Below are 57671 nucleotides of genomic sequence, written 5' to 3'. Positions count from 1 at the left end.
CTTTTAGATACTTCAGAATACGCTGCGTTTGGTGGATGTTTTCCTATCAGAATAAAAAACGTAGGGGTTATTGGAATGATAACAGTTTCAGGATTACCACCAGAAGAAGATCACGAATTGGTAATAAGGGCAGTTAAAAATCATTTGAAGCAATAGTAAAAATAAATGTGATGGTTAAGTAAAAGCCAAGAATGAACATATTATTGTTCGTTTTTGGCTTTTTATTATTTTTTCTTATAGTCGGCTAAGAGGGTTCTTTTACAGGTAGTACTTAATTTTGCAATGTTCTTTAAATTGCATCGTTTTGTTCGAGTGAGCGAAATTGCTGTAATTGAAGATGCTCTAAATTAATGTGAAATTTGGTGATTAAAGTAGCTACATTTCATATTTGTGTAAATATGAAACAAGCAGGATACATGAATAGAGAATGGGTAAAATAGTACCGAAGGATGATTAGATTTTATGAATGATGTTATAAGGCTTTTTTTAGGAAAACTGAAGGAAGCAGTGTGTTTAGATTTAGAATGACTGGCAATGGGTGCTAGGAAGTTCAATGATTCAAAAATGAACTCATTTAAACGCATACTATCTTCGAGATGTATCATTTTGAAGAATATTAAAACTTAGGAGGAACGGAATTATGACAAAAGATTTCTATACTGCACTGAAAGAAAGACGTACTTACTATGGGATTAATAAAGAGGTACAAGTATCGGATGAAAAAATTAAAGAAATCGTGGAGTTTGCTGTGAAATATACTCCATCCGCTTTCAATTCTCAAACTGCACGATTAGTTGTATTATTTGGTGAAGCTCATGATAAATTATGGGATATTACCACTGAAACATTAAGAAAAGTAGTTGGAGATGGAGACTTTTCAGGAACGCAACAAAAAATGGATTCTTTTAAAGCTGGTTATGGAACAGTATTATTCTTTGAAGATGAGGCTATCGTTAAATCGCTTCAAGAAAAGTTTGCTGCATATGCTGAAAACTTCCCAATTTGGTCACACCAAGCATCAGGTATGCACCAATTAGTCGTGTGGACAGGTTTAGAAGCAGAGGGATTAGGGGCATCATTACAACATTATAATCCATTAATTGACGATGAGGTAAAACAAGAATGGAATGTCCCTGCTAATTGGAAACTAATTGCACAAATGCCATTTGGTAATCCAACAGCTGCACCAGGTGAAAAAGAATTCCAACCACTTGAAGAGCGTGTGAAATTTCATAAGTAATATTCGAATGTAATAAAATAGAAATTTAATCAGTGGTGGTCTTACTGTCCGCAAATAGCAGGGGAAGCTAACTGTATTGTAAAAATAAAACTGTTTATTAATAAAAAAGCTTATTCGTTTTTTTTATTAATCGAGTATGTATGAATAAAAGATTTTAAAACACTATTTTAATCTGTAAGGGAACAAGGTGATCGTTTTGATCACCTTGCTTTATTTCTTACATTTTATTTATTAAAAAACGCTAGCTTTTCATAAATGCTTGAAAAATTAGCGTTTTAATAATAGGTATCTGTAATTTGATTACTTAAAACTATATACGAAAAAGCTTTTATGTTATTCCTCAAGTTCTATCCATTCCTGTGACCATTCTTCTATTCCGCGAATAATAGCTTCTAAAGCAAATCCTTTTTGAGTTAAAGAATATTCTATACGAACTGGTGTCTCAGGAAAGACTTTACGTTCGACAATTCCTTCTAGTTCTAATTCTTTCAATCTTTCTGAAAGTAATCTTCCGCTAACAGGAAGAGAAGATTCAAGTGTACAAAAGCGCTGAGATCCAGAAAAAAGTTGGTAAATAATTAGTGCTGTCCATCGTTGACTAAAAAATTTCATTCCTTTTTCAAAGCGAGGGCATAATGTAGAATCATTCATTTTCCTTCACCTCCTAAAATAAATTATATAACATCTTACTATTAGTAACAAATGTTTTTATAATTAATTACTTGACGTAAATTGATTACGAATGTATACTCACTTACATAAAGTAACTAAGTTGTTTTATGTAACTAAAACTCTTTTCTTTAAATGGCCAAAGTTGTAATGATACATATTGCATATAAGCTGAGAGAAAAAAGAATAGCATCTGTAAAAACACTTACGTTGTGTAAGTTAAACAATAAAAAATATAACAATGGAAGAGAATTTTAGAGATTCTCTATACTAGGAGGTACCTAATGGTTACAACAGATACAATTCATATGTTAGAAGATAAAATTCAATTTATACATCAAGATGGAAAGGATATTTATTTAGTAGGCCCTATCAAATTGCCAATTAATTTATATGGGGAGACTAAAGTTTTTCAATGGTATTCTTGGTTACAATGTAGTGAGGTTACAAATAGTGTAGAAGGAATTATCGAAAAACTCTCATCTATTAATTTAGCTGATATGCAGCAATCTAGTGTACTTGTATATGGTGATTTTGAGAATTCTGAAGATACCCTAATTCGTATGCATAGTATTTGTCACACCGGTGATATCTTTGGTAGTAAACGTTGTGACTGTGGATTCCAATTAAAGCAGTCTTTACAAATGATTACAGAACATGGTTCAGGTGCTTTATTTTACTTAGCGAATCATGAAGGAAGAGGAATTGGCTTGTTTAGTAAAGCTATGACGTACCTCTTGCAAGAAAATGGGTTAGATACAGTAGAAGCTAATCTGAACCTAGGTTTTGAAGATGATGTTCGAAACTATGATGATACAATTGAAGTATTAAAAGCGCTACGCTCAAAACCTGTAAAACTTATTACAAATAATCCGAAAAAATTAGAAGCGTTACAAAAAGCGGGATTAAATGTTACGAGTCGTGAACCGTTATGGGGTGATGTCTCAGAGTTTAATGAGAAATATTTGCAAACGAAGATTCAGCGTTCTGGACATTTTGAAGGGGGAAACTTACATGCTTGAGCATGAATTGTATATGAAGCTAGCACTAGAAAATGCCAAGGCTATGAAGGGACAAACGACTCCAAATCCATTGGTTGGATCTGTAATTGTAAATGATAATCGAATTGTAGGGGTCGGAGCACATATGAAGGCCGGAGAACCACATGCCGAAATACATGCGATACGTATGGCTGGAGAACAGGCACGTGGTGGTACAATTTATGTAACTCTTGAACCTTGTTCTCATCATGGTAGAACAGGGCCTTGTGCTGAAGCAATTGTACAAGCAGGAATTAAGAAGGTAGTAGTTGCTACACTTGATCCAAACCCGCTTGTTTCTGGACGTGGAATTAAAATTCTACAAGATGCAGGTATTGAAGTACTTGTAGGAGTGTGTGAAGAAGAATCTAAAAAAATGAATGAAGTCTTTAATAAATATATTTTGACAAAGCGCCCATTTGTAACGATTAAATCAGGAGTTACATTAGATGGGAAAATCGCTACGTCTTTATCGGATAGTAAGTGGATTACATCTACAGAAGCAAGACAAGAAGTACACCAAATACGAAACGAAAATGCGGCTATTTTAGTAGGAGCGAATACTGTTCAAAAGGATAATCCATCATTGACAACGCGTATTCCAAATGGCCGAAATCCAATTCGAGTAATATTGGACTCGACATTACGCATACCGATGGAAGCTAACGTTGTTACAGATAGAGAAGCTCCTACCTGGATATTTACAACAAGTAATCATGCAGAGGAAAAAAAGAAAGCATTAGAAAATGCAGGAGTTAAAGTATTTGTTACTAGCGGAGAAAAGCATATAAACTTACATGAAATGCTTGATGTTTTAGGACAAAAAGGAGTTTCCTCCCTGCTTATTGAAGGTGGTGGAGAAGTAAATGCTTCGTTTATTGAAAATAAACTAATGGATAAAATTATTTTATATTTCGCACCTAAAATTATTGGAGGTAGATTGGCGCCTAGTTTTGTAGAGGGGACTGGTATTACTAAAATGAAAGATGCAATTGAATTTAAGGATATATCATTTACCCAGATTGGAAAAGATTATAGATTTATTGGCTATCCAGCATATCGGAAAGATGAGCAATAAGGGGAATAAAAACTACTTATATGTTCCGATAAATGGATTGCAGAAAGGAGCGATGAAGAGTGAAATTTGGATTTGATATCGATGATACACTAATTGATTTAAGGCAGCATGCTTTTCATTTATATAATAAGAAATTAAACAAAAAAGTAGGGTTGGATGTATTCCATTCTTTAAAAACAATTGAAATTCATGAAGCATTTGGCATGACTTCCGAGGAAGGCGGTCATATGTGGAATAGTTTGCTGGATGAGATTTATTATACTTCTTGTTCACCGTTTCCGTATGCTGTAGAGACATTGCAAGAATTAGAAAGACAGGGACATGAAATTTACTATATAACGGCGCGACCTAAAGAGCATGGAGAGCAAACAAAAAAATGGTTAATAGAAAAAGGATTTCCGGTACATGAAGATCGCTTTTTCTATGGAATGAAGGATGAAGAAAAAATACACTTCATACAAGAAATAAAATTAAACTATTTCTTTGATGATAAGCCGGCTGTTTTAGAAACGTTAATAGGAAAACCGATAAATGTATATGCAAAAACTACTTCTTACAATCAATATCTCAATATCCCGCGTATTACAAATTGGATGGAGTTAGGAGATATTATAAAGAAAGATATGTGAGGATTTAAATGGAAAATCAAATAGAGCCAAGAGCATATTGAGTATTACAATTTTAGAGGAAAGACATACGTATTATGTCTTTCCTTATTTTTTAATACTATCGTTTTTATTAGTGTGATGTGCTAGGAGTACTTCTAATAGAGGGGAAATAGAAAAATGAGCAATAAGAAAAATATTTTTAAGCTAGTCTTGTATGGAAGCGTAATTTATATATCATACCAGTGATGGTTTTCCCTGGTGCCACAGTATATGCGGATATTTTGGGTAAGAAGTTCAAGAATTAATGAGATGTGTTCATGATCATGAATTTTTGGAAAACGAAAATTACAATGTTAGGTTATTTTGAATCAGTAGTGGACGATATGCAAAATTACATATTACAAAATAAACATCGTAATTTTTGGATTCTTGGTATAAAATACATTACTTAAACTATATATTAGAATGGAGAAAGTGAATTGGAATTATTAAGAAACAGTAAGATTGGTACAAAACTAAACATATTAATAACTATATCAAGTATTGCATGTATAGTATTATCCCTAATAGGGTTTTGGGGGTTAGAAAGAGGGAAAAGTACTTCCTCTAATATGTATGAGGATAATTTACTGCCAATTGAGTGGATTGGAATTGTAGAATCTAATTTTTATCACGTTAATATGAACTTTATGGAAATAATGTTATCAAAAGATGAAAAAAGAATGAACGAATTAATAAGAGAAATGGATGGGATTCGTAAGGAAAATGATCATCTTTTAAAGCAGTTTGAGGCTAAACTTATTTCTACTAAAGAAAAAGAATTATATAACACGTTTCATGAAACATTTAATGAATTAAGGACTCAAATGAAGAAAGCACAAGAATTAGGGAAGTCTAATAATGAGGAAGCATATGCATATTATCTAAAAGAGATTGAACCTAATATGCAAAAATCAATAAAATCAATTCGTGAATTGATTTTATATAATAGTAATAATGCAGAGCTTTTACAGAAGGAAAATAATAATAGTGCTCAAAATACAATGATAATGTTTGTTAGTATTTCGATTTTAGCAATTTTAATAATTATATTAATTGGATATGTTATTAAATTAACTATCCGAAAACCACTTGCATTACTACAAAATGATATGGAAAAAGTAGCAGCTGGAGATTTAACAACACGTACTCCTTATAAAGCAAATAATGAATTAGGGCATATTGTTCAGTCTTTTAATAGTATGTTAGATAACCTTCAACAATTAATTGCGAATGTTAAGATGACAACACAAGAGGTTATTTTTACTACGGAGGGCGTATTACAAGATACAAATCGAGCGTCTAGTATTTCAAATGAGGTTGTACAGACTGTTTTAGAAGTAAAAACAAAAATAGAAGGACAGGTAACTAGTATTCAGGAGAGCTCATCCTCAATGGAAGAAATTACAACCGGGGTGCAAACTGTAGCTGAATCTTCAGCAGTAGTCGCTGAGGTAGCAGTAACGACTACAGAACGAATAAATATCGGTAGTGAAGTGATAAATCACTCTATTCTTCAAATGAATAGTGTGCATGATGTTGTCGAGGAAACATCAAAAGTAATAAATAAACTTGTTACACGTACACAACAGATTGATACAGCTCTCGCTGCAATTACTAATATTGCCGAACAAACGAATCTTCTTGCCTTAAATGCCGCTATTGAAGCGGCACGTGCTGGAGAGAATGGGAAAGGATTTGCAGTGGTTGCCGCAGAAGTTCGAGACTTGGCTGAGCAATCTAAAGAATCTGCAAAAGAAGTTAATCATTTAATAAAATCCATTCAAAAAGATACCCAAGATACAGTTAATGTCATGCAAAAAGGACAACAAAAGGCAGTAGAAGGAAAAGAAGCTGCTTACAAAGCGAATCAAACCTTCTTGTCTATTATGAGAGATATTGATAAGATTACAGGTCAAATTCAAGAAGTATCCGCAGCGACAGAAGAGATGTCTGCTGGTACAGAAGAAGTAAATGCTTCTCTTTCGCTAGTTTCTGAAACTGCAACGGATGTGAAAAAGGAGACTCTTCAAACTGTAAATTCAATTCAATCACAGGCCGTATCAATTGAACAAATATCAATCCAATCCAACAAAATGAAAGAAAAGGTGGAAGAATTAACGGAATTGGTTTCAAAATTTAATATTACAGAACAAAAAGAATAAGTAAATTGTAAAAGATTAGGTACGGCTATCAGCCTAAAAATAATTGATTTTTTACGATTAAAAAGATTTTAGTAATTAATTCAATCACAAGTGTAATAACATGTATAAAAAACATGAAGACTTAAGAGTCTTCGTGTTTTTTTTATTGAATAATGTCTGAAAAAATATTGATAATTATACGATATTTTGGAATTTATCACAAAATATTCATATATGCAAAATTACATACATTTAATGATTGATAATCACGAGTTAATGTAACTATAATAATTACACTGATAAGTAACTTATTGACGACAATTATAAGTGAAGAAGGAGGGCTTTATTGTATTTTGTATATAAAAAAATAGAGAAGGAGATATGCAAATGAAAAGGTTACTTGTTATAGGCCTAATGTATACAATGTTTTTCCTCATAGGAAATATACACTTACATGCTGATGAACGAATAAATGCAAAAAAAATTACTAGTTTAGAAGAGCCTACTTGGATATTTCAGGCGGGCATAAGTAAGGGGAAATATCATGATCGACAAGATTTAGGATTTATTTTGAAGAGAAATACACCATTAAAGGTAAGACAAACAAATCCTAATTTTAAAGACAAATTAACATTACGTTTATTGTCTAATGACTCAAAAAATGAAAAATCCATACAAGTAGGAAATGAATGGGTTACTATCCAAGGTGATACGTCTTTAGTTCCTTTCATAGATACTCCGTATGGTGAAGAGCACGCTGTACTTGAGTACCAAGTAGGGAATGAAAGTGCTACTAAACCCCTTCCCATTTATAAACAACAAGGAAGTGTATCTCAATTTTTTAGTACATGGGATCAATTTGATGGAGAGTATGCGTTACTTCAAGGGGAGAGTTTTCAATTATTTGTACCTAAAAAAGATAAAGAGTTAGTAAGATCTTTAAAAGATTTTCAATCATTGGATGAGTTAATTGCGTATTATGAAGATATTTTTGTGATGTATGATTCAATTATTGGTTTAGATGGCTCAACGTTTGAAAATAAAAAAAGTCAAAATCGTTATTTCTTAAAAGCAGATATATCTGGTGCTGGCGGTGCCTATTATGGCACAAATTGGACAGCGAATAGTACAGATAGTACAAAGATGTGGTTAGATAAACTAAGTTGGGGAACTTTACATGAAATCGCTCATGGATACCAAGCTGGTTTTGATAATCAAGGAATATTTACAGGAGAAGTTTCTAATAATCTATTTGGTGTTCAATATCAATATAGTAAATACGGCAAAAAAGCAGATCAACTTGGTTGGTTGTTTAATTTCGGGAAAAAGGAACAGGTAGAACGGAATTTATATAATGCTTTAATGAAAGAAAATAAAAATTATGATGATTTAGATTTACGACAAAAACTTATTCTTTTAACGATGGCGAAACAAAAAGCTGGCGATGAAGCATTTGCAAAAATGTATCAAGGTTATCGAAAACTAGCTAGCAATGCTGCTTTCAAAAAAGGTGACCATTCTTTACCAGATTTAATGAATCAGTATTATAGTGAGAATGGACAAGTTGATTTTACACCTGTTTTTGAAAGGTGGGGCTTTAAGCTTAATCATAAACAAATAGAGATGAATAGGGCGAAAGGTTTTCCGGCTGTTACTTCTTTAGCTTATATAGTGCCTGAATCACAATTAGCGAAAGCAAGAGCTATAGTTGATCCTGATATTCCGATAAACTCCAACTTCGAAATAGTTACGAATCAGCAAATTGCTCCACTTGGGCTAAAAGGGAATTTGCATATCCATTTAAATACAAATGAAATAGATACATTAAAAGGAGGAAAAATTAAATTAAAAGAAGGGAATACAGTTATTCAAGAGAAAACAATTGAAACAACAGATATCAATTTACAAGACGTACCAAATGGAGTGTATACGGTTGAAATTTCAGGTGGGAAAACGAATAGTATGTACCATTTCAGTTCGTATTATGCCTATGTAAAAGAAAAAGATAATAGTCTAAAGATTGATATTAACGAAATGAAAGTGAGTAAGTTGGTAAATGAAACGATTCAATTCCTAGGATTAGGAGATGACCAGTTTGCCGTATTAAATACAGACTTAGAGCAAAATCGAGCTATTTTTACGATTACTACTAAAACGCCTCATAGCTATTATGCAGGTGAAAAATATGCATCGATAGAGGTCTTTAATGAAAAAGGTGAAAAAATTTATACGAAGGAAATGGAAGGAACAAATGTAACAATTGTAAAAGATATCATTCCACTAAAAGAGGGATATAGAATTAAAATCTATCATGATGAAATAAAAAAACGATTAACTAGTAAAGCTACTATTATTAATCCTATGAATAAAACGAATGAATTTATAATAACAAAATGGGGATTGAAAAATACTTCTTTGCAAAATAATCCAGAAGAAAATCTTATACAAAGAATTGATGAAGAAATGGAAGCGATTATAGGTAATCAGTTTTTAAAAGAGATACCAATGCAAAAATTAGAAATGAAAAAGAATGTGTGGATGGCAATAAATATGTTATCAGAACCACAAAAAATAACGTATATGAATAAATATAAAGATAGCTTATATAATGAATAATTTTTGAGAAATGAATTGAATCTAAAAAAGTAGCAAACCAATCTATTAACCTATGTATGTAGAGGTATGTAAAAACGATTGGCTATAGTTAAAATTTTTTATCTATGCTTAAAATTCTAAAATACATTTATTTAATTTAATAATACGATTATAAAGGGGTAAAAATATGAATAATTTCGTAAAGGTAGGTTTAACTACAGGAGTGGTGTTATCGGCGATTATGCCTTATGGAGGAGTACATGCGGAAACAGAAGATTTAAAAGTGGAAACAAAGGAAGATACGTTCCGAACAGGTAATTTAACAGCACCTTCTCAAAATTCGGCAGAAAATGTAGCAAAGGATGCACTAAAAGGAAAAACAGAACAAGCATTATCATCAAAGCAAGTTAATACGGAATCCAAAGTTAATTATAATGTTACGCAAAGTCGTAAATCTTATGATGGTACTACATTGGTACGTCTTCAACAAACGTATGAAGGACGTGATGTATACGGATATCAACTAACAGCACATATTAATGATGATGGTGTACTTACGAGCGTTTCGGGAGATAGTGCCCAAAATTTACAACAACAGGAAGATTTGAAACAACCTATTACTCTATCAGAAGAGGATGCAAAGAAACAGCTTTTCAACATCTATGGAAATGATCTAACATTTATCGAAGAACCAGAAATTAAACAAGTGGTATATGTAGATGAAAATACAAATAAAGCTACAAACGCATATCAAATTACTTTTAGTGCATCTACACCTGAATATGTATCCGGTACAGTATTAATTGATGCTTTTGGTGGTAATCTATTAAAAGAACTCGTTCAAAAATTGGGTATACAAGTAGAGAGTAGTATTGTCCAATCTGCGACATCAAATAAATCAACAGATCCTTCAAAATTAACAGGTACAGGAAAAGATGACTTAGGTATTAATCGTACGTTTGGAATTACACAAAGAAGTGATGGAACGTACATGCTTGCAGATTATTCTCGTGGTAAGGGAATTGAAACATATACTGCTAATTATAAAGATTATAATAATTATAGAAGAAATGTATGGGGTTATCTCGATGATTTAGTAACAAGTAATTCTACAAATTTTACAGATCCTAAAGCAGTTAGTGCCCATTATTTAGCAACGAAAGTATATGATTTTTATCAAGAAAAATATGGCCGTAACAGCTTTGATAATAACGGACAAAAAGTAATTTCTGTCGTTCATGGTTGGAACACAAATGGTACGAATAAAGGAAATCCTAAGCAGTGGTTTAATGCATTTAGTAATGGCGCTATGCTAGTATACGGAGATCCAATTGTTAGAGCATTTGATGTGGCAGGACATGAATTTACACACGCGGTTACAAGAAATGAGTCTGGACTTGAGTACGCAGGAGAAGCTGGTGCAATTAATGAAGCGTTATCTGATATTTTAGGAGTAGCCGTTGAAAAGTATGCCAATAACGGAAAGTTCAATTGGACAATGGGAGAACAATCAGGTCGTATTTTTAGAGATATGAAAAACCCATCATCTATCTCTTCTAGATATCCAGAGGATTATAGGCATTATAATAACTTACCTATTGATGCTGACCACGATCATGGTGGTGTACACACGAACTCTAGCATTATTAATAAAGTAGCTTACTTGATTGCTAGTGGTGGAAGCCATAATGGAGTAAACGTACATGGCATTGGAGAAGATAAAATGTTTGATATTTTCTATTATGCAAATACGGATGAATTAAATATGACTTCTGATTTTAAAGAATTAAAAGAAGCTTGTATTCGTGTAGCAACGAACTTATATGGTAAAGACTCATTAGAAGTACAAGCTGTCCAACAAGCCTTTAAAGCAGCGTATATTTAATATTATTGTGATGAATTACAAACTCTTTCATTTTAATATAGTGATTAATTTGTATTTATAGACAAAAACCTTGTAGAATTTTTCTGCAAGGTTTTTTTGAATGTTATCCCGCTATTTGCTGGGCAGTAAGACCCCCACCTCAAAATTTAGCTGTTATTTTTTTACTTGTTGTAAAGGATGGAAAGCTTTTAAGGTTGTGGCACGCCTCTTAAGAAAAAGATAAGGCGAAGCGATCTCGCTGTTATTTCCCAACAACAAACATTTTATTTAGTGAAAGTTACCAAACGTTTTTCAAAACTATTTTACCTATTGCTTTATTTGACTCCAAATATTCATGTGCTTGTGCAACTTCATCAAACGTAAAAGATTTAGAATCTAGCAATGGACGAAGTTTTCCTTCTTCTACAATTTGCGTTATTTTCGTTAAGATTTCTCCGCAATCATTACGCTTATCTGTATGTAATATTTTTAATGCCATAAAAGTAACGTGCAGAGAGAGTCCTTTTGCGTGTAAAGGAGAGAGGTCATGGGTTGAACGAGCTGCAATAGTTACGACAGTTCCATTGACCGCAGCAGCTTCAAAAGAATGATCAAGATTCTTGCCGCCTACTGTATCAAATATAACTTCAAATCCGTTTCCGTTCGTATGTTTTTGTACATATTCTTGAACAGATTCTTCTTTATAATTAATAGCTATATCGGCTCCTAAACGATGGGCTATTTCCATTTTGTTTTGCTGAGAAGCTGTTGTAAAAACTTTAGCGCCTGCCCATTTAGCTAGTTGAATGGCTACGTGTCCTACGCCACCAGTAGCTCCATGAATGAGAACATTTTGACCAGGTTTAATATTTGCACGATCAAATAAAGATTCCCAAGCTGTAATTGCAACTAATGGTAGAGCAGCAGCTTCTTCCATTGTTAAATTATTAGGTTTGTGAGCAATTAATCGTGCATCAGCAAGCATAAATTCTGCAAGTGCACCTCCAGTTTCTTTAAAACCTCCGGCACATCCGTATACTTTATCCCCTGATTTGAATTTCGAAACACCTTCTCCTACTTCAATAACAATACCAGCTACATCGCCGTGTAATATAGCTGGAAACTCAGGAGCGACGGCTGAAACGGCCCCACTACGCATTTTTGTATCGATTGGATTTACACTTGTTGCTTTTACATCGATTAGAACATGACCTGGTAAAAGTTTCGGTTTTGAAACTTCTTCTAATTGAAATACAGATGAATCCCCAAAAGAATGGATAATTTGTGCTTTCATAGTTTATACCTCCTGTTTGTGGTTATAGCATAGCAAAGTACGAAAAATAAGTATAATATTTTGAATTTTGTTAGTGAGAATTTTATATAGAGAAGGGGAAAGTGCATGAAATGAAATAATGTAACGTACTTCTAAAAACTACTGTAAAGCTTTTTGAAGAAAGGGTAGATGTTATTTTTGCAGCATGATTTATTCATTATGTTTATTATTACTCACTTAGTATAGGTATTTTAAAGTGCTACATCACTTTAAAGTACGTACTGCTATTCATGTTATGGCCGATTTATAATAACACTCGTAGCACAAAGAAAGTTATAACGATTACAATAGGCAACAATGTGGTGTTACAGTATTGCCTATCAATTTTGAGTAGAAATATGAAAAGTATAGATTTATATGAATGAAGGAAAGAAAGTGGATTGTGAGCTACAAAAGGATTAAATCGTCTTATTATAGAGAAGCCTTTTGGTTATAATGTAACGTCTGCTCGTGAGTTTAGTGTTAAATTAATTGAATATTTTGATGAAAATGATATTTATTATAACGATCATTATCTTTGAAAATGAATGGTAACTAGGAATACACTTAGAAAAGTATTACGAAATAAATCGTATGTAATTCAAGACATTTTTATTGACGATAATAATTTATGTGGTTAATATATTAGACATAAGATTATTTAATTACTAAAAGTAATCTGATATAAAATGTTTCGTTGAATTCTATAAATAAGTAAGTTGTGGTAGAAATGCTTTGAATTGCCACTATTAATATTGGGGACAATTAAAAAGCGAAAGGTATAAAAAGAATTGGGATTTGATAACTCTTTGTTTTTATAAAACATGAGCTTCTGTACAATTCATTTTTAAAATATTGACAAGGATTATACAACAAGAGGGGGACTGAAATTGGAATCAATGACCTTTGTTTTATTTGGAGCGACAGGGGACTTAGCAAAACGCAAAATTTACCCAGCACTATATAATTTATATAGAGATCAAAAGCTTCCAAAGCAAATATCCGTTATCGGGCTTGGGAGACGTCAAGTATCTCATGTAGATTTTCAAGAAAGAATAAAAGAATCAATAGAGACGTTTTCCCGTCATAGAGAAGAAGGTACTCCGGAACTCGAAGGTTTTTTAGATAATTTTCGCTATTGTCCATTAGATGTGAGTAAGCCGGAAGACTATGAGAGGTTATTACAAGTCGTTCGTGAAAGGGAAGAAGAATTACATATAAAAGGGAATAGAATGTTCTATCTTTCCGTTGCTCCTGAATTTTTCGAGACCATTGCTTTAAATATTAAGGAAAGCGGACTTGATAAAACGGATGGATGGAAACGTCTGATGATTGAGAAACCATTCGGGCACGACCTTACATCTGCTCGTGAGCTTAACGATAAGCTTAGTCGCACGTTTGAAGAAGACGAGATATACCGTATCGATCATTATTTAGGTAAACCGATGATTCAAAATCTTGAAGCATTAGAATTTGCAAATCCTGTTCTCCAATCAATTTGGAATAAAGAACATATAGCGAATGTACAAATCACAGCGAGTGAAACAGTTGGGGTTGAAGAAAGGGCAGGATATTATGACCAGGCAGGGGCCATTCGAGATATGGTTCAAAATCATATGTTACAAATATTAATGATGACTGCTATGAATCTGCCGGAAAAGGTTAATGCATGTGAAATTCGAGAGGAAAAGCGAAAGGTAATGGAAACGCTTCGTAAAGTGAAAAAAGAAGACGTTCAAAGCCATATCATTCGCGGACAATACGCTGCAGGTGAGATAAAAGGCGGGCAAGTTGTAGCATACAAAGAGGAGCCAGGAGTAAATCCTTCTTCTAACATAGACACATTTGTTGCTGCTCGCCTGTGGATCGATAATCCATTTTGGACTGGCGTTCCCTTCTATATACGAACAGGCAAACGAATGAAAGAAAAGTCTACTCGTATTGTAATCGAATTTAAAAATACGTTAAAACAGCAATATCAAGATAATAATCCAAATGCAGCACCTAACTTATTAATAATTGAAATTAGCCCAGGTGAGAACGTTTCATTACAGTTAAACAGTAAAAATCCATTGAAAAATGGAGAAATTGAACCGATGCGTATTAACTTTACTTGTGAGCAAGCGGATGTGGGAGTACCTGAAGCGTATGAAAGACTCATTCATGATGCTGTGAGTGGAGACGCTACATTCTTTGCACATTGGAGAGAAGTTGAATTGTCATGGGAATGGGTACAACCAATTCTTGAAGCGTTCGAGGAAAACTTATTACCGCTTCATGAATATGAGTCTGGTTCATATGGTCCAGAAGCGTCTAATGAACTGTTACAAGAAAGTGGATTTAAATGGTGGTTAGATCAAGAGACGGAAAAATAAGTACTTTCTTTAATGAAAGCATTTAGGGGGACGATTACTATGACACAAAACATAAATCAATTAGCAGTGAATACACTTCGTACGTTATCGATTGATGCTATTAATGCGGCAAACTCAGGTCATCCAGGTCTTCCGATGGGAGCAGCACCAATGGCTTATGCATTATGGGCGAATCATTTAAATTACAATCCTAATCACCCAGAATGGTTTAACCGTGATCGTTTCGTTTTATCGGCGGGACATGGATCTAGTCTGTTATATAGCCTACTTCATTTAGCTGGATATGACGTTTCAATTGATGACTTGAAAAATTTCAGAAAGTTAAATAGTAAAACACCTGGACATCCTGAGTTTGGGCATACTCCTGGAGTTGAAGCGACTACAGGCCCGTTAGGACAAGGGATTGCTAATGCTGTAGGAATGGCAATGGCAGAAGCTCATTTAGCAGCGAAGTTTAATAAGGATGGTCACTCTATTATAGATCACAATACGTATGCTTTAGTCGGAGATGGTGACTTAATGGAGGGTGTCGCTTATGAAGCGATGTCAATGGCAGGACATATGAAACTTGGCAAGTTAATTGTACTGTATGATTCAAATGAAATTTCACTTGATGGTGAATTAGGCATTGCTTTCTCTGAAGATATTCAGAAAAGGGCAGAATCTGTACATTGGCAATATGTAAGAGTTGAAGATGGAAACGATGTTGATGCGATTACAAAAGCTATTCAATCAGCGAAAGAAAATACGGATCAACCCACTCTTATAGAAATTAGAACCATTATAGGTTATGGAAGTCCAAAAGTTGCTGGAACGAACAAAGCACATGGTAATCCGCTTGGAGTAGAAGAAGCGACAGCGACAAAACAAGTGTATGGTTGGGATTATGAGGAAGATTTCTTTGTACCTGAAGAAGTAAAAGCTCATTTTAATGAACTAAAACAAAAAGGTATTGAAAAAGACAATGACTGGAATGCGCAGTTCAACTTATACAGAGAAGCGAATCCTACACTGGCAGATGAATTAGAAAAAGCGATTACAGGTGAGGTTTTAATTGAAGCGAAAGACATTCTATCCTTTGATACTGAAAAAACAATTTCTACTCGTGTTGCAAGTGGGGAAGCTATTAATCATTATGTGAAATCGATTCCTTCTATTTTCGGTGGAAGTGCGGATCTTTCTCATTCTACGATGACAGATATAAAAGGTGAAGCAGTATATGCAGTAGAATCGTATGCTGGACGAAATATATATTTCGGTGTACGTGAACATGCAATGGGCGCTGCAGCGAATGGATTGGCGCTTCATGGAGGAGTAAAACCTTTCGTAAGTACATTCTTTGTATTTAATGATTATCTTCGTCCGTCCATTCGACTGGCTGCACTGCAAAAGTTACCTGTTACTTACGTATTTACACATGATTCGATTGCTGTAGGAGAAGATGGTCCAACGCATGAACCAATTGAACAATTGGCAGCTCTTCGAGCAATTCCTGGTCTAACAGTTATCCGTCCGTCAGATGCAAATGAAACAGCAAGTGCTTGGGCGTATGCTTTACAGCAAACGGATGGTCCAGTCGTTTTAGTACTGAGCCGTCAAAATTTACCGGTGTTTAATGAAACGAAAGCGAACATAGAGAATCTCTCTAAAGGAGCTTACGTATTAACACAAACGAATGAAAATTCGGATGTGATTTTAATTGCGACAGGTTCTGAAGTATCCTTAGCTGCTAGTGCGAAAGCAAAATTAGAAGAAGATCAAGTTTCTGTTCGCATCGTTGCAATGCCGAGCTGGGAGTTATTCGATCGCCAATCGAACGAATATAAAGAATCCGTTCTTCCGTCTTCTATAACGAAACGAGTATCTCTTGAAATGGGTGTATCTCTTGGTTGGGAACGTTATGTAGGACAAGAAGGAAAAGTAATATCAATTGAAACATTTGGAGCTTCAGGTACTGGAGCTGAAGTCATGAATCTATTTGGATTTACGACAGAAAATGTTGTTCAAATTACAAAAAATGTGTTGAATTCTTAAGCTATGACTGTGAATACCTTTCTGTACATATTAAAATTTCAGTGCTGAAAGGTATTCCAGATTGTAGTGATATGGATTTTTAATAAAAGATGATTTGAGGAGGAATTATATTATGCAAGTAGGATTAATTGGGTTAGGTAAAATGGGATTAAATTTAGGGAAAAATTTAATGGATCATAAACATGAAGTAGTAGCATTTGATTTAAATACGAGCGCAGTAGAAGAAATGAAAGAGTACGGGGCAACAGGTACATCTAGTTTAAGTGAACTTGTTCAGTCATTACAATCACCAAGAATTCTTTGGGTAATGGTACCACACGCTGTTGTTGATTCTGTTATTGATGAGGTTACACCACTTTTATCAAAAGGAGATATTTTAATTGAAGCTGGTAATTCACATTATAAAGAGTCTATCCGCCGATATGAGCAATTAAAGAAAGATGGCATTCACTTTATGGATGCAGGAACTTCTGGCGGAATGGAAGGCGCTCGTAATGGTGCTTGTTACATGATCGGAGGAGATCAAGAAGCTTGGGACATCGTTGAACCTATCTTCCGCGATACTGCTGTAGAAAATGGATTCTTATATGCTGGAAAAGCTGGTAGTGGTCACTTCTTAAAAATGGTTCATAACGGAATTGAATACGGTATGATGGCTGCTATTGGTGAAGGATTTGAGATTCTAGAGAAAAGTGAATTTGACTACGATTATGAAAAAGTATCAAGAGTATGGAACAACGGTTCAGTGATTCGTTCTTGGTTAATGGAATTAACAGAAAATGCATTTTCTAAAGATGCAAAACTGGATGAGATTAAGGGTGTTATGCATTCTTCTGGTGAAGGAAAATGGACAGTAGAAACAGCATTAGACCTTCAAACAGCAACTCCTGTTATCGCAATGTCTCTATTAATGCGCTACCGCTCATTAGACAATGATACATTTACAGGAAAAGTTGTAGCAGCTCTGCGCAATGAATTTGGCGGACATGCAGTAGAAAAGAAATAAAGTGAAACTTTAATAAGTAGGGGCTTCATTCCACACAAATCGGGCTTTTACGGGATAAGCATATTAAACATGTAACTCATCAACGTTTAAAAACTGGAGGGAATTAATCATGAAATTTTTTATTGATACTGCAAATCTTGAGGATATAAAAAAAGCATATAAACTTGGAGTTTTAGCTGGTGTTACAACGAATCCTTCTTTAGTAGCGAAAGAGGGCATTAAATTTGAAGACCGTATTGCAGAAATTTGTCAGGCGGTTCCTAAAGTTGAATCTGTTTCGGCAGAAGTAACGCCAGATGCTGTTACAGCTGAAGAGATGATCGCCCAAGCAGAAGAACTGATTAAAATTAACGGTGGCGATGAAAAAGTTACAATTAAACTTCCGATGACGTTAGCAGGATTAGAAGCTTGTCGCTACCTTACTGAAAAAGGTGTGAAAACGAATGTTACACTTATTTTCACGGTGAACCAAGCACTTTTAGCTGCTCGAGCAGGTGCAACGTACGTTTCTCCATTTTTAGGACGTTTAGATGATATTTCTGAAGATGGTGTACTATTAGTTGCTAAAATTGCTGAATTATTCGATGTTCATCAACTAGATACACAAATTATTGCGGCTTCTGTTAGACATCCAGATCATGTAACTCGTGTAGCGATGGCAGGTGCTCACATTGCAACAATCCCTTATAAAGTAATTGAACAACTTGCTATGCACCCATTAACAGACCAAGGTATTGAGAAATTTGCTGCTGATTGGGCGAAAGCGCCTAAATTATAATGTTATGAAAGTGAAGGTGCTTTCCGAAAGTTGTTTTTCATGAGAAGACAAATCCTAAGTAACTTCATCGTTTAAAGTGGATACTGAGTTTGTAGTCTTACTACGTGAAAACAGCAAGAGAAGAAAGTGTCATTCACTTTTAAAAAAGGGAAAATTGATCGCGCGAAGCGTTTATCACAATAACATTATAATTATGGAAGAGAAATCCCCTTATCAGAGAGGTGAGTTAACATGTATCTCTGATAAGGGAGATTCTTTTTGTATAAATTATTATTTTGTGAAGATGATTTGTATATCGATATATAAATTCTTACTCATGAAAGAACTATATAGGTTCTCTTAATTGTATAGCAATTTTGAAAGGGTTTACATAAAGGGGTGGAACTGCGTATGAATATGTACCTTTTAATGATTACATTATTATCAATTGTAATTGTTATTTTAGGGGTATCTTGGTGGAGATGGCATGCGTTTATTAGTTTAACGATTGCAAGTTTGTTTTTAGCAATTATGTCTGGGATGCCAATGGATAAAATAGTGAGTGCTTATGAAACGGGAGTCGGCAGTGTTCTCGGGCATTTAGTAGGTATTTTAGTATTAGGTACAATTTTAGGGAAAATGATGGCAGAGTCAGGTGCTGGAATGCAAGTGGCAGAGTTCTTTATTAAATCCTTTGGGATAAAAAACTTACCATGGGCGATGTTAATTGCAGGTTTTATTATTGGAATCCCGGTGTTTTTTGAAGTAGGCATTTTAATATTACTGCCGTTAGTAATTTCAATTCATAAAACAACGAAACAAAATATTTTATTGATAGCATTACCAGCAATTGCTGGGCTATCTGTCGTACACGGCCTTGTTCCTCCGCATCCAGGGGCCATAGTTGCAATTGGTATTTATAAAGCGAATCTTGGGAAGGTACTAATGTATTCACTCATTATTACATTTTTTGCAGCGATTATTGCAGGTCCTATATTTGCGAAATGGATTCACAAACGTGTAATTCCTGAAAATGAGCCGGAATTGATTCGTGTAAATACAAAATCAACGAAATTACCAGGAATAGGAGTTTCATTTTTAGTTATATTGTTACCTGTTATGTTAATGGTTTTAGCTGCAGCAGCTCCTTATGTGCCTCTTTCTAATACTTTGATGAAGATTGTCACATTAATCGGTAGTCCTATAATTGCACTATTGATTGCATGTTTTGCGGCGTTCTATTTTCTTGGATTTCGTCAAGGTATCGATAAAAAAGCTATTAAGAAGATAACAGAAGATAGCTTATTACCAATTGGTTCAATTGTTGCGATTATTGGTGCTGGTGGGGGATTTAAGCAAATTCTCATCGATAGTGGGGTAGGGAATGCTATTGCTCAAATGTCTGAGCATTTAGCTCTATCTCCAATTGTATTAGCATTTATAGTAGCTGGGTTAATTCGAATTGCGACAGGGTCAGCGACAGTCGCTTTAACAACAGCAGCCGGTATCGTTTCGCCAATCGTTGAAAATACGACAGGTGTGAACTTAGAGTTACTCGTTATTGCAACAGGTGCAGGAGCGTTAATGTTTTCTCACGTAAACGATGCTGGGTTCTGGATGGTAAAAGAATACCTAGGCTTAACAGTGAAAGAAACATTTAAAACATGGACAGTATTAGAAACGTTACTTTCATTTATCGCTTTTGGAGGCGTTTTACTACTCGATATGTTTGTTTAAGATAAAGATGTTTCTATTTAGATAATTGTGGCTTACAACGTTATCAATAGATAAAAGGAATGTATTTTTATGGTGGGATACTGTAGCAATTTTTTGTTAGGAGGAAGAAATGGTGAGCTCAAAATATATGATTGGTGTAGATATTGGGACAACTAGTACAAAATCAGTTCTATTTTCTACTGATGGATCTGTTATTGCTAGTCATGGAATTGAATATCCTTTATATTCTCCTACACCTGAAACAGCAGAACAAGACCCAGAAGAAATCTTTCATGCAGTAATAAATACGATTAAAGAAACTGTACGAATAAGTAGTGTACAGCCGAATGATATTCTTTGTGTCTCTTTTAGTTCGGCAATGCATAGTATCATTGCTGTAGATGAAAAAGGAGAGCTATTAACGAGATGTATCACTTGGGCAGATAATAGAAGTGCAAGCTGGGCGGAGAAAATAAAGAATGATATGAATGGTCATGAAATTTACCTTCGTACTGGGACACCAATTCATCCGATGTCACCACTTTCGAAATTAGTTTGGCTACAGAATGAGCAGGCAGAGTTATTCGCAAAAAGTTATAAATTCATTTCTATTAAAGAATATGTTTTTTACAAGTTATATAAAGAATATGTAATTGATTATTCTATAGCATCAGCGACAGGAATGTTCAATTTAAAATCTTTAAAATGGGATGAAGAGGCTTTACATGTAGCGGGAATTACAGATAAAAAGCTTTCAAAGCTTGTTCCAACAACGCACAGTTTAACAAGATTAGATGAAGAGCTTGCCAAAGAGATGAATGTACTTGTTTCTACGCCTTTTGTAGTAGGAGCGAGTGATGGAGTCCTATCCAATTTAGGTGTAAATGCAATAGATCCTGGCGTTGTGGCTGTTACAATTGGTACAAGCGGTGCGATACGTGCTGTAACAAATCGTCCTGTAACAGATCCAAAAGGTAGAATTTTTTGTTATGCGTTAACTGAAGACCATTGGGTAATCGGTGGTCCAGTTAATAACGGTGGTATGATTTTCAGATGGGCTCGTGACCAATTGGGCACTTCAGAGATTGAACTTGCAAAGCGCTTAGGAAAAGATCCATATGAGGTGCTTACTGAAATAGCAGCAAAAGTGAATCCTGGATCTGACGGTTTATTATTTCACCCGTATTTAGCAGGGGAAAGAGCTCCTTTATGGAATGCAAATGCACGAGGATCTTTCTTTGGACTCGGATTGCATCATAAGAAAGAACATCTTATCCGTGCTGTTTTAGAGGGGGTAATTTATAATTTATATACAGTTCTTCTCGCTTTAAAAGAACTAATTGGCGAACCGAAAAAAATTCAAGCGACAGGCGGTTTTGCAAGGTCGGAACTTTGGAGACAGATGATGGCGGATATTTTCCATCAAGACGTATATGTTCCTGAAAGTTTCGAAAGCTCTTGCTTAGGAGCTGCAATCCTCGGTTTATATAGTTTAGGTGAAATAGATACATTATCCGTAGTTTCTGAAATGGTAGGTGCAGATTTTCATCATGAGCCAAACATGGAAAGTGTGGAGAAATATAAAGATTTAACGCCAATCTATATTCGTCTGTCCCGTCAATTGGAAGAAGAATATGAAAGTATAGCAGCGTATCAAAAAAAGTGGGTTTAAAAGTTATTTACCAATAAAATATGGTAACGTATAAAGAGGTACTCCGATTTTTTTGGATACTCTTTCAACATAAAATATTTTAAGAAGTATGATGAACGAAAAATATAGGGAGAGAGGGTTATGAAAATGAAGGATAACAAAGAGTTTATCGGATATGTTGGGACTTACACGAAAGAAAATAGCAAAGGAATATATAAGTTTATTTTAGACACGGAAGCAAAAAAAATTGGTAATGTAACACTTGCTGCTAAGCTGGATAACCCTACATATGTAACGATTAACCGAAATAATGAATATCTCTATTCTGTTGTTAAGGAAGGCGAATCTGGCGGTGTAGCTGCTTATTCCATTGATAGTCATACTGGAGAACTAAAAGCGAAAAATAGACAAGTAGTAGAAGGGGCTTCTCCTTGTCATATTAGTGTTGATAGTGGAAATCATACAGTAGTTACAGCAAATTACCATAAAGGAACGATTGAGTCTTTTGAAATAAATGAAGAAAATGGAACTGTAAATCCTGCTTCATCTATTATGGCACATGAAGGTTCAGGTCCGAATAAAGAAAGACAAGAAAAACCACATGCACATTACGCGGGGTACACTCCTGATGAAAAATATGTAGTGGGCGTTGATTTAGGGATAGATAAAATAATTACGTATGAAGTAAGAGATAGTACATTAATAGAAGTGAATAGCCTGTCTGTGAATCCGGGAAGTGGACCAAGACACATTGCTTTTCATCCAAATGGAAAATACGCTTATGTAATGACGGAGCTTAGTTCAGAGGTTATTGCGCTAACATATAACTCGGAAGAAGGATCCTTTACAGAATTACAGTATATTTCTACTCTTCCAGAACAATTTGATGAAAATAGTCAAGGCAGTGCTATCCATATTTCTTCTGACGGCCGCTTTGTATATGCAGGTAATCGTGGTCATAATAGTATCGCTGTTTATAGCGTAGATCAAAATTCAGGTCAGCTTACATTTGTTGAACACACATCTACAGAAGGAAATTGGCCAAGAGACTTTGTATTAGATCCTACTGAAAAGTTCCTTGTTGCTACAAATGAAAAGTCACATAATCTTGTGTTATTTTCAAGAGATGAATCTACAGGTAAGTTAACACTTTTACAATCTGATGTTGTTGTGCCAGAGCCTGTTTGTGTGAAGTTTTTAAATATATAATTTCAGATGCCTAAACAAAAGCAAAGCGATATCGCTTTGCTTTTTATTATTTCTTTTTCGGTCTACGTACTAATTCGCCGCCGCAGTTTGGACAAACGTTATGTCTTTCTTCTGTACATGGTGCGCAAAATGTACATTCATATACACAAATGTATGCTTCAGAATCTTGTTCGAGCGATTGATCGCAAATTTGACAGTTTGTTTTCATTTCTAGTGCCATAATAAGTCTCCTTTTTAGTTAGAAAATTTATAATTTAATTATAATTCATTAAATAGAAATAGTCCTTTTCAATTGAAAGGAAATCGAATGATAAAGTTATGAATTGAAACGAAAGATGCTGGTTTATTTTAAAATTGATTATTTATTACAGTTGGAATATTATGAAATAGTCAAAAGACAACAGGGGGTATAGATTTTGACTAATCATAACGATCATTTAAAAGCAAACTGCGAAAAATGCTTCGGTCTATGTTGCGTTGCATTACCGTTCGCAGCATCGGTAGATTTTGCAGTGAATAAAGATGGTGGTAAACCATGTTCCAACTTACAATCAGATTTTAAATGTAGTATACATAAAAATCTTAGAGGAAAAGGTTATAAAGGTTGTACAGTATTTGAGTGTTTCGGTGCTGGACAGAAGATTTCTCAGGGTACGTTTAAAGGGATTGATTGGCGGAAAGATGCAAAGCATGCAAGAAAAATGTACGATGCTTTTCCAGTTATGCATCAACTTCATGAAATGCTTTGGTATTTGAATGAGGCGATTCTTTTAAAGGCAACACAGCCAATTCATAAAGAGCTGGAGACCGCAATTGAGGAGACAGAGCGACTTTCGAATTTAAATCCAGATGAGTTAATGAAAATAAATGTTCCAATGCATAGGGCAGAGGTGAACATTCTTCTTTTAGAAACGAGCGAATTAGTATGGAAGGAAATGAATACTGCACGTAAGAAACGAATCATTCACCGCGGAGCAGATCTTATGGGAGCAAATTTGAAAAAGAAAAATTTACAAGGTGCAAATTTAAGGGGTGCTTACTTAATTGCGGCTAACTTAAATGGAGCAAATTTAAGAGGAGCAGATCTTATCGGAGCAGATTTAAGAGATGCAGATATTCGCGGGGCTGATTTTACAAATAGTATTTTTCTGACGCAAGTTCAAATTAACGCAGCGAAAGGGAATAAGCATACGAAATTACCGAAAATGTTATCCCGTCCATCGCATTGGAGTGCGTAAAGAGTGAGGAGTGTTTAGTGTGGATATATTTCAGTATTTAGAAGAGATGCAAGAGGATGTCTTTTCGTTAGCAGTAGAGCAAATAGAAGCGAAGTATTTTGAAATTTGTAGCATGTTAGCGTCTGCAGAATATGCAGAACGAATTAAAGCAATTGATTTAGAGTCATATAAGGAAAGTATTCGAGTAGGTTTGGATTCAGCTGTAGAAATGGCTACTAATGAAGAATCAAAAGCGATTTATTTTGAGTATGACCTTGATAACGAATGGGATAGTCAGTTTTATATTTGTGAGGAATATATTCCACTTGAAGAAGAGGACGATGATTGGGCATCTGAATGGACATATAATATTGAGGGGCCGGGGTCTGTAGAATTAGCAGATATGTATAATGGAAATGGCTTTGACACAAGTGAAAAAGCAGTCGGTGTAACTTTATATTTAATTGCTAAAACGCTGTGTAGTTTTATAAGTGTACGTAGTGAAGTGCAAAGTAATATACCGATTTGTATTGGTTTTCACGATCAAGATCCAATAATGCGAACAGGCAGAGACTAAAAATCTCTGCCTGCTTTTTATTTCTTTTCAAAAGTAGTAATGAAAACGCTACATATAATAAGAATACCGCCAATAAAAAAGTTACTATTTAATGTCTCATTTAATAAGAGCCAGCCAAGTAATGATCCAACAATAGGTTGGAAGAAGAAAAATAAGGAACCGATGCTTGCATCTATTAATTCTAATCCTTTATTCCAAAGGAAAAAGGCACCTGCTGTTGAAACAATACCTAAGTATAATACGCCTAATATTACGTACGTATTTACTGTTCCGATAGAGGATGTTTGTAGTTCCCATATCATAAAGGGTGTAATAAAAAAGAGTGAAAAGAATATGGCATACGTTGTAATAACTAAGGATGAGAATTGGATTGAAGCGATCTTTACATAAATAGATAGTAAAGCCCACGTAATAGCGGCTCCAACTAAAATGATTGTTCCGATAAAATAGGAGCCAATTTCAATATCCCACCCGATTACGATAATGACGCCGATTGTCGCTATTATAGTAGATAAAAGTCTACGAGCGGTTAGTTTTTCTTTCAAAATGAGCGCTGCAAATATAACCATAAATGCAGGTGTAGCTGATGTAACTAACGAGCCTGTATGAGCGTCGGATAATTTTGTTCCGATAAATTGGCATGTGATCGAAATGAAATAGCCGATAAATCCAATCCAAGCGAATAGGAGCCAATCTTTTTTGCGAATGGTTACTTTTTTCTTTTGCTTTTTCTCAGCTAGTTTCAAAATGCCATACAAAACAACAAAAGCAATGATAAAGCGTAGCCAAACGAGTGTTAGTGGTGGGATAAAATCGAGTACGTATTTGCTAACAACATACATACCACCCCATATACTTGCTGCTAGTGATAAACATATAGCTCCTAAAATTGTTTGTTTCATGTAAAGTACCTCCGTCTATTTTTAGGGTATTATGAGTTCCCTAAGACGAGGCGTAGTGTATGTGTTATATGATTGCCCGTCTTAGTTTATAGACGGGCTACAGGTTGATCGTTTTCGAATGAAGTGTTGTAGTACATGCGTGCATTCCTCCTCTTTAAGTTATAATGATATTATAACTTAATTTTCTGATTATTGGAGGTTGTTATGAAATATATCGTTATAAAATCACATGTTAGCAATTATCCTAATCCAATTCGCTTAGAAGAGGGGGATGTAGTGAAAATGATAGAGAGTTACGCTGGTCCGGAAAACTGGGAAAACTGGATGTTTTGTCACGAAGAGAAATATGACCGGAAAGGATGGGTTCCGGAGCAAATTATAAAAAAAGATATGAATGGAACAGGAATTATTATAAAACAATATACTGCGAAAGAATTAAATGTGAGTATTGGAGAAAGAGTGATTGGATTAGAAGAATTGAATGGATGGGTTTGGGGCGAAGGAAGAGATGGTGAGAAGGGCTGGGTACCAAAGGAAAACTTACAAAAATATTAATAATATTTGATCAATAATTAGGAAACATATTTTTGCTTATGAGTATATTGGTTGTAGGATAAAAAGTAGATTAATAGAGAAAGAGGAGGAGATTATTATAACTACAACCGTTATTTCGCATTTTTACAATGAAGAATATTTATTGCCATGGTGGCTTATGCATCATACGAAACTTTTTGATCATGGTATTTTAATTAATAAAGGTTCAACAGATCGTTCCGTTGAGATTTGTAAAAAATTCGCACCGCATTGGGAAGTGCGAGATTCTGTAAATCCAGAGTTTGATGCATATGCGACAGATCATGAAGTGATGAGGATAGAACAAGAAGTACAAGGATGGAAAATGATTTTAAATACGACTGAGTTTCTTTGCATGCAAGATAAAAATCAGTTTTGGAAATCACTAGATGAATTGGGAGGTAGGATGTATTGGCTAGAAGGGCTTATTATGGTCGATGATCCTAACTATAATTATCCGGAACTTAACTTTGGAATACCTTTAATGAAACAGCGATTTCATGGTTATTTACCAGAGGAGTGGAGACTATGGAGAAGGGGAAGATTTATTCATAATCATGAGCATGGAAGTTATACGGTTGGAAGACATTTATCTGCGCATGAATCGATGATTTATCCACCTCTTGCCTGTATATTATGGTTTGGGTTTAGTCCGTGGAATGATGCGATGAGAAAGAGAAAGTTACAAATTGGTCCGACTCTTTCTGAAGCTAGTAAGCATGGAGGAATGGGTACGCATCATATTGTTACGCCGGAAAGATTAGAAGAATGGTATAAGGAATTAGCGAGAGGAACGAAGGATTTACGTTTTAATGATGCATATCGTTATGTTTTTGTATAAATGATTTCCACCATAAAATTGTTTCTTCTATTCCTGTATTTAGATCGTATGTTGGTTTCCAGTTTACTTCAGTTTTTAAACGTTCTACATTAACCCCGACAAATAAAGGTTCATCTTTAGAGAAAGGGATTGCACCTAGTTTAATTAAATGTTCTTTTCCTATCTTTTTAGCAATGATAGAAGCTAACTCTTTAATTTGTACAGATTGACCAGAAGCGATATTGATGGTGCCTGTAACGCCGTGTTCTAATATTGTTACGAGAGCGTCAGCGACGTCACTCACATGGAGGAAATCTCTCGATTGTTTTCCATGTGTACATAGTGCTTCTTCGTTTTTTAATAAGGAAGTGATAATGTTAGAAACGAGCCGATTACCTTGTTCGTGAGGTCCATACATATGAAAAATGCGGCCCCAACACATGCTGAGGCCTGTTTGTTGTGCATACGTTTCTAGCCAGGAGTGCAGTGCATTTTTACATAAAGAATACGGGGTTTTATAGGAAAGGAGCGGTGAATCTTCAAATAATACGCCGTTAAACCATTCGTATTCTGCGCCAGTACCTGCAACGACAACACGCTTTCCGCCGCATGTTGTAAAGTGCTGAATCAATGAAATACTAGACTTTAGCCAATAGTAATTATTAATAGATACATAGCATGCTGGTGGCACTGCTTCCCAAGCAAGGTGAATGAGATGGCTAGGCTGAACGTCGTAAATGAATTGTTTTACTTCGTCATTGCGGAGCAAGTTTACTTTATGCCAGTGGCAAGGGAGGTGAGAGGGTTTATTTTTATTATACGTGGCGTGCACTTCGTATCCCTTTTGTATAAGTGAATGTACAACATATTTACCTATCCAGCCACTACCACCTGTTACAACAACTTTCTTCATGGCTCAATCACCTCAACTTCTGGAACTGTCACTAAAAATTTACCGCCCCATTCACGAATGAAAGAGCATTCTTTTATAATTTCGTCTTTCAAATTCCAAGGAAGTATGAGAATGTAATCCGGTTTTGTACGTTTAATTTCTGCTGGAGATTTTATTGGAATACGAGTTCCTGGTAAAAGGAGATTTTGTTTGTGAGGATTTTTATCTACTGTATAAGCTAGAAATTCTTTACCTATCCCGCAATAATTCAAAAGGGTGTTTCCTTTAGCTGGAGCACCGTAACCGATAATTTGTTTGTTTAAAGCTTTTGCTTTGATAAAAAACTTTAAAATATTTATTTTCAATTGTTCCACTCGTTTAGAAAAAAGGAGATAGCAATCTAATGTATCGAGTCCGTGATTGACTTCTTTTTGGAGTAAGTTTGTAACGTTGGAATGGATAGTGGATTGGGAACTTAGATGGTTTACAAAAATACGTAATGAACCACCATGTGTTGAAAGCTCTTCTACATCAACAATTTGTAAATGATGATGAGCTAAAATTTTTTGAAGGCTTATAAGTGAGAAGTAGGAGAAGTGTTCATGGTAGATGGTATCAAATTGGTTAAAGGATATAAGGTTTAATAAGTGCGGGAATTCGATTGTTATCGTGCCATCACGTTTTAATAGTGTTTTTAAACCAGCAACAAAATCATGCAAGTTTGGAACATGTGCTAATACGTTATTTGCGACGATTAAATCAGCTTGTGGCAATTTTTTTGCTAAGTCATTACTGAAAAAATTCACATGAGTAGGAATTCCTTTTTTGATAGCAATTTCTGCTACGTTTTTCGCGGGTTCAATTCCCAATGTCTCGATATTTTCTTTTTTAAAGTATTGTAATAAGTACCCATCGTTACTTGCGATTTCAATCACTTTTGAATGTTTCGTTAAGTTGAAACGCTTAATCGCCATTTCTACATATTGTTTAGCGTGTAGTAGCCAACTTGAGGAGTAAGAGCTGAAGTATAAATAGTTATGAAAAATATTTTGCGGGGATTCAAATTCATCTAGCTGTACGAGTAAACAAGAGTGACAAACAAATGTGTGCAGCGGATAAAAAGGTTCCATTTTATATGAGCTTTCAGGAGCTACAAATGAATTAGCGAGAGGGGAAACGCCCAAATCTAAAAAAGTGTTGGTTAGTAATGAGTGGCAAAAACGGCATTTTTTCTGTTCCATTTTATAGCCCCTTTATAAATTTTTGAATGCATCGATTTGTTGTCGTGTGAAAGATTCTATATTTTCACCAGATGCATATTTTTTGTACCAATCAACAGTCCAAGCGATAGAATCATCTGTTGATAACTTAGGAGTCCAGCCGAGTTTGTTTACTGCTTTTGTACTATTGAGTGTTAAAACAGGTGATTCATAAGGAGTATTTGTAGAGGAGGAAATGATTGTTAGTGGGTTATTCCATAATTTTATTACAGATTCAATGACATCATGAACGGTTCTGTTAGGTTCATTCATTGGGCCGAAATTCCACGCTTCTGCATATTTAGCATCATTCCAAAGTTTCTCAGCTAAAAGGATATAGCCATGTAGAGGATCTAAAACATGTTGCCACGGACGGACGGCATATTTGTTTCGAATACACAAAGTATGATTGTGCAAATATGCCCGAATGATATCAGGGAATAATCGATCTTCTGCCCAATCACCACCGCCGATGACGTTACCAGCTCTGACTGAGGCGAGTTTCTGGGTATTAGTGCGGAAGAATGATTTTTGATAGGATGTTGCCACTATTTCAGCGCAAGCTTTACTAGCGCTATAAGGGTCGAAACCTCCTAGTCGGTCATTTTCCACGAACGCTCGGTCGCCACTACCGTCATTCTCATAACATTTATCGCTTGTCACATTAATAATGGCACGTACGCTTTCGACGGACTTTGCTGCTTCTAGCACGTGAACAGTACCTAAAACATTCGTTTTGAATGTATCGATAGGGTTTTTGTATGAAGCGGTTACGATTGGCTGAGCTGCTAAATGAAATATTATGTCAGGTTTATGCTGTTTCATGGCATGAAATAAAGAATGGTAATCTGTAATATCGCCTTTCATTGTCGTGCACTCTTTTGCTACGTTACCTTGTTCGAAAATGTTAGGAATGGATGGGGGATGAGAAGAAAAGCCTACTACTTCTGCACCTAAAGAACTTAAGAAAAGGGTGAGCCAGGAGCCTTTAAATCCAGTATGTCCCGTAATAAATACTTTTTTCTTATTCCAAAAAGATGATGAAGCCATATTACCAAACCTTCCACGGAGCGTTATTACTTTCCCATAGCTCGACTAATTTATTTTTATCGCGCAATGTATCCATCGGATGCCAAAAACCAGAATGTTGATATGCGGCCAATTCATTTTTATTTACTAACTGAACTAAAGAGTCTGTTTCAAAAACAGACTTATCTCCACTAATGTAATTGAAAACTTCAGGATTTAAAATGAAAAATCCACCGTTAACACATCCGCCATCACCTAATGGTTTTTCTTGAAAAGATGTTACAGACTGTTTATCTAATATGAGAGAACCGAATCTACCAGGAGGTTGTACGGCAGTAACAGTAGCCATTTTTCCATGTTTTTTATGGAATGTAATAAGTTCTTTTATATTTACATTACTTAATCCATCACCATAAGTGAGGCAGAAAGGTTCGTCTCCGACATAATTTTGAATCTTTTTCACTCGGCCACCCGTTTCGGTATTTACACCAGTATCGATTAGTGTAACTTTCCATGGTTCTACACGATGAGAATGGCTAGTAATTGTATTATCGTTTAACTGTATTGTGAAATCAGACATGTGTAAGTTGTAATTTAGAAAGAACTCTTTAATTGCATATCCTTTATAGCCTAAGCAAATAATAAACTCAGTAATCCCGTAATGACTATACAAACTCATAATGTGCCATAGAATGGGTTTTGTTCCAATTTCAATCATAGGTTTCGGTTTTAAATGTGTTTCTTCCCCAATTCTTGTACCGTACCCACCAGCAAGAATAACAGCTTTCATTTTTTCCTCCTAAAATAAAAATTTATTATTTATACAGTATTCATGTTTTATGCAAATGAGATTGTTTTTGATTAAGTGAATGAAAATGTTTGAGGTGATGACGATGCAGAAAATATTACGGTTTGAATTTTGGAAATAATTCTTGATATTCAGGGTTATGACGGAGGTCTTGTGTTAGGTTACTAAGCTCTAAAAAACGTATGTCCAGTACTTCAGGAGATTGACCGTAATGTGTTTGAAGTCCCATTTGAACACCCCTTTTTGAAAGGGTAGGTGTAATTTGTAATTTTCTTGCCTTTGATTGTTCATTCCAAGGGCTAAAATAAAATTTTAAAATAAATGAAGGATAGTCATAAATTATATATCCGTGCCGCGAATGATGTCTACCAGGTAAATATGCACCGTCTAGATGATTGTGAATAAATCTCCAAGCACATCCGAGATTTGGGTTATAAGGGAAGACACCGTGGTATCGCTGTTCTACTAAGGGGATAGAATATCTAGGCTTTGAATAATTATAATTATGATTATCTATCATTAAAATCATTCTAATCGCATACATGTTTTGGCCTAGTGTATGAAGAGATGAAAAAAATTCTTCAGTATTATTACAACAAAAGAATTCAGTAGTATTTAAAACGATTTTCCAACCTGAAACTTCTCTTTCAATTTCCATCACTTCAATATCAGTATTAGTTGGATCAAACTCAAGAAATCTTGAATTTCGTACCTCCCAGTGGGGTGCTAATAGTTTACAAATCTCTACGGAACGATCTGTAGACCCTCTATTAATTAAAATGCCGTGATCGAATATTTTCGTGTGATGCATAAGCCACCATGGAAGTAGGTATTCTTCATTATAAAAATGAGAAATGATTGTCTTTTTCATATTAATTCCCTCCTATACAAGCAATCATTATTAGTAGGATATGCTTTTAAATAAGAAAGGTTAAAAGTGGCAGACAATGTAGTGATTAGGTAGTAGTTTAGTAATTTTATTGTATAAGTGTAGATTACTCGTATTGAATCATCATATGAGGAGATTGGAATTTTGTATAAATTGTGAATAATAAACCGTCACGTTTGACTGTACAGTTTATGTGTTGTATGATGTAAGTAATATAAACAAGGGGGGAAGATCGTTGGGAAGGTGTATCGAATCGGACAGTTGGCTCTCATGGCTCACGTGTCGAAACGAACGATTGATTATTATACGAATCTAGGTATCTTAAAAGCGGAGCGATCTCAATCTAATTATCGCTATTACGACGAAACAGCATTTGAGACATTACAATTTATTGAGAAGTGCAAAGAAATGCATATGCCGCTTTGTGAGATTAAAGAGAAAATCGAGGAGAAGAAGAAGCTGCTCGGTATCAATGAACACGTTTCGAAACAAGTGAATGAAGTGACAGACCATATTCATCAATTAGAAGTGGAGCTTACTGAGTTAAAGCCGCTTTTAGATGAATTGACTGATTCACAACGTGAAAAAATATCGAAATCTTTATCAGGTCAAACGACAGCTTTAATACAGACACTTGCTCTATTATTATAGAATAAGTGAAATCCGACCTCTTTAATTTTTGTATCGGGCTATGTTTTCTAACAAACAAATAAGAAAACATTATAGTATACAGGAGGTGGACACCTTAGTTTTTTAACTAAGGGGATTCATTGGAAATATTTAATTTAGTCATGGTTGCGATTTTAATCGCATTTACTGGATTTTTCGTAGCAGCAGAGTTTGCGATTGTAAAGATACGTTCAAGCCGTATCGATCAGCTTGTTGCGGAAGGAAAACGCGGTGCTTTAGCAGCGAAAAAGGTAACAACAAATTTAGATGAATATTTATCTGCTTGTCAATTAGGTATTACAGTTACAGCTATGGGATTAGGTTGGTTAGGTGAACCGACAATTGAAAAGTTATTACACCCGTTATTTGAGAAATGGAACTTAAATCCTTCTATTTCATCAGTATTAACATTTGGTCTTGCTTTTATGATTATGACGTATTTACACGTTGTAGTAGGGGAATTAGCTCCGAAAACGATGGCAATTCAAAAGGCTGAAAGGGTAACGTTATTATTGGCAGGTCCATTAATGATGTTCTATAAAGTAATGTATCCATTTATTTGGGTATTGAACGGTTCAGCTCGTGTGATAACTGGTTTATTCGGTTTAAAGCCAGCTTCAGAACATGAAGTAGCTCATACAGAAGAAGAATTACGTCTTATCCTTTCAGATAGCTATGAAAGTGGCGAAATTAATCAAGCTGAATACAAGTATGTAAATAACATTTTTGAATTTGATAATCGTATTGCAAAAGAGATTATGGTACCGCGAACAGAAATCGTTGGTTTCTACCTGGAAGATTCAGTAGAAGAACACATGAAAGTAATCCAAAATGAGCGATACACACGTTATCCGATTTTTGGAGAAGATAAAGATGATATTATCGGTATGGTCAACGTAAAAGATTTCTTTATTCGATATATGACCGAGGATCAAAAAGATTTATCATCTATTCGCTCGTATATGCGTCCGATTATTGAAGTGATGGAAACGACTCCAATTCACGATTTATTACTTCAAATGCAGAAGAAGCGAATTCCGATGGCTGTTTTATATGATGAGTACGGAGGAACAGCCGGAATTGTAACGCTTGAAGATATCTTGGAGGAAATCGTCGGCGAAATTCGTGACGAATATGATGAAGATGAGGCACCGCCAATTCAACATGTGAACGAGCAACATATCATTGTTGATGGAAAAGTGCTTATTTCAGAAGTGAAAGATTTATTTGGATTACACATCGAAGAAGATGATGTGGATACAATCGGTGGATGGATTATGATGCAAAATCATGAAATCGAAGAAGGACAACACGTTGACGCGGAAGGTTATGAATTTAAAGTGTTAGAAAAAGACGCTTACCAAATTAAACGTGTTGAAATTCGTAAGATGGAACAAGAACAAGAAGAAGAGAAAGCAGCAACTGTGTAAGTTGCTGCTTTTCTTCTAAAAGTACAAAAAATGAGAACTTAGGAGCGGATATTTTGATTCAAGAAGCCTTACGTGTATATCGATTACAATTGTATGTGATCTTTAGTGGTTTACTACTTATGTGGACGATTACTCCGTTTGGAAAACAAGTGACAGGGTTCGGTATTGGATTAGCAGTAAGCGCCTATTGCCTTTGGTTATTAGCTCGCAGAGTGGAGAAACTCGGAAAAAGTATCGTAATGAAGGAAAAGGCTCCTGGATTAGGAGTTTTAAACCGATTTGCAGCTGCCATTTTAGGAGCTATCATCATGTATGAAATTGAGCATGAGATGGAAATGTGGGCATTCGGTACAGGTATTTTAGGTGGCCACTTTTTAATGATTGCAAATTTAGCGTATGCAAATATGCAGTTAGTGAAAGAAGAAGAGAAGCAAAGGGAACATGCTTCGAAAAACATAGAGCTATGATGAAAGGGACCTAATCGGGTTCCTTTTTTATTTTAGTGATTTGATACAAGTAAACAAATTAACGACAAATATAATACGCTTCTTTTTTACGTTTTTCAATAGTATGAAAAATAATAAAAAATTTTAAAAAAACCATCGATTTCTAAAGGTTATGTATGTTATTATGACAAAAGACTTTTTGAAAGAGGTGGATACCAATGTTACAAGCGCTACTTATTTTTGTGCTACAAATTATTTACGTTCCAATTTTAACAATCCGTACGATTTTGCTTGTAAAGAATCAAACAAGATCCGCTGCTGGTGTTGGATTGTTAGAAGGAGCTATTTACATTGTCAGTTTAGGTATTGTGTTTCAAGATTTATCAAATTGGATGAACATCGTTGCCTATGTCATTGGCTTTAGTGCGGGACTGTTATTAGGCGGTTATATAGAGAATAAATTAGCAATTGGTTATATTACGTATCAAGTTAGTTTACTAGACCGTTGTAATGAATTAGTAGATGAGTTACGTCACTCTGGATTTGGCGTTACAGTATTTGAAGGCGAAGGTATTAATTCTATACGTTATCGCTTAGATATCGTCGCAAAGCGTTCTAGAGAGAAAGAGCTTTTAGAAATCATTAATGAAATTGCACCGAAAGCGTTTATGTCTTCGTATGAAATTCGCTCGTTTAAGGGTGGATATTTAACGAAGGCGATGAAGAAAAGAGCGTTAATGAAGAAGAAAGATGAACATGCATCGTAAAAAAGAGGAGTAGTGCTGCAGTAAAAGTGCAGTATAAGTCCAAATGTAAAAGGAGGAATCTATTTTGATGTAGATTCCTCTCTTTTTTTATGAAAAATATTGATCTGTTAATTCAAAAAAACTAAATCGTATAATTATTTTTTTTACTCATTCTCAAATTAATGATTAGCCATATAATTTGAAAAAATACCGGTATGATAAACGCAATTAATAAAACGATAAGTGATATCGATTTAATTTCAGGTGTTTGAATGACACCGGCACCATCAACCTCTCGTAGCCAAATAATAGCTGCCCATATTCCAAAAACGATAATCCAAAATATGTTACCAATCCACCAAGAAATCCATCGTTTTTTCATGTTAGCACCCCTTACATTTCTACTCTGTTAAAAGGATAATTTCGTTCGTTACATTTATAATGAAATAACTATAAAATTAGTTTTTCTTAACTGTATATCGAACTTGTTTAAAGGTTACCATTTCTCCATCATCATTATCATCTTTCGTTTGCAAAAGTTGAACTTTTGGTTTGTAGTCCGTCCTATGAGCGTGTTCGATATCTTTAATGTTAAGCTTGTAGGATTCACTATTCTTTAGCTTTTGTTCCAACACTTTTTTATTAGCAACATAAATAAAAGTTACTTTATTTTCATCAATGCCTTTAGTTTTAATTTCTAATTCATTATCTTTTGTTGTGATCGTTGGTGTTAATAATTCCATACTGCCTTTCCCGCTTTCTAAAGAATTCTCTGCTATAGTTGAACATCCTGATAATATGATTCCAGTGAATAGAAGAACAGCTAATTTCTGTTTCATAACATCCCTCAATTCCATGTGAATTTTGATTTTGGTATTGCTAGATTACTAGTGTGGAGCGTAAATGTTTAGTTAGTACCCTTTTGATTGTACCATAATATGTAAAATAAAACAGGATGTATATCCAATTTAAGGGAGATTGAAAAATTTACTCATTGTTGTAAATTCGTGTGTTTTAGCTTCTATTTCAATCGAAATGTAGACAGGATAAAGAAATTTTTTATAGAAATTTCAATTTTTACATCTTAAAATAATGATAAAGCGTAGATGAATTTATTCACTTCGGAGGTAGTTATTTGAACATTAACGAGAAGGCAATTGAAATGTTTGAACAAAATAAATATGAGGAAGCAATGGAACTGTTTCAACAAGCAGTACATGAATCTAGAGACGTACAATCTCTCAATAATCTTGCTTGGATGTACTTCTATGAGGAAGAGAATGATGATAAAGCTCTTGAATTAATAAGAGAAGTTGTTAAGTTGAATCCTTCTTCATACTTTCCTTATAACATCTTAGGGGACATTTACATGAAACAAGAAAAATGGACAGAAGCGAAAGAAGTATTACAAAAATCTATTTCGATTCAACCATCGGATGAAGCATATCATAATGTAGCTGTAGCTCATTATAACCTTGGAGAGCTGGAAAAAGCTTCGGAATTTTTTTTACGAGTTGCAGGGGATTCGGACTATATCATGTATAGCTATGTAAAATGTTTAATTGATTTAGAACGAACGACAGAAGCAAAAGAGAAGTTAGATACTTTTAACAGGGAATCTGATAATTTTTTAGGGGAAATTAATGTAGCAGATTTATATGTTGAATTGAATTGCTATAAAGAAGCAATTGAATGGTTCGAAAAGGGATATAAAGAATGCTGGAAAAGTCCTAATTGGATTGGTAGATTTGTGTATGCTCTATATAAAACGAATAATTTCTCCCGTATAAATGAAGTTATACGGGAATCTATCGAAGCGAAAACAGCAGAAATAGAAGATGTTCAGAGTGAAGAAGTAGAAGAAAACTGGACAGAAAATGATAAGAAAGAGTTAATTGAGGAATATACAGAAGAGAATAATTGTTATAAAACAATGGTAGAACGTATCAAATCTGGATACGTTCCAGGATTAGAGTTTGAAACTGATCATATAGGGGCTTGCTATTTATTTGGTTGTAAAAGACATAATCACCTTGAATATGAAAAATAAAAAGATTCGACTGTCACATATGATGGTCGAATCTTTTTCGTTATAGGTCGCTTGTATTACATAGGTGTATATCCTCTTTAGAGGCCACTTTTTTTATATTCAAAATATGTAGTGAAATAAAACCAATAAGTCCTATTCCGCCAAAAATAAGCCATGGTGTATACATTCCGCTTAAGTTGGATGTAAAAGATGTACCGGTATAATTACCAATGATAAAACCAAATGCGAGTGATAGTTGATAAAATCCGAAGAAAGTGGCTGTATATGATTCATTACTGTAATTTGCAATAGCGATATCAGCGTTAGGTAATACGAGTGTTTCACCGATTGTAAATAAAATTACACAAATAAAGAGCCAATATGGGTGTTGAAATAAAGGAATGAGTAAAAAGGAAATACTCATTAATAAAACACCGTATTTAATAATCGAAAGTGTGTTGTATTTGTGGAATAATTTTCGGAATAATACCATAAATATGACGCCTGTTATCGCATTTATCGTAATAACGAGTGTAGCAAGTTGATTGCTATTACTAATGTTTTTCATATGAAGTGGAAGTGCGACAGTAAGCTGAGTAAACATAATATAGAAGAAAATCATGATAAAGGAAAACAGAAGGAAAGATTTGTTTTGTAAGATGACCTGTATTCCTAATGTAATAGACGTATTTTCAGTAGTGACTTGGAAGTGATTTTTAAGTAAGTAAAAAATAAAAGCAAATAACAGCATAAGAGATCCTGTTAGAGAGAAAGCGTAGAGTGGATCGAGTAAGAGTAAGAATCCTCCTGCAATTGGTCCGATTATTGCACCGCAATTAAAGCTAAGGTTTAAATATGTAAATAAATTTTTTCTCAAATGAGCTGGCTGTGAGCCAAATATAGCGCGAGCGGCAGGTTCGTAAAATGCAGTTCCGAAGCCAATAAGTGCAGAAGAAATAGAAATTGTATAGAAATCAGAGCATATTCCTAAAGCGATAAATCCGACTCCTCTTAAAAATAATCCGGCTATCATCATAATGATATAGCCTATTTTGTCAGCAATTAACCCTGAGAATAATGGGATAACTCGTGATGTAATTGTCATAATCGTCAACACTGTTCCTACTTGGACAGCAGAAAAATGAAGAAAGGTTAATAGATAAATAGCTAAAAATGCGTATACTGCAAAATACCCAAAAGACATAAAAAATGAAGAAATAAGCATGAAACATATCGGTGTTGAGAAACCTTTCATAGAAATCCTCCTAATTATGTAACCAGTAAAATTATTTGATGGTTAACTATTTTATACTATAATTATACATAAAGTCAGAAAAAAGTAAATTTTAAGAAGAAGGTGGATCGAATTGAATCAAAACGCTCCAAATGAACTAGAATATATTCGGGAATTTTTAAATACATGGAGAATACCAAACGATACGAGAGAGCCAATTGATTTGCTGCAAACAAAAGAAGATATAAAGCTCTTTATGAAAGAATATTTTGATGAAGAGTTTCCATTTCATACGATAGAGGAATTAAGAGGTTTTCGAGAAGATATTCGGATGACAATTGAAGGCGGAGAATCATTGCAAAAGTGGTTAGAGAAATACCCATTTCATGTACATATAAAGGATGATATGAAAGGTATTACATATGAACCAGTATATGAAGAGAATGTGTATACAAAAGTGTTAAGCATTGTGTTAATGTCAATTCAAGAAAATGTGTGGGGAAGGTTAAAAGCATGTCCAGATTGCCGCTGGGTATTTTATGATCATTCGCGTAATGGAAGTAAAAGATGGTGCGGTATGTATGCTGGAGAAGAAGGAGGAAGAGCGTGCGGTACAATTGCAAAAGTGAAAAATTACCGAGCGAAGAGAAAAGGAAGAACGGGTTATGATGTGTAATTAATAGTGGGGAAGAAAATGGATGGGGGAATGTAGCATATGAAAGGTACGCAAATGTTAGCTTTAAATAAAAAGTGTTGGGATACAGTTGCACCTTATTTCTTTCAAGTGGATTGTTTACCGAAATATGGTCCTTATACGGCGTCTGAAGATGAGATTCATTTGTTCGATTCAATTAAAGATAAAAAGGTACTTGATATTGGATGTGGAAGTGGGCATTCGCTGAAATATATGGGGGAACATGGAGCAGAGGAAGTATGGGGCCTGGATCTTTCAAGTGAACAAATTAAAATAGCGAATGAAACGTTAAAGAGTTGGAATCCAAAGTTAATATGTGGAGCAATGGAAGAAGAAGGGGATATACCGAAAGATTATTTTGATATTGTATACTCCATTTATGCATTAGGCTGGACTTCGGATTTAAGAAAAACGTTGGAATTGATTTATTCGTATGTAAAGCCAGGAGGAAGTTTTATTTTTAGCTGGGAGCATCCCATATATTCAAACTTACAGTATGGTACAGAAGAAGTTGCTATAAAGTCTTCTTATCATGAGGAAACGCCCATTACGTTTGAAACATTTAAAGGAGAAAATGTACAAGCGACATTATATAAGAGAAAAATAAGTACATACATAAATGAGTTAAATAGAGCGGGATTTAAAATTGAGAGAATAGAAGAGCCTGAACCATCAAGCTCGTTTGATGGAGAACTAGCTGAGCCGTCTACGAAGTATTATTCTTTATATAAAGCTAGAATGGTGCCGACTACTTTTATTATTAAAGCTAGAAAGTAAAGTGTTTTTATAAAAGAAGCCTATGATTTCAAATAGATGAAATGATAGGCTTCTTTATTTTAAAAAAATGAGGTCAAAGGTGTACTTTTCTTATAAAAATGCATTTCATATAAAAGGTGTAATATTTCCAAGGGGATGCAAATGGTGGGAATGAGACAGTATCTGTTAGATTGCTATTAAATGGAACGCAACTAACAGGGAGTTTTATACAAAACGTAACGACATCAACTGTAGTAATCGAACCAGCCATTTCCAATACACTTCTTGTGAATGTGACGAGTGCCAATTCAACATTAATATTACAAAATGGCCCGTTAGGTGTAGGGCATGTGACCACTATAGCAGGTGCGATTACAGCAAGTTTAAATGTAGTGAGAATTTTATAAAGAATATAAAAAACACAAGGAATGTCTTTGTAAGACACACCTTGTGTTTTTTAATATTAAATAAACATTTTCTTTATCTTTTCGGTTGAAAAATATGCTGAAAGAAGTATTTGTGATGTAAGTTATCTACAACCTTATTTGCTTGATATGTGCGTTGTTTTTCAATTCGAAGTCTTTGCTCCATCATTTTAATTGCGTGATCAGATAAACGTAACATAATACATTCTCCTTTTCTATAAATATAGGTGACTATTTGATATCGATCCCATATTTATAATTAAGGAGGCAAAATGTGTAACATAGGCAAAAAGCACCTTCCTCTCCCATTACGCTTACGAGGTTAGCTGTCGGACTCGGGAAGTGAGAGTTTCCCTACTTAAAAAAGATTCGCCCCAAGTAGCATAGCTACAAAAATGGTTCCCCCGCTCCAAAATTTGGACTCAGCAAAAGGTTTTATAAAGTAAAAAATAACATAAAGGAGCGAACAAGTCAAATTATTTTGTGTATTCTGTCTTTTTTAATTGCGTAAGAATCATACCGTCAGGAAGTATTGTATCTGATACTGTAATGAATCCGTGTTTTTTATATAAAGTAATAGCAGGGGTATTCGCTTTACCTGTTTGTACAATGTATGTCATTGAAGAGGGAAACATGTTAAATATATAAATTAGGAGTTTCGTTGCGATTCCTTTTTGAAAAAAATCGGGGGATACAACTAACCTGTGGATATCGATTAGTTTTTCTTCTTGTACAAAAGAAATAAAACCGACAAGTTTATTTTCAGAAAAATATCCATAGAATGTTTCAACACAACTTTGAATATCGTTTACAGTATCATATAAACGAGGTATGGCAGTGCTATTTAAGTAGTCTGCTTCAACTTTATAAGCTGGAATTTGAACCTGTAAAATGGATGTTGCTACTTCAAAAGAACTGGAATTTAACTTAAGAATCATAGATAATGAAGCCTCCTTTAAATATGGTATATGAATATAATTGCTTTATGGGTGAGTTTGACAATATTTTTCTTTTTTGCATATAATATATGTATCTCCATATGTAAAATAGTAGTAAATATATTTCTATAGTGAAATATGATTAGCAATGATAAATACATATGTTTGTATTAAATCATACAAACTATAATAGAAATGGAGGACTAAAAATGGGATGGATTATCACATTAATAGTTGGTGCTATTATAGGTGCAATTGCTAGTTCTATAACAGGTAAAAATTTCCCAGGTGGTATGTTCGGAAATATTATCGCAGGTTTATTAGGTGCTTCGTTAGGTGGTAGATTATTTGGATCCTTTGGGCCATCATTTGGTGGGATTCATGTAGTGCCAGCATTATTAGGTGCAATCGTGTTAATTTTTATTGTATCATTTGTAGTGAAAGCTGCAAAGAAATAGATATATAGATTATGATGAAGAGCCCTGAATAAGGGCTTTTCATCATTCGAAGAGGTGGTTTCATTGGAGAAAATAAATATAAGAAAAAGAGATAAGTTAAGAAAGTTTTTTAGAGAACAAAATTATTTGGCGGTATTACTTGGATTTGCGTTATTGTTCATTAATATTTTATTGCTAACAAAAATATCATTTGTTTTTACACCGTTTATCGTATTTTTAAAAACAATTTTCTTCCCAGTACTATTAGCAGGCGTACTATTCTATATTTTACATCCATTCGTTTCGCTTTTAGAAAAGAAAGGTGTTTCAAGAATCGTATCGATAGCTTCTATATATTTAATCGTACTAGGATTATTTGTATTTTTAGTTGTAACGGTTATCCCTATTATTAAAGATCAAATTGATGCATTAATTGATAACTTACCGTATTTTGGCCATGAGATTGAACAAGCAGCACGTAGATTCGGGGAAAGTAATTTACTCGGTAAAATTCAGGAGAATTTAAATATTAATGTTGCGAATATGGTAAAAGACTATACAGTTGATTTTACAAAGTCATTATCATCAGTAACTGGGAATGTAACTGGATTTTTGAGTACTATTACAGAGGTTGTTTTAACATTTGTAATGGTTCCATTTATATTGTTCTATCTTTTAAAAGATGGCGAACAATTGCCGAATCACTTCTTAAAGTTCATTTCAGAGCAAAGACAACCAGCAGCAATGAGAATACTAGATGATATGCATTATGCAATTAGCTCATATATTAGAGGGCAAATTATCGTTAGCTTGTTTATCGGTATTATGCTATTAATTGGTTACCTTATTATCGGTATTAAATATGCGGTACTACTTGCAATTTTAGCGATGATTGTAAATATCGTTCCGTACGTAGGGCCAATCATCGCGATTACACCAGCGTTAATTATCGCATTTATCGACTCGCCAGCAATGGTGTTAAAAGTAATTATCGTTATGATGGTTGTACAATTAGCAGAAGGTAAATTTATTTCTCCGCAAGTTATGGGGAAAAAGTTAGACATTCATCCGATTACTATCATCTTTATCATTTTAACTGCCGGAAACTTATTCGGGATTATGGGCATTATTTTAGCCATTCCAGGATATGCGATATTGAAAGTATTAGTTACGCACGGTTATAGATTTGTTAAGTTGAATACGTGAAAAAAGCGCTAAAACAGTATTATCTGTTTTAGCGCTTTTTTATTAACAATTCATTTGCATATTGGCGTGCCCATTGATCCGCCTCTAATATAGCATCTAGTGAAGGATCTTTTACGTTATGATGAGCTTCAACTGTTTTGTAAATTGTTTTTTCAATATCAAAAAAGGCAATTTCATTTTTTAAGAATAGTGCATTCGCAATTTCATTTGCTGCATTTAATACAGCGGGAGTAGTACCACCGATTTTGCCACATTCATATGCGTATTGTAGACAAGGGAACTTCTCTAAATCTGGTTTTTCAAAATGTAAACTACCGATTTCTAATAAATTTAATTTTTCATAGGAAGAAGGTAGCCGAGTAGGATAGTGAAACGCATATTGAATCGGCATTCTCATATCAGGAGCACCGAGCTGTGCCATAACTGATCCATCAATAAATTCTACTAAAGAATGAATGATACTTTCTTTATGGATCATTACATCAATTTTTTCATACGGAATATCAAATAGCCATCTCGCTTCCATTACTTCGAACCCTTTATTCATTAATGTGGCAGAATCAATCGTTAGTTTTGCGCCCATTAACCAGTTTGGGTGCTTTAAAGCATCTTTTGCTTGTAAAGTTTTCATTTCTTCACGTGTTTTATCACGGAATGCACCGCCAGAAGCTGTAACGATTAATTTGTCAATTTCTTTATTATTTTCTCCGTTTAAACATTGGAAAATAGCTGAATGCTCACTATCTACTGGAATTAAGCGACATCCGTTTTGTTTCGCTAGTTCAGTTACGATATGACCAGCTGCAACTAACGTTTCTTTATTAGCGATGGCAATATCTTTCTTCGCCTTTAATGCTTCAATCGTTGGAAGTAGTCCGGAAACTCCGACAACAGAACTTAATACAAGATTTGAATCAGGGTGAGTAGCTACCGCAATTAAGCCATCAGTTCCGTATGTGATTTTTGTATTCGCTGAAATACGCGTACGAAGCGTGTCCGCTAAGTCTTTTGTCGCAACGCTTACAATACGAGGTTGAAACGTTTTGATTTGTTGCTCAAGAAGATCAATATTATAATTTGCGGTTAAACCAACGATTTTAAAATGTTCAGGGTGAGCTGAAACTACATCTAATGCAGATGTGCCGATAGATCCTGTGGAACCTAAAATGGATATATATTTTACCATGAAAAAACCTCCAAAGTTGTTTCGAATATTTCTGCAAACCTATATAACATTAGACAATAGAAGTGGAAATTCCTGCTATATAAAATAGAAAATTCGGGTTTGTTTGGAAGCGAAATGTGATAAACTGTAAAAAATAATGAAAAAGCAATGAAAGAGAAGAGTACATATTCGAAACTTTTCAGAGAGCTGATATGTGGTGAGAATCAGTAAGGGATGAATATGGAATGGGCTCTGGAGCTTCTAACTGAAATGAGTAGGTAAAGACGGTTACTTCACGTTATTGAAGTATGAAGTGAGCTAATGATAGCTAATTAAGGTGGTACCGCGGGAGTCTCTCGTCCTTTTTTAAAGATGAGGGGCTCTTTTTATTTTGAGAAAGGAGGAGTTAGGATGGATGAAAAAATAATGTTAACAGGAATTAAGCCGACAGGTTATCCGCATTTAGGAAATTATATTGGCGCGATTAAACCTGCATTACAAATGTCAAAGAATAATGAAGGAAAAGCATGGTACTTTATAGCTGATTATCATGCATTAAATGCTGTTCATGATCCAGAGAAGTTCAGCAGTTATACGAAAGAGGTAGCAGCTACTTGGTTATCACTTGGACTTGGAGAAGATGTTATTTTTTATCGACAAACAGAAGTGCCGGAGATTCTAGAATTAGCTTGGATTTTAGCTTGCCTAACTCCGAAAGGTCTTATGAACCGTGCTCATGCGTATAAAGCGAAGGTGGAGCAAAATAAAGAAGCGGGGTTAGAGGTCGATGCAGGAGTGAATATGGGGTTATATACGTATCCGATTTTAATGGCAGCTGACATATTATTATTTCAAGCTACCCATGTACCAGTTGGAAAAGACCAAATTCAGCATATTGAAATCGCACGTGATATTGCGACGTATTTTAATCATACATTTGGCACGACATTTACACTTCCGGAGTATGTCATACAAGAAGAAGGAGCTATTTTACCTGGTCTTGATGGAAGGAAAATGAGTAAAAGTTACGGAAATGTAATCCCATTATTTGCAGAGCAAGAAAAACTACGAAAATTAATATTTAAAATCAAAACAGATTCTTCACTTCCAAATGAACCGAAAGAACTAGAAACCTTATTTACAATTTATAAAGAATTTGCGACAGAAGACGAAGTACAGTCATTACGTGAAAAATATGAGACTGGAATCGGATGGGGCGATGTGAAAAAAGAGTTGTTTCGCGTTGTAGATCGTGAGTTAGCTGGACCTCGTGAAAAGTACGCAATGTATATGAATGAGCCGAATTTATTATATGAGGCGTTAGAAAACGGTGCTGAGAAGGCACGCGTTATTGCAAAGGTAAATTTAGCGGAAATTAAAAAACGGATTGGATTTGAGAGGGAACGTTAAGCGTTCCCTTATTTTTTTAGATAATCTGTAATAATCCTCTCAATAACAGGGGGAAGATTATTAGGTAATTCATCAAGTGAAAAGAAGCGTAGTTCTTTTGATTCACTTTGATCGCATACAAGTTCACCATGAAATTCTCGGCAAATATAAACAACGAGTACACCGTGTACTTGATCGCCGTTTGGATAGATTTGAAAGAAATCAGGCCCTGAGTATGTACGGAATAGTTCTGGATTTTTAATGATAAGTCCAGTTTCTTCATATACTTCTCGTTTTAAAGCTTCTTCTAACGTTTCGTTATATTCTAAGGCGCCTCCAATAATGCCCCAGCGTTTAAAATCTGTACGGAGTTGCAGCAATACTTCATCTTTTTCATTTAATATAATGGCGTGTGATCCTATTAGAATAAGTGGATGATTTCCTACTAGATTTCTCATATCTTCAATATAACCCATGTCATTGCTCCTTGTATTTAATAATAATTAGGAAGTTCTTTTAACATTCTTTCTGTTTTACGTGCTGTAAAGGCTAAGTTATGGTCATCTTTCGTTCTGAAAAATAATGTGCGTAAAAAGGTTTTAATATTGGCACATAAAATACAATACTCATTAAGCGAAAGGCGTTTTCTAATTTGAGGAAGCCTTTTTATTTTTTTATGAATAATAGAAATTAAATCGTTCTGAGGAAAATCATGATACAGCATTGCTAGTAATGGAGTAACAATGCGTTCATCTTCGTTATTATGAAAAAGGTCAGATGGAATAAAGATTTTATTTAATAAACAATGAATTAATTCTTCGTACCATTCAAAAGTTGTATACGTATTATGAACAATTTCAGTAAAGGCATCAGATACGTGAGCAAGACAATGAGCCCATCCTTTATTTTCGATATAGCCCCGAAAATCCGTTTCTAAGTTTGTGTATGTAATGAGTTTGTTTTTTATTTCTTCGATATCCTCCTCTGTACAAAAGTAGTGCGAATTAGCGAATTGGAGTATTAACGCAATTAACGAAATAGTGTAAGAACGTGTGAAAACCCCATCTGAATGTGGGGAGTAAATGTCACAATATAAATACTCATCACTTAAACAAGTTTGCAGAAGTAATTTCAGCTGATCGTCCATAAGGAATTCATGATGAATGAAATGCGCAAAACATTTATATATAAGTTGGTAACGAACGTAGCTATCAGTCGTTCCGATATACTGAAGCATGTTCAAAGTTAACTCATTTACGTCTATATGCTGTAGTTGCGTATAGTCATTTTGTTGTATAAGCTCTAACTGTTGTTGCAATGCTGTAATATCCACTGGAGAACCTCCTCCGCACTTTAAAGATGCGATCTTTTCTAGTATTCTATATATTCAAGGACAATCCTGCTCATGCAAGGAGAACGATTAGAAATTCGAGTATGATATAGATGAGGGAAGAATATGACGACGATAGAACAGTTAGAAAAATATTTTAAAATAAGAAGAAATGCTTCTTCTATTATGATAAAAGAAAATAATGCAGAGATTTTTACAGAAGAGCAATTAGAGGAAATGATGCAATATTGCGTTGCTGAAGCTAAAAAAGATGGATTAGAAAAACTACATTTTGAAATCTCTTCAAAAAGTCCAAATTATGATGTGTATAAAAAATGTTTTGAAACGTATTCATTTGAATATGTTACGGAAAACATGATTGTATTTAAAGATATATATGAAGTAGAAGATGCAGAAAGTGAAATTGATTTTAAGCTTATTGAAGAAGTTGGAGAAGAGGCTTTTTATTCACTGTGGAATGAAGCGACGGGAGAACCAGTCGCTCATGATCAATTTGTGCATATGATGCTACAAGAAATTGGTGAGCAATGGAAAGAACATTGCTTAACAGCGAGTGTCGATAAAAAGCCGATAGGAATTGTAATCCCGCATATTGAAAGAGGTACGTTAGAAGAAGGGAAACTTATGTACTTCGCAGTTACTCCAAATATGCGTAATAAGGGATATGAAGCGGCATTATTTGCAGGTGCGATGTTTGTCTTAAAGGAAATAGGTGCATCTTATTATATTGGTGAGACAAATATACAAAATGAATGGATGAAGGATGTTTTTGAAAAGAATGGATGTCAGTTGCTGAGTTGTACTGAGCGGTATGTAAGGAAGTTTTAGGATATAATCTGGGACACATCTAGTGAGAACCCTTGTACAAATTTTGAACAAGTAAAAGAACTTTTCGCCTGTTTGTAAGATAAAAAGAAAAATGAGAACGACAAAGTAGTTATTCCTATAATAAAATAGAGTAAGATTTGACTATAAGAGAAAGCGTTGGTGAAAGAATGGAGCAGCAAAGAAATTGGCTACAAGCAACTGTAGAGAGAAATGAAGATAATACGTTACAAATAAAATGGGAAAATAATATAGAAGAAGTTCGTATTTATTGGAGTACTTCACCAGAACATATTGAAGAAACTGGAGAATTACTTGCAACGGTAAATGGAGAATTATCATATACAATTGAAAACCCGAGTGAAAATGAACGTCCATATTTTAGATTAGTAGGAAGTAATGGACAAGCGGTAACAGTAGCTGAGCGTAGACTGCCATTACAAGGCGCGTTTAACTTCCGTGATATGGGAGGATATGAAACGACAGAAGGCCGTAAAGTGAAATGGGGCAAATTATACCGTTCTGAAGAATTAGCAGGACTAACAGAATGGGATATTGCGTATTTACAAAAGTCTGGCTTAAAGTTAATTTGTGATTACCGTACAGACTTTGAAGTGAAGCATAAGCCGAATCCAGAAATTACAGGTGTTCGTCAAGTGTGCTTACCAGTTATGCAAGACTTAGCGAAAGACTTAAATATAAATGAGTTTTTCCAAGTTGGTGACCTTTCTATGTTAGGAAAACCAGGTGAGTATCTTGTGAAAATGAATCAAGATTTCGTAAGTGGCAACGAGGCATTCGTGAGCTTCTTAAACTTAGCGCAAAACCCGGAAAACTTACCGTTAGTAAACCACTGTACAGCTGGAAAAGATCGTACTGGATTTGGTTCAGCATTATTACTACTTTTACTAGGTGTACCAGAAAAAACAGTAATGGAAGACTACTTACTAAGTAACGGATTCCGTGAAAAGCTAAATGAAAAAATGATGGCCTTTTTAGGTGCGAAATTACAAAACGATGAGAGCAGAGCGATATTAGGTGCAATGTTTGAAGCGCGTGCTGAATACTTGCAAGCTGCGATTGGTGAAATTCAAAAGCAATACGGATCAGTTGAAGCATACGCTGAAAAAGCTCTTGGCTTTACGAAAGAGTCGTTAGAGGAAATGAAAGAGTTATTGCTAGAAGATTAATAATGAGAAGGAGGCTGAGCGGATTAGCCTCCTTTTACTATTGTTGCTATAATTTTGTTAATGAGGATGTTGTGCACAGAGGAGAAAATGGATGAAAAGAACTTAAGAATCGGGGGATAAAATGATTCATACACGTGTAAAAGCAGAGGGGTTAAGAGAGAAGCTGGCAACAATACTAAGTCAAGAGTATAAGGAACTAGCTATTCAAGATTTAAAGGTGATTGGAACGGGAGTGCAAAATATTGTTTTTCAAGGAGATTCAGAAAAGGGGTCTTTGGCATTTCGAGTACCGTGGGAAAGAGAAGTGGAAAATATAAATGAAGACTTATTTAACAGTCGGATTTCGTTGCAAAAGGAAGCGGAGCTGTCTAAGTATTGTCATTCAAAAGGTATTCCAGTACCAAGGATACACGGATTGCATCTTTCAACCGAACTTGATTTTTTAATTTCGGATTGTGTGTATGCTGATCATATGCCAATTTCCGCATGCAAAATAGGGGAGTTAGTGAGCAATCTTCATAGTATGCCAATTGATGGTTTGTATTACAAACAAAATATTAGAGAGCCTATTAGTAAGTATATAGCAGAACGAATTGTGAAACGGATAGAAGGGTTTAATACAATCACGAACTGCAAAATTAATCTTCCGGATACAAAAACAATTGAATATATTCTTAGTACAGCAGATCATGTAAAATGTTTATTACATATGGACATTCGACCAGCCAATTTAATCGGGTATAATGGAGAAGTTAAAGCAATAGTTGATTGGGATAATGCTTTAATTGGTCATCCATTGCTGGAGCTTATGAGAATAGCTGAAACAAATGAGGTTAGTTGGGATGAATTTAAAGATGGATATAAGAATGATAGTATCTTTAATGTTACTCCTCATATTGTTAGTTTATTTTATAGACTAGATACAGCAGTCATGCTAGCAAATTTATTTATAGCACATTTGAAAATAAAAGATAAAGGTGTATTCTATAAAGAGCGGGTTAAAGCGCTTCATCACGACATATATAAAAACTTATAAGCAATGAGAACGAAGCTTTTAAAATAGGAATTGAGGAGAACATCATGAAATACAAATTTATATTATTCGACGTAGACGATACATTATTAGATTTCCCTGAAACGGAAAGACACGCATTACATAATGCGTTTGTACAGTTTGGCATGCCTACAGGGTATAATGATCATCTTGCAAGTTATAAAGAGATTAGTAATGGATTATGGAGAGATTTAGAAAATAAAATGATTACGCTAAGTGAATTAGCCGTAGAGCGATTTAGACAATTATTTGCACTTCATAATATAGCCGTAGATGCGCAGCAATTTAGTGATGTATACCTTGAAAATTTAGGGAAGGAAGTACATCTTATAGAAGGCGCAGTGCAATTATGTGAAAATCTTCAAGATTGCAAGTTAGGTATTATTACGAATGGATATACGAAGGTGCAACAATCAAGAATCGGAAATTCGCCTTTATGTAATTTCTTTGATCACATTATTATTTCTGAAGAAGTTGGTCATCAAAAACCAGCGCGTGAGATTTTTGATTATGCATTTGAGAAATTTGGAATTACGGATAAATCAAGTGTACTAATGGTCGGAGATTCGCTAACTTCTGATATGAAAGGCGGAGAAGACTTCGGCATTGATACGTGTTGGTATAATCCGAGTTTGAAAGAGAATAAGACGAGTGTTAATCCGACTTATGAAGTGGAGAGTCTGCTACAAATTTTAGAAATTGTAGAAGTGGCTGAAGAAAAGGTAGCTTCATTTTAATTGTGCTGATATTTGTCGAAAAATCGATATATTTGAAAAATCGTTGATATATTGTAAGTTGTGATAGATATATTTGAAAAATCGCTCATATAAATTCATATACTAAGATATAGAACAAAAAATAGCGCTACTATACAAGATCATTCACGTGTTATAATGCGTGAATTAAATATGCGTATATAAATAGTCTCTCAGAGTGATGCGATGTCATGTATGATTAGTGTAACAACTAGAGGTGAATAAAGGATGTTAACGTTTTTATTTGAGTTAGATAAGAGTATCCCGCAGAAGGATGAGCCACGGTATGATGCTTATTCAAAGGGCTTTATCGAAGGAGATGTAACGATTTGCGCGAGTGACAGCGTATTTTTTCAAAAATCATGTATGAAGGTTGCAGAGCTGGGCATTTATTTAGGTCAGTGGATGGAACAAGTTCAACATGGGCAGAACGTGCCTATGAAATATGAAACGGCTGACCGTGAAGAGGTAATTCTTGGTTTCTTCTATGAAGAGGATCATAATCAATGGAATGTTTTTTCCAGCTGGCAAGAATTTGAACTTCAAGAGCGTATAGCTACTACAACATTAATAGAGAGTGTTCAACGCTATTTGTATGAGCTAAATAAAGAACTGCGCATGATAGAATATCCTGTGACGTTTGATCAGTACTTAAGAGGAGAGCGAATGATGCAGCTCTCTTACAAACGACCGTGTGATAGCAAAGCAGATACGACACCGATAGAGGTTTATAATGGAAGTGAGCAAGTAGGCGTAGTAATGGGCTATTATAAAAATACGCTGATGAGAGTGCTGGATTTAATTCCAAAAATTGGTAGTAATATTATTTATGAAATAAAGGATAGTAAGGACAATATTCGCGTCATTGCAAAGGATGTAAGTAGGCAGCGCCAAAGAAGGATTTTAGTAACGTACAAAGATAATCATGATGCAGAGCATGAAATACTTGTATGTGACGGAAAGTTATTGGATGCAAATTTCTTATTTACCTTTACATATAAGGCAGAAGAATATGTTGTTCATAAAACTTCATTTGGAATGGGAAAGTTATTACGAAAGGGCTATGTAATTGCAGATTGGAATATTCGTCTTGAGGAAGATATGTATTACATTGAGATGAATGTATATGATGAAGATTACATGCAGGATCAATACTTGCTATTAGGCGTATTTCATGCGGTTTTATATGGATAATCAATGAGAAATACCGTCATTCTTCTTGGAAAGAATGACGGTATTTTTTTATGTGATTCTTGTGACTGGATGCCTTTAATCAATCCTCAAAAATAAAAATCTCATCAATCGTACTATGTAATGCCTTCGCTATATCGTGAGCAAGTTGTAAGGAAGGATTGTATTTACCTTTTTCGAGATGACTAATTGTTTCACGTCGCACACCAACGCTCTTCGCTAAATCTTCTTGTGTCATGTTCAATTTGGCACGGTATTCTTTTATTCTCGTTACGAACGCCATGGTGCATCTTCCATTTCATCAATTGGTTTATCGAAAAAGAACATAGAAAAGCCGAATGTAAGAATGAGTGTGCCGAAAATAAGAGCGATATCAATCTCTTGTAGCGTAGGGTTTGGAAATAACATTTCAATAAACATAATGATTGTGGTAGTTAGTAACGTAACGATAAATGCATTGCGACACGATTTATTGACAATTTGTTCAAACAGTTCATCGTGTTGAACTGTTCTATACGATGTGAAAAAGGAGAAGAAACAGAACATAGTAAACAATCCTTTTTCATAAAAAAATCCGAGGAAACCGAAGAAACCGAGAAATCCTAAATATTTTATCCAAGTTGTTTTCATGATAGGTCCTCCTTATGTTGTTAGAAATAAGTCACGTTATGTTATAAATATATCGCAATTGGATAGGAATGGTAATAATAGTTTTCCAGTTTGCTTCATAATAATAGTAAAAAGAGGAAATATGCTGCGAAATAAAGAGGATAATATTGTAAAATGGTTGTAAGGAGGGGGAGGAAGAAATGCTAACTTGGATCATGATCGTTGTATTACTTGTAGTGATTACTGTCATTGCGACGGTGTTAATTGGGCGGAATGGTGATGCAAATTATAGCAAAGCGACAAAGGGGAATATTAAACGCTTAACAATGATTTATATTATACTAGCTGTCGTTTTAGTTGTTGGATTAGGGGTGTATATTTATTTTAAAGGTTAAATAAACTGAAAAATGTAAAAATCTTAAAATAGAAGTATGCTATAATATCAATATAGTTATTTGGTAATTAAGGAAAGGATTGGATGGAATGATTGAAATTACGAATGTGTCAAAAAGTTATAATGGGTCTACCTATGCAGTAAAAGACTTAAGTTTATCTGTACCTAGCGGCGAAATCTTTGGATTTTTAGGACCGAATGGTGCGGGTAAATCAACGACAATTAAGATGATTACTGGCATTCACGGGGTGGACAAAGGGACTATTACGATTAACGGAAAAAATATTATGGAAGAGCCGATGGAAGCGAAGAAGACGTTTGGTTATGTACCAGATAGTCCAGATATGTTTTTACGATTAAAAGGAATTGAATATTTAAACTTTATGGCCGATATGTATGAAGTGCCGAAAGAAGTACGACAAGAACGAATAGAGTCTTTAGCGAAGAAGTTTGATCTTTATAATGCTTTATCTGATCAAATTCAAAGTTATTCGCACGGTATGAGACAAAAAATCGTTATTATTGGTGTGCTCGTGCATGAACCAGATGTATGGATTTTAGATGAACCGTTAACTGGGCTTGATCCGAAATCTGCATATATTTTAAAAGAAATGATGAGAGAACATGCGGATAAAGGAAAGATTGTATTTTTCTCTACACACGTATTAGAAGTAGCGGAAAAAATATGTGACCGGGTTGCAATTATTAATAAGGGGAATCTTCAGTTTAAAGGGAATTTAGATGAAATGAGAGATCATTTTAAATCCAATGAATCACTTGAAAAAATGTTCTTGGAGATGACGGGCAATGAGTAAAATTTGGACGTTAACGAAAGTATTATTAAAATTAAATTATGCAGATTTTATAACAGATAAGAAGAAGCGATGGGCGTATGTATTTTCATTTGCAGCCATTTTATTTGTCGGCTTTTTACTATTTGGTTCTATCACGCACGCAATGTATGAGGGAATGATACATTTAGGGCAAGATCCAGGAATGATTATCGCAATGGGACTTGCGATTGCGAGTATATGGGTATTTTTAATGAGTATAACGAACATTTTAACTGTATTTTACTACAGCAATGATATTGAAATGTTACTACCATTACCATTAAAACCAGCCCAGATTATTTCGGCAAAATTTTTAACAGTATTAATAACACAATACGTAATGAGTTCATTCATTTTATTACCAATCTTTATTACGTACGGATTAAAAAGTGGCGCATTTATTACATATTACATATACATGATTTTTATTTACTTACTCTTCCCGATTGTGCCGTTAGTACTAGCTTCGTTACTGATGACAGTTATTATGAGGTATACAAATATAGCAAAAAATAAAGACCGAGGAAATATATTTATTGGAATTGTAAGTATACTATTTATTGTAGGAATTAATGTATTTTTACAGTGGAAAAATAAAAGTTCGTTTTCTGAAGATGCAATTGCGGATTACCTTGCGAACAACCAATCTTCTCTTTTAGTACAAATGACAAACTATTTTCCAACTACATATTTCGGAGCAGTGGCATTAGTAGAAAATGCAAATTGGAAGGGTCCTTTATATGTATTAATCTTTGCAGTTATTTCATTTGTCTTCTTTGTGTTGTTTTATTACATAGCAGAGCGTACATATTTAAAAGGGGTTATTGGACTTTCAACGAGTACAGCAAAGAAACAAGTTATTTCGGCGGAAGGTTTACAGAAATCAACAGTACAAAGTTCGCATTTAAAAGCGTATGTGAAAAAAGAATTTAAAACGTTATTCCGTACACCACAATTTTTCTTAAATTGCATTGTACAAACTTTCGTTATGCCAATTATGTTGTTCTTTGTTTTATTCGTGCAAGACGGGAATTTAAAGTGGATTACAGGGTATATTGATAACCCAAAATCAGCAGGCCTTGCAATTGGCGTGGGCCTTTGTGCATCGTTATTTTTAATGGGTAGTAACGTCATTGCAACAACGTCATTTTCGCGAGATGGAAGCTCTTGGTTTGTGAATCGTTATTTACCAGTAAAGGCTTCGGATATCTTTTTTGCGAAAGCAATCACTGCTTGGTTAATTAATGTGATCATTTTAGCAGTATTCGGTATTACGATGGCAGTTGTAGCTGGGATTTCTCCAGTCTTTATGATACTGTGGTTTTTACTAAGTGCGAACGGGTTGTTATTAATTAATTTAATCGGAACACGCTGGGACGCGCAAACTGCAGATATTCATTGGGATACAGAGCAGAAATTATTTAAAAGTCGATATACAACTTTGTGGAATTTTTTAGCTAATATTTTAATAGCTTTAATTATTGTGGCGGGAGTAAGTGTATTATACTTCTTCCTTCATGTCGGACTATGGGTTATGTTTATCGTTTTATTTGTAATGTTTACGATTGTAAATTATATCTTTATTAAAATGTTAAAATTAGGTGCTGAACGTATACTGTCAAATATTCAATAAGAAGATAAATCCTCTGTATTCATGCAGGGGATCTGTGTATAGATGGAGGAGAAAAAGGTGAAGAAAATAGCAATTGTAACAGGGGCAACTCGTCTGAATGGAATTGGTGCAGCTGTATGCAAGGTGCTTGCTCAAAAGGGGATAGACATTTTTTTCACGTACTGGCCAAAGTATGATAAAGCGATGCCATGGGGAATGAGTGATCAAGAACCCTTTTTGCTGAAAAAGGAAATTGAAAGTTACGATGTTCGATGTGAAATGGCAGAAATCAATTTATCGCAGTCTTATTCGCCAAATCGTTTGTTTTATATGGTATCAGAACGGTTAGGTGATCCATCTATTCTAGTTAATAATGCAGTATATTCTACTCATACGAGGATTGAGGAATTAGATGTAGAGCAGTTGGATAAACATTATACAGTTAATGTTCGGGCTACTATGCTATTAAGTTCATTGTTTATAAAACATTATTCACTTAAAACGGGCGGGAGTATTATTAATCTTACTTCAGGACAGTCAGTAGGTCCAATGCCAGATGAACTAGCATATGCAGCAACGAAAGGGGCAATTGAAGCATTTACAAAGTCAGTGGCACCAGTAGCGATGGAGAAGGGGATTACTGTTAATGCTGTTGATCCAGGACCAACAAATACAGGGTGGATTACAGAGGAATTAAAACATTATTTAGTATGGAAATTCCCGCAAGGTAGAGTTGGAGAAACGATGGATGCTGCGCGCTTAATTTCTTTTTTAGTAAGTGAAGAAGCGAAATGGGTTACTGGGCAAGTCATTCACTCGAATGGTGGTTATTCATAAAAATATTATGTTAACAAATGCTGAGAAACAAAAAACGAAAGAAAATTTTATTTTTTTGTATAAATAAAATGTCAAGAAAGATAAAAATTTGATAGAAGAGTATATCGTCATATGAAGATAGTGATTCTTAATGTGACAATATACTCTTTTTCTTTTACTTGCGAGCAGAAAAATGAAGTAGAAGAAACTCGAATATTAAAATGAGTTTATCAGTTTTTGTCCGTATTATTATGAAGATTACTGTCGGAAAGATGGTAATTCATGTGAAAAGGGATTTTTTAAGGGGAAATCGAATCGTAAAGGGGAGGATAAATTATGTAAAACATAGGGGGATTTATATGAAAATGAAAAAGGTCGCTATCGCATCGATTACAATTGGTACAATGCTTACTATGGCAGCTTGTAGTCCTTCAGCAGATAAAGAAACGGAAAAGAAAGAGCAAGTAACTGCGCAAAAGGATGGAGAAGCAAAAACGACAAGTGCAGATGAAGCTTCAAAAACAACGAAAGATACTGAAAAAGAAACAAATACTTCTTCAAATGAAAAAACAGATAAGGATGCAAAAAATACGAAAGAATCATCAGGAACAGAAAGTAACGGCAAAACGTCAACTCAAAACGAAAATGTAAAAACAAAAGAAAAAGAAACGACAGGAAAAACGAATGATCAAACGACTAGCGGGAAAACAGCAGATCAAAGCACAAGTACAAGCACAAACAATAACGGAAAGGCAACGAAAGATCCGAAGAAAAGTGTTGCTGTGAAAACGAATGTTAAAGAAGTTGTAGCATTAATTGATAGCTTGGACAAGCAGTTAGCTGCTAATCCGAAATTGGAAACAGTGAATAAGCTTGGCAAACAAATTAACGAAAAGTGGGATGTGATTGAAAAAGAGCTAGAAGCATCACATCCGACGGATTCTAAAACAATCGGTCAAAGTATGTATCCGTTAATTGTAGGGGCGGAGAAGGAAAAGATTGATGTTAATAAAATGAAATCATTAACGACGAAAACGAAAAAAGATTTAAATCAGTTATTGACGAAACTTTCATAGTTTCAAAAGCCTACTCCTGTGTGAAGTGCACCCCAATTGTTAGACACATAATTAACAATTGGAGGTGCATTTTTTATGGCTAAATTTTCTTCAAAAGA

The 57671-nt window shown here is 34.6% G+C and carries 59 protein-coding genes, 2 pseudogenes, 1 riboswitch and 1 other annotated feature (1 of these 63 running past the window's edge); of the genes and pseudogenes, 42 read left to right on the top strand and 19 right to left on the bottom strand.

What is annotated here, in order from left to right:
- Together ES895_RS19775 and ES895_RS19770 are read left to right on the top strand one after the other, a co-directional pair.
- Positions 1–156 carry the 3' portion of a heme-degrading domain-containing protein gene (locus ES895_RS19775; RefSeq protein ID WP_002061924.1) on the top strand. Its footprint begins 360 nt before the window's first position, so only the last 156 of its 516 coding nucleotides appear in the window; its start codon lies beyond the left edge, outside the window; its stop codon occupies positions 154–156.
- Between the two features lie 484 nt (positions 157–640).
- A complete protein-coding gene (locus ES895_RS19770; RefSeq protein WP_000158938.1) occupies positions 641–1240 on the top strand; it encodes a nitroreductase family protein in 600 nt (199 codons plus the stop codon).
- A gap of 333 nt (positions 1241–1573) precedes the next feature.
- Here the strand turns inward: ES895_RS19770 and ES895_RS19765 are convergent, their stop codons facing one another.
- Complete coding sequence (locus ES895_RS19765; RefSeq protein ID WP_001000104.1) at positions 1574–1891, bottom strand: winged helix-turn-helix transcriptional regulator; 318 nt, start codon at positions 1889–1891, stop codon at positions 1574–1576.
- A gap of 302 nt (positions 1892–2193) precedes the next feature.
- Here ES895_RS19765 and ES895_RS19760 point away from each other — a divergent pair, with 302 nt between their 5' ends.
- From ES895_RS19760 to ES895_RS19735, 7 genes are all read left to right on the top strand, one after another.
- Positions 2194–2931: a GTP cyclohydrolase II gene (locus ES895_RS19760; protein ID WP_135238581.1), complete on the top strand. Its 738-nt coding sequence runs from the start codon at positions 2194–2196 to the stop codon at positions 2929–2931.
- A complete protein-coding gene (ribD, locus tag ES895_RS19755; protein ID WP_000889429.1) occupies positions 2924–4027 on the top strand; it encodes a bifunctional diaminohydroxyphosphoribosylaminopyrimidine deaminase/5-amino-6-(5-phosphoribosylamino)uracil reductase RibD in 1104 nt (367 codons plus the stop codon). The genes ES895_RS19760 and ribD overlap by 8 nt, the downstream gene beginning before the upstream one ends.
- 59 nt (positions 4028–4086) lie before the next feature.
- Positions 4087–4656 (top strand): 5' nucleotidase, NT5C type, encoded by a 570-nt coding sequence (locus ES895_RS19750; RefSeq protein ID WP_000668223.1) that lies wholly within the window; start codon positions 4087–4089, stop codon positions 4654–4656.
- A 296-nt stretch (positions 4657–4952) separates the two neighbouring features.
- Positions 4953–5087: a hypothetical protein gene (locus ES895_RS29985; protein WP_000605687.1), complete on the top strand. Its 135-nt coding sequence runs from the start codon at positions 4953–4955 to the stop codon at positions 5085–5087.
- 27 nt (positions 5088–5114) lie between these two features.
- Positions 5115–6839, top strand: coding sequence for a methyl-accepting chemotaxis protein (locus ES895_RS19745; RefSeq protein ID WP_000421999.1), 1725 nt, complete (start codon positions 5115–5117; stop codon positions 6837–6839).
- Positions 6840–7205: 366 nt separating this feature from the next.
- The gene (locus ES895_RS19740) at positions 7206–9434 is read left to right on the top strand and encodes a putative mucin/carbohydrate-binding domain-containing protein (RefSeq protein WP_061139064.1); all 2229 of its coding nucleotides are present in this window, start codon (positions 7206–7208) and stop codon (positions 9432–9434) included.
- Between the two features lie 166 nt (positions 9435–9600).
- On the top strand, positions 9601–11298 hold the full coding sequence (locus tag ES895_RS19735) for a M4 family metallopeptidase (protein WP_001058955.1): 1698 nt from the start codon (positions 9601–9603) through the stop codon (positions 11296–11298).
- Between the two features lie 277 nt (positions 11299–11575).
- On the opposite strand, the gene ES895_RS19730 is transcribed toward ES895_RS19735, so the two are convergent.
- Positions 11576–12571 carry a zinc-dependent alcohol dehydrogenase family protein gene (locus ES895_RS19730; RefSeq protein WP_000647254.1) on the bottom strand — a complete coding sequence of 332 codons (996 nt, stop codon included), beginning with the start codon at positions 12569–12571 and terminating at the stop codon, positions 11576–11578.
- A 407-nt stretch (positions 12572–12978) separates the two neighbouring features.
- Here ES895_RS19730 and ES895_RS19725 point away from each other — a divergent pair.
- The 8 genes and pseudogenes from ES895_RS19725 to ES895_RS19690 form a co-directional block, all read left to right on the top strand.
- Positions 12979–13131 (top strand): annotated as a pseudogene (locus ES895_RS19725) (glucose-6-phosphate dehydrogenase); the annotation flags it as partial.
- A 348-nt stretch (positions 13132–13479) separates the two neighbouring features.
- Complete coding sequence (gene zwf, locus ES895_RS19720) at positions 13480–14964, top strand: glucose-6-phosphate dehydrogenase (protein ID WP_000445362.1); 1485 nt, start codon at positions 13480–13482, stop codon at positions 14962–14964.
- A gap of 39 nt (positions 14965–15003) precedes the next feature.
- Positions 15004–16998: a transketolase gene (gene tkt / locus ES895_RS19715; RefSeq protein ID WP_135238580.1), complete on the top strand. Its 1995-nt coding sequence runs from the start codon at positions 15004–15006 to the stop codon at positions 16996–16998.
- Between the two features lie 112 nt (positions 16999–17110).
- Positions 17111–18004, top strand: coding sequence for a phosphogluconate dehydrogenase (NAD(+)-dependent, decarboxylating) (gene gnd / locus ES895_RS19710; RefSeq protein ID WP_001195925.1), 894 nt, complete (start codon positions 17111–17113; stop codon positions 18002–18004).
- A gap of 109 nt (positions 18005–18113) precedes the next feature.
- Positions 18114–18782, top strand: a complete 669-nt coding sequence (gene fsa, locus ES895_RS19705; RefSeq protein ID WP_000667676.1) for a fructose-6-phosphate aldolase — start codon at positions 18114–18116, stop codon at positions 18780–18782.
- A 390-nt stretch (positions 18783–19172) separates the two neighbouring features.
- Complete coding sequence (gene gntP / locus ES895_RS19700) at positions 19173–20498, top strand: gluconate permease GntP (RefSeq protein WP_001057623.1); 1326 nt, start codon at positions 19173–19175, stop codon at positions 20496–20498.
- Positions 20499–20607: 109 nt separating this feature from the next.
- Positions 20608–22149 (top strand): gluconokinase, encoded by a 1542-nt coding sequence (gntK, locus tag ES895_RS19695; protein WP_135238579.1) that lies wholly within the window; start codon positions 20608–20610, stop codon positions 22147–22149.
- 120 nt (positions 22150–22269) lie between these two features.
- The gene (locus tag ES895_RS19690) at positions 22270–23337 is read left to right on the top strand and encodes a lactonase family protein (protein ID WP_135238578.1); all 1068 of its coding nucleotides are present in this window, start codon (positions 22270–22272) and stop codon (positions 23335–23337) included.
- 46 nt (positions 23338–23383) lie between these two features.
- Here ES895_RS19690 and ES895_RS19685 read toward each other — a convergent pair whose 3' ends face one another.
- Positions 23384–23557 carry a DUF1272 domain-containing protein gene (locus tag ES895_RS19685; RefSeq protein WP_001162788.1) on the bottom strand — a complete coding sequence of 58 codons (174 nt, stop codon included), beginning with the start codon at positions 23555–23557 and terminating at the stop codon, positions 23384–23386.
- A 196-nt stretch (positions 23558–23753) separates the two neighbouring features.
- Here ES895_RS19685 and ES895_RS19680 point away from each other — a divergent pair, with 196 nt between their 5' ends.
- The gene (locus ES895_RS19680; RefSeq protein ID WP_000181432.1) at positions 23754–24575 is read left to right on the top strand and encodes a pentapeptide repeat-containing protein; all 822 of its coding nucleotides are present in this window, start codon (positions 23754–23756) and stop codon (positions 24573–24575) included.
- Between the two features lie 19 nt (positions 24576–24594).
- A complete protein-coding gene (locus ES895_RS19675; RefSeq protein ID WP_000350930.1) occupies positions 24595–25131 on the top strand; it encodes a hypothetical protein in 537 nt (178 codons plus the stop codon).
- Between the two features lie 17 nt (positions 25132–25148).
- Here ES895_RS19675 and ES895_RS19670 read toward each other — a convergent pair whose 3' ends face one another.
- Positions 25149–26033: a DMT family transporter gene (locus tag ES895_RS19670; protein ID WP_000814735.1), complete on the bottom strand. Its 885-nt coding sequence runs from the start codon at positions 26031–26033 to the stop codon at positions 25149–25151.
- A gap of 204 nt (positions 26034–26237) precedes the next feature.
- On the opposite strand from ES895_RS19670, the gene ES895_RS19665 reads away from it, so the two are divergent.
- Positions 26238–26588, top strand: a complete 351-nt coding sequence (locus ES895_RS19665) for an SH3 domain-containing protein (protein WP_000875283.1) — start codon at positions 26238–26240, stop codon at positions 26586–26588.
- A 58-nt stretch (positions 26589–26646) separates the two neighbouring features.
- Positions 26647–27447, top strand: a complete 801-nt coding sequence (locus ES895_RS19660) for a glycosyltransferase family 2 protein (RefSeq protein ID WP_071686365.1) — start codon at positions 26647–26649, stop codon at positions 27445–27447.
- Here ES895_RS19660 and ES895_RS19655 read toward each other — a convergent pair.
- From ES895_RS19655 to ES895_RS19635, 5 genes are all read right to left on the bottom strand, one after another.
- Positions 27416–28339: an NAD-dependent epimerase/dehydratase family protein gene (locus tag ES895_RS19655; RefSeq protein ID WP_000758371.1), complete on the bottom strand. Its 924-nt coding sequence runs from the start codon at positions 28337–28339 to the stop codon at positions 27416–27418. The two genes, ES895_RS19660 and ES895_RS19655, sit on opposite strands and share 32 nt — an antisense overlap.
- The gene (locus ES895_RS19650; protein ID WP_000435771.1) at positions 28336–29559 is read right to left on the bottom strand and encodes a class I SAM-dependent methyltransferase; all 1224 of its coding nucleotides are present in this window, start codon (positions 29557–29559) and stop codon (positions 28336–28338) included. Before ES895_RS19650 ends, ES895_RS19655 begins: the two co-directional genes overlap by 4 nt.
- Before the next feature lie 12 nt (positions 29560–29571).
- On the bottom strand, positions 29572–30627 hold the full coding sequence (gene rfbG / locus ES895_RS19645) for a CDP-glucose 4,6-dehydratase (RefSeq protein ID WP_000168658.1): 1056 nt from the start codon (positions 30625–30627) through the stop codon (positions 29572–29574).
- Position 30628: 1 nt separating this feature from the next.
- Positions 30629–31396, bottom strand: coding sequence for a glucose-1-phosphate cytidylyltransferase (rfbF, locus tag ES895_RS19640; protein ID WP_087964993.1), 768 nt, complete (start codon positions 31394–31396; stop codon positions 30629–30631).
- A 115-nt stretch (positions 31397–31511) separates the two neighbouring features.
- Positions 31512–32285 (bottom strand): glycosyltransferase family 2 protein, encoded by a 774-nt coding sequence (locus ES895_RS19635; protein WP_000750973.1) that lies wholly within the window; start codon positions 32283–32285, stop codon positions 31512–31514.
- A 261-nt stretch (positions 32286–32546) separates the two neighbouring features.
- On the opposite strand from ES895_RS19635, the gene ES895_RS19630 reads away from it, so the two are divergent.
- The 4 genes from ES895_RS19630 (at position 32547) to ES895_RS19615 (ending at position 35615) form a co-directional block, all read left to right on the top strand.
- A complete protein-coding gene (locus ES895_RS19630) occupies positions 32547–32954 on the top strand; it encodes a MerR family transcriptional regulator (protein ID WP_000285634.1) in 408 nt (135 codons plus the stop codon).
- A gap of 119 nt (positions 32955–33073) precedes the next feature.
- Positions 33074–34402: a hemolysin family protein gene (locus ES895_RS19625; RefSeq protein WP_000402256.1), complete on the top strand. Its 1329-nt coding sequence runs from the start codon at positions 33074–33076 to the stop codon at positions 34400–34402.
- Between the two features lie 53 nt (positions 34403–34455).
- Entirely contained in the window at positions 34456–34869 is a 414-nt protein-coding gene (locus ES895_RS19620; protein ID WP_000613876.1) for an ATP synthase subunit I, read from the top strand.
- 197 nt (positions 34870–35066) lie between these two features.
- The gene (locus ES895_RS19615; protein ID WP_000938438.1) at positions 35067–35615 is read left to right on the top strand and encodes a DUF2179 domain-containing protein; all 549 of its coding nucleotides are present in this window, start codon (positions 35067–35069) and stop codon (positions 35613–35615) included.
- A gap of 121 nt (positions 35616–35736) precedes the next feature.
- On the opposite strand, the gene ES895_RS19610 is transcribed toward ES895_RS19615, so the two are convergent.
- Entirely contained in the window at positions 35737–35976 is a 240-nt protein-coding gene (locus tag ES895_RS19610) for a DUF3923 family protein (RefSeq protein ID WP_135238577.1), read from the bottom strand.
- A gap of 76 nt (positions 35977–36052) precedes the next feature.
- Complete coding sequence (locus ES895_RS19605; RefSeq protein WP_135238576.1) at positions 36053–36433, bottom strand: hypothetical protein; 381 nt, start codon at positions 36431–36433, stop codon at positions 36053–36055.
- Between the two features lie 296 nt (positions 36434–36729).
- Between ES895_RS19605 and ES895_RS19600 the strand changes: the two genes are divergently transcribed.
- On the top strand, positions 36730–37644 hold the full coding sequence (locus ES895_RS19600; RefSeq protein ID WP_016111539.1) for a tetratricopeptide repeat protein: 915 nt from the start codon (positions 36730–36732) through the stop codon (positions 37642–37644).
- A 40-nt stretch (positions 37645–37684) separates the two neighbouring features.
- Here ES895_RS19600 and ES895_RS19595 read toward each other — a convergent pair whose 3' ends face one another.
- Positions 37685–38878: an MDR family MFS transporter gene (locus ES895_RS19595; RefSeq protein ID WP_135238575.1), complete on the bottom strand. Its 1194-nt coding sequence runs from the start codon at positions 38876–38878 to the stop codon at positions 37685–37687.
- A gap of 112 nt (positions 38879–38990) precedes the next feature.
- Here ES895_RS19595 and ES895_RS19590 point away from each other — a divergent pair, with 112 nt between their 5' ends.
- The 3 genes and pseudogenes from ES895_RS19590 to ES895_RS19580 form a co-directional block, all read left to right on the top strand.
- Complete coding sequence (locus ES895_RS19590; RefSeq protein WP_048568364.1) at positions 38991–39533, top strand: CGNR zinc finger domain-containing protein; 543 nt, start codon at positions 38991–38993, stop codon at positions 39531–39533.
- 39 nt (positions 39534–39572) lie between these two features.
- Positions 39573–40328, top strand: a complete 756-nt coding sequence (locus ES895_RS19585; protein WP_000679180.1) for a class I SAM-dependent methyltransferase — start codon at positions 39573–39575, stop codon at positions 40326–40328.
- Between the two features lie 122 nt (positions 40329–40450).
- Positions 40451–40714, top strand: a pseudogene (locus ES895_RS19580) (collagen-like protein); the annotation flags it as partial.
- 73 nt (positions 40715–40787) lie between these two features.
- Here the strand turns inward: ES895_RS19580 and ES895_RS29355 are convergent.
- Both ES895_RS29355 and ES895_RS19575 read right to left on the bottom strand, forming a co-directional pair.
- Positions 40788–40931: a hypothetical protein gene (locus tag ES895_RS29355; protein WP_000945243.1), complete on the bottom strand. Its 144-nt coding sequence runs from the start codon at positions 40929–40931 to the stop codon at positions 40788–40790.
- A gap of 96 nt (positions 40932–41027) precedes the next feature.
- A riboswitch (cyclic di-AMP (ydaO/yuaA leader) is annotated at positions 41028–41170 on the bottom strand.
- 38 nt (positions 41171–41208) lie between these two features.
- Positions 41209–41670 carry a GNAT family N-acetyltransferase gene (locus ES895_RS19575; RefSeq protein ID WP_000601225.1) on the bottom strand — a complete coding sequence of 154 codons (462 nt, stop codon included), beginning with the start codon at positions 41668–41670 and terminating at the stop codon, positions 41209–41211.
- Positions 41671–41879: 209 nt separating this feature from the next.
- On the opposite strand from ES895_RS19575, the gene ES895_RS19570 reads away from it, so the two are divergent.
- Both ES895_RS19570 and ES895_RS19565 read left to right on the top strand, forming a co-directional pair.
- Entirely contained in the window at positions 41880–42128 is a 249-nt protein-coding gene (locus tag ES895_RS19570) for a GlsB/YeaQ/YmgE family stress response membrane protein (protein WP_000539730.1), read from the top strand.
- Between the two features lie 63 nt (positions 42129–42191).
- Positions 42192–43313: an AI-2E family transporter gene (locus ES895_RS19565; RefSeq protein WP_000411480.1), complete on the top strand. Its 1122-nt coding sequence runs from the start codon at positions 42192–42194 to the stop codon at positions 43311–43313.
- A 28-nt stretch (positions 43314–43341) separates the two neighbouring features.
- On the opposite strand, the gene ES895_RS19560 is transcribed toward ES895_RS19565, so the two are convergent.
- Positions 43342–44499, bottom strand: a complete 1158-nt coding sequence (locus ES895_RS19560; protein WP_088067409.1) for a 1-deoxy-D-xylulose-5-phosphate reductoisomerase — start codon at positions 44497–44499, stop codon at positions 43342–43344.
- A gap of 138 nt (positions 44500–44637) precedes the next feature.
- Positions 44638–44845: a binding site (T-box leader), on the top strand.
- Between the two features lie 44 nt (positions 44846–44889).
- Between ES895_RS19560 and ES895_RS19555 the strand changes: the two genes are divergently transcribed.
- Positions 44890–45888, top strand: a complete 999-nt coding sequence (locus tag ES895_RS19555; protein WP_135238574.1) for a tryptophan--tRNA ligase — start codon at positions 44890–44892, stop codon at positions 45886–45888.
- Between the two features lie 8 nt (positions 45889–45896).
- Here ES895_RS19555 and ES895_RS19550 read toward each other — a convergent pair whose 3' ends face one another.
- Together ES895_RS19550 and ES895_RS19545 are read right to left on the bottom strand one after the other, a co-directional pair.
- Positions 45897–46343 (bottom strand): NUDIX hydrolase, encoded by a 447-nt coding sequence (locus ES895_RS19550; RefSeq protein WP_097995166.1) that lies wholly within the window; start codon positions 46341–46343, stop codon positions 45897–45899.
- Positions 46344–46360: 17 nt separating this feature from the next.
- A complete protein-coding gene (locus tag ES895_RS19545; protein ID WP_016111546.1) occupies positions 46361–47200 on the bottom strand; it encodes a DUF2785 domain-containing protein in 840 nt (279 codons plus the stop codon).
- Between the two features lie 123 nt (positions 47201–47323).
- Here ES895_RS19545 and ES895_RS19540 point away from each other — a divergent pair, with 123 nt between their 5' ends.
- The 5 genes from ES895_RS19540 to ES895_RS19520 all read left to right on the top strand — a co-directional run bounded on the left by ES895_RS19540 (position 47324) and on the right by ES895_RS19520 (position 52236).
- Positions 47324–48046 carry a GNAT family N-acetyltransferase gene (locus tag ES895_RS19540; protein WP_135238573.1) on the top strand — a complete coding sequence of 241 codons (723 nt, stop codon included), beginning with the start codon at positions 47324–47326 and terminating at the stop codon, positions 48044–48046.
- Positions 48047–48213: 167 nt separating this feature from the next.
- On the top strand, positions 48214–49233 hold the full coding sequence (locus ES895_RS19535; RefSeq protein WP_070756793.1) for a tyrosine-protein phosphatase: 1020 nt from the start codon (positions 48214–48216) through the stop codon (positions 49231–49233).
- A 121-nt stretch (positions 49234–49354) separates the two neighbouring features.
- Complete coding sequence (locus ES895_RS19530; RefSeq protein ID WP_000582026.1) at positions 49355–50269, top strand: phosphotransferase family protein; 915 nt, start codon at positions 49355–49357, stop codon at positions 50267–50269.
- A gap of 44 nt (positions 50270–50313) precedes the next feature.
- The gene (locus ES895_RS19525) at positions 50314–51024 is read left to right on the top strand and encodes a YjjG family noncanonical pyrimidine nucleotidase (protein WP_000875414.1); all 711 of its coding nucleotides are present in this window, start codon (positions 50314–50316) and stop codon (positions 51022–51024) included.
- 246 nt (positions 51025–51270) lie between these two features.
- Positions 51271–52236: a tubby C-terminal domain-like protein gene (locus tag ES895_RS19520; protein WP_087948630.1), complete on the top strand. Its 966-nt coding sequence runs from the start codon at positions 51271–51273 to the stop codon at positions 52234–52236.
- 79 nt (positions 52237–52315) lie between these two features.
- Here ES895_RS19520 and ES895_RS19515 read toward each other — a convergent pair whose 3' ends face one another.
- Positions 52316–52516 carry a helix-turn-helix transcriptional regulator gene (locus tag ES895_RS19515; RefSeq protein WP_000896323.1) on the bottom strand — a complete coding sequence of 67 codons (201 nt, stop codon included), beginning with the start codon at positions 52514–52516 and terminating at the stop codon, positions 52316–52318.
- Positions 52504–52863 carry a DUF3796 domain-containing protein gene (locus ES895_RS19510; protein WP_000859225.1) on the bottom strand — a complete coding sequence of 120 codons (360 nt, stop codon included), beginning with the start codon at positions 52861–52863 and terminating at the stop codon, positions 52504–52506. The genes ES895_RS19515 and ES895_RS19510 overlap by 13 nt, the downstream gene beginning before the upstream one ends.
- Positions 52864–53042: 179 nt before the next feature.
- Here ES895_RS19510 and ES895_RS19505 point away from each other — a divergent pair, with 179 nt between their 5' ends.
- The 5 genes from ES895_RS19505 (at position 53043) to ES895_RS19485 (ending at position 57573) form a co-directional block, all read left to right on the top strand.
- Complete coding sequence (locus tag ES895_RS19505) at positions 53043–53237, top strand: hypothetical protein (RefSeq protein WP_000958863.1); 195 nt, start codon at positions 53043–53045, stop codon at positions 53235–53237.
- A gap of 88 nt (positions 53238–53325) precedes the next feature.
- Positions 53326–54051, top strand: coding sequence for an ABC transporter ATP-binding protein (locus tag ES895_RS19500; RefSeq protein WP_000570204.1), 726 nt, complete (start codon positions 53326–53328; stop codon positions 54049–54051).
- The gene (locus ES895_RS19495) at positions 54044–55702 is read left to right on the top strand and encodes a putative ABC transporter permease subunit (RefSeq protein ID WP_000036889.1); all 1659 of its coding nucleotides are present in this window, start codon (positions 54044–54046) and stop codon (positions 55700–55702) included. The genes ES895_RS19500 and ES895_RS19495 overlap by 8 nt, the downstream gene beginning before the upstream one ends.
- 57 nt (positions 55703–55759) lie before the next feature.
- Positions 55760–56518: an SDR family oxidoreductase gene (locus ES895_RS19490; RefSeq protein WP_002103389.1), complete on the top strand. Its 759-nt coding sequence runs from the start codon at positions 55760–55762 to the stop codon at positions 56516–56518.
- Between the two features lie 338 nt (positions 56519–56856).
- Entirely contained in the window at positions 56857–57573 is a 717-nt protein-coding gene (locus ES895_RS19485; protein WP_000782538.1) for a hypothetical protein, read from the top strand.
- Positions 57574–57671: the final 98 nt, after the last annotated feature.

This window comes from Bacillus sp. 007/AIA-02/001, from assembly GCF_004634455.1.
In the GTDB taxonomy this organism is placed as follows: Bacteria; Bacillota; Bacilli; order Bacillales; family Bacillaceae_G; genus Bacillus_A; species Bacillus_A cereus.
This window is presented reverse-complemented; position numbering and strand designations above follow the sequence as displayed.

Excerpts from the sequence above, each read along its gene's own strand:
- ES895_RS19495 (WP_000036889.1), top strand. The coding sequence starts at position 54,044 with ATGAGTAAAATTTGGACGTTAACGAAAGTATTATTAAAATTAAATTAT.
- ES895_RS19615 (WP_000938438.1), top strand. The coding sequence starts at position 35,067 with ATGTTACAAGCGCTACTTATTTTTGTGCTACAAATTATTTACGTTCCA.
- ES895_RS19690 (WP_135238578.1), top strand. The coding sequence starts at position 22,270 with ATGAAAATGAAGGATAACAAAGAGTTTATCGGATATGTTGGGACTTAC.
- ES895_RS19760 (WP_135238581.1), top strand. The coding sequence starts at position 2,194 with ATGGTTACAACAGATACAATTCATATGTTAGAAGATAAAATTCAATTT.
- ES895_RS19595 (WP_135238575.1), bottom strand. The coding sequence starts at position 38,878 with ATGAAAGGTTTCTCAACACCGATATGTTTCATGCTTATTTCTTCATTT.
- ribD (WP_000889429.1), top strand. The coding sequence starts at position 2,924 with ATGCTTGAGCATGAATTGTATATGAAGCTAGCACTAGAAAATGCCAAG.
- ES895_RS19730 (WP_000647254.1), bottom strand. The coding sequence starts at position 12,571 with ATGAAAGCACAAATTATCCATTCTTTTGGGGATTCATCTGTATTTCAA.
- ES895_RS19560 (WP_088067409.1), bottom strand. The coding sequence starts at position 44,499 with ATGGTAAAATATATATCCATTTTAGGTTCCACAGGATCTATCGGCACA.
- tkt (WP_135238580.1), top strand. The coding sequence starts at position 15,004 with ATGACACAAAACATAAATCAATTAGCAGTGAATACACTTCGTACGTTA.
- ES895_RS19665 (WP_000875283.1), top strand. The coding sequence starts at position 26,238 with ATGAAATATATCGTTATAAAATCACATGTTAGCAATTATCCTAATCCA.
- rfbF (WP_087964993.1), bottom strand. The coding sequence starts at position 31,396 with ATGAAAGCTGTTATTCTTGCTGGTGGGTACGGTACAAGAATTGGGGAA.
- ES895_RS19485 (WP_000782538.1), top strand. The coding sequence starts at position 56,857 with ATGAAAATGAAAAAGGTCGCTATCGCATCGATTACAATTGGTACAATG.
- gntK (WP_135238579.1), top strand. The coding sequence starts at position 20,608 with ATGGTGAGCTCAAAATATATGATTGGTGTAGATATTGGGACAACTAGT.
- ES895_RS19515 (WP_000896323.1), bottom strand. The coding sequence starts at position 52,516 with ATGGCGTTCGTAACGAGAATAAAAGAATACCGTGCCAAATTGAACATG.
- rfbG (WP_000168658.1), bottom strand. The coding sequence starts at position 30,627 with ATGGCTTCATCATCTTTTTGGAATAAGAAAAAAGTATTTATTACGGGA.
- ES895_RS19655 (WP_000758371.1), bottom strand. The coding sequence starts at position 28,339 with ATGAAGAAAGTTGTTGTAACAGGTGGTAGTGGCTGGATAGGTAAATAT.
- ES895_RS19605 (WP_135238576.1), bottom strand. The coding sequence starts at position 36,433 with ATGAAACAGAAATTAGCTGTTCTTCTATTCACTGGAATCATATTATCA.
- ES895_RS19500 (WP_000570204.1), top strand. The coding sequence starts at position 53,326 with ATGATTGAAATTACGAATGTGTCAAAAAGTTATAATGGGTCTACCTAT.
- ES895_RS19650 (WP_000435771.1), bottom strand. The coding sequence starts at position 29,559 with ATGGAACAGAAAAAATGCCGTTTTTGCCACTCATTACTAACCAACACT.
- ES895_RS19510 (WP_000859225.1), bottom strand. The coding sequence starts at position 52,863 with ATGAAAACAACTTGGATAAAATATTTAGGATTTCTCGGTTTCTTCGGT.
- ES895_RS19520 (WP_087948630.1), top strand. The coding sequence starts at position 51,271 with ATGTTAACGTTTTTATTTGAGTTAGATAAGAGTATCCCGCAGAAGGAT.
- ES895_RS19575 (WP_000601225.1), bottom strand. The coding sequence starts at position 41,670 with ATGATTCTTAAGTTAAATTCCAGTTCTTTTGAAGTAGCAACATCCATT.
- ES895_RS19555 (WP_135238574.1), top strand. The coding sequence starts at position 44,890 with ATGGATGAAAAAATAATGTTAACAGGAATTAAGCCGACAGGTTATCCG.
- ES895_RS19505 (WP_000958863.1), top strand. The coding sequence starts at position 53,043 with ATGCTAACTTGGATCATGATCGTTGTATTACTTGTAGTGATTACTGTC.
- fsa (WP_000667676.1), top strand. The coding sequence starts at position 18,114 with ATGAAATTTTTTATTGATACTGCAAATCTTGAGGATATAAAAAAAGCA.
- ES895_RS19670 (WP_000814735.1), bottom strand. The coding sequence starts at position 26,033 with ATGAAACAAACAATTTTAGGAGCTATATGTTTATCACTAGCAGCAAGT.
- ES895_RS19525 (WP_000875414.1), top strand. The coding sequence starts at position 50,314 with ATGAAATACAAATTTATATTATTCGACGTAGACGATACATTATTAGAT.
- ES895_RS19770 (WP_000158938.1), top strand. The coding sequence starts at position 641 with ATGACAAAAGATTTCTATACTGCACTGAAAGAAAGACGTACTTACTAT.
- ES895_RS19535 (WP_070756793.1), top strand. The coding sequence starts at position 48,214 with ATGGAGCAGCAAAGAAATTGGCTACAAGCAACTGTAGAGAGAAATGAA.
- ES895_RS19585 (WP_000679180.1), top strand. The coding sequence starts at position 39,573 with ATGAAAGGTACGCAAATGTTAGCTTTAAATAAAAAGTGTTGGGATACA.
- ES895_RS19550 (WP_097995166.1), bottom strand. The coding sequence starts at position 46,343 with ATGGGTTATATTGAAGATATGAGAAATCTAGTAGGAAATCATCCACTT.
- ES895_RS19765 (WP_001000104.1), bottom strand. The coding sequence starts at position 1,891 with ATGAATGATTCTACATTATGCCCTCGCTTTGAAAAAGGAATGAAATTT.
- ES895_RS19735 (WP_001058955.1), top strand. The coding sequence starts at position 9,601 with ATGAATAATTTCGTAAAGGTAGGTTTAACTACAGGAGTGGTGTTATCG.
- ES895_RS19570 (WP_000539730.1), top strand. The coding sequence starts at position 41,880 with ATGGGATGGATTATCACATTAATAGTTGGTGCTATTATAGGTGCAATT.
- ES895_RS19540 (WP_135238573.1), top strand. The coding sequence starts at position 47,324 with ATGACGACGATAGAACAGTTAGAAAAATATTTTAAAATAAGAAGAAAT.
- ES895_RS19635 (WP_000750973.1), bottom strand. The coding sequence starts at position 32,285 with ATGAAAAAGACAATCATTTCTCATTTTTATAATGAAGAATACCTACTT.
- gntP (WP_001057623.1), top strand. The coding sequence starts at position 19,173 with ATGAATATGTACCTTTTAATGATTACATTATTATCAATTGTAATTGTT.
- ES895_RS19740 (WP_061139064.1), top strand. The coding sequence starts at position 7,206 with ATGAAAAGGTTACTTGTTATAGGCCTAATGTATACAATGTTTTTCCTC.
- ES895_RS19530 (WP_000582026.1), top strand. The coding sequence starts at position 49,355 with ATGATTCATACACGTGTAAAAGCAGAGGGGTTAAGAGAGAAGCTGGCA.
- ES895_RS19685 (WP_001162788.1), bottom strand. The coding sequence starts at position 23,557 with ATGGCACTAGAAATGAAAACAAACTGTCAAATTTGCGATCAATCGCTC.
- ES895_RS29355 (WP_000945243.1), bottom strand. The coding sequence starts at position 40,931 with ATGTTACGTTTATCTGATCACGCAATTAAAATGATGGAGCAAAGACTT.
- gnd (WP_001195925.1), top strand. The coding sequence starts at position 17,111 with ATGCAAGTAGGATTAATTGGGTTAGGTAAAATGGGATTAAATTTAGGG.
- ES895_RS29985 (WP_000605687.1), top strand. The coding sequence starts at position 4,953 with ATGATCATGAATTTTTGGAAAACGAAAATTACAATGTTAGGTTATTTT.
- ES895_RS19610 (WP_135238577.1), bottom strand. The coding sequence starts at position 35,976 with ATGAAAAAACGATGGATTTCTTGGTGGATTGGTAACATATTTTGGATT.